The organism is Pseudoalteromonas shioyasakiensis, assembly GCF_024518675.1.
Classification (GTDB): domain Bacteria; phylum Pseudomonadota; class Gammaproteobacteria; order Enterobacterales; family Alteromonadaceae; genus Pseudoalteromonas; species Pseudoalteromonas shioyasakiensis_B.
Genome location: NZ_JANIGL010000006.1, coordinates 1 through 57,671, shown reverse-complemented (window position 1 = coordinate 57,671; position 57,671 = coordinate 1). Strand labels below are relative to the sequence as shown.

Sequence of the window (57,671 nt, the reverse complement as noted above, 5' to 3'; positions counted from 1 at the left end):
CTCAAAAAATGGGAACATAACTATAACAATGAATGATTATCCTTCAATTGCTGCCGTTGATTTAGGCTCAAATAGTTTTCACTTAGTGGTAGCAAGAGAAGTGGATGGCTCTTTGCAAATTCTTCATAAGGAAAAGCAACGAGTATATCTAGCTGATGGCTTAGATGAAAAATACCAACTAAGCCAAGCGGCGATAGACCGTGCACTGGCAGTATTAAAACAATTTGCCACTACTTTGCAGGACTTCCCTGAGAGTAATGTCAAAATTGCAGCAACTTATACTCTCAGGCGCGCAAAAAACATTAACTCGTTCTTAACTCAAGCGAGCAAAGTGTTTCCATACCATATTGATGTTATATCAGGCCAAGAAGAAGCCCGCTTAATCTATCAAGGTGTTGCCCATTATATTCATCATGATGAAAACCGTTTGGTTATTGACATCGGTGGTGGTAGTACTGAACTTATCATTGGCAAAAACTTTAAGCATAAATTGCTCGCCAGCCGCAATATGGGATGTGTGAGTTATACCAAACAATTTTTTGCTGATGGAATTATTAGTGAGAAACGCTTTAAGAAAGCCCAGATCAAAGCTGAGCAAGAACTTGAAATTATCTATGCTAATTACATAAATGTCGGTTGGGGCTCAGTGGTGGGCACATCGGGCACGATCAAGTCTATTTTAGCAATAATAAACGCTAATGATCCGGAACAAAAAATCATTACCTTAGAGCGTTTAGAAGAGCTTAAAACTCAGTTTATAGCCGCTAAAACTATTGATAATTTGTTGATCACTGGCTTAAGCCCAGAACGGCAGGTCAGTATATGTGGCGGGTTAGCTATTTTAATTGCTATTTTCGAGTTATTTGCTATCGAAGAAATGGATTACAGCGACTACTCGCTTCGTGAAGGCTTACTCCATGAGATGCAACAAAAGTTAGCACTTAAAGATATTCGTACTAATACAATCACTAACTTAAGTGAAAGAAATGCCATAGATAAAGTACATGCTGGACGTGTCGCAAACACCGCTGACTGGCTCTTTGAACAAGTACAAAAAGAGTGGCAATTAGATTCTTTAGATAATCGCCAACTACTGGGTTGGGCTGCGCAATTACATGAAATTGGTTTAAGTATAAATTCATCAGGTTTACATAAGCACAGTGCTTACGTTGTACAAAACAGCCAACTACCCGGGTTTACGCAACAACAGCAAACCTTACTAAGCTGCATGATTCGCTTTTACCGCAAGAAAGTACGCTTAGAAGAGTTTCCTAATTTGCTTTCAATTCCGCATTTTAAAATTTTGCAGTTGGTTGTATTGCTTAGATTGGCTGTTTTATTAAACCAAAAAAGGCTGAACGATCAAAACCAAGATCTGGCTGTGACAGTCAGAGGCAATAGCATGTTGCTGCAATTTCCGGTTGACTGGCTAGAAGAGCAAACCTTGCTGCTTGCTGATTTACAGCAAGAACAAAGGTATCTGAAAAAGGTGGGGTTTTTAATCGACTTTGTATAGAGTCGATTTGTATAGATTAAGTTTGGATAGCGCTATGCTATCCAAACTCTTATAAAACCTACATATCCATATGACGGTTAGAGCTTTGCATCATTTGTTTAATACCTTGCTGCTCTAACTCCAACAGCTGTTGTAGCTTTTCTTTTCCATGCTCAGTTTCAGCACGCGCTAGTAAATATTCATATAGGTCGATCACCTTTTGGTGCTGACCTGATAAGTAAGCTTGAATAACCTGCTCATCTACCTGCTTATCTTTATTTAAATCATTAAAAGTCAGCAACTCAGGATTTTCAGCAAAGTATTCATAGCAATAGGTATCCAGTGTATTAATTTCTGTTATCGCTTTAAAACCAACAAGATCTTCCGCTAACTTTTTCTCGTAATTTAAATAGTACTCCACCAGCATTTGATTATGCTCATCAAGAATACCTTTAACGCTATAAAAATTTGCCGCCATTTGAGTGTGAAACAAAACGGTCCAATCGTAAACTTGTTGTATTGTTTTAACTTGCATGTGCATTCCTTATCTAACTAACGTTATTTGCTAGTACAATGCGCAATTCATGCCATAACAAAAGTTCTTTTAAATCATAAGGTAAAAGTTTTTAGGGGTAACTTGTAAGGCTCAAAGCAGTACAAGTTACACACCTCAAGTAAAAGTTACTAAGCTTTAATACCCCGCTTGCGCCATAACAAATACACTGCAGGTAACACGAGCAAGGTTAATACAATGGCGCTAAACATGCCGCCGACCATAGGCGCGGCGATGCGGCTCATTACTTCACTGCCAGTGCCTGTACCGTATAGCACAGGGAGTAAGCCAATAATAATGGTCGCGACTGTCATCATCACTGGGCGCACTCGAAGACCTGCGCCTTCGACTATAGCTTGCTTAAGATCTGTAAAGCTAAGCGTTGTCCCAGCTTGTTGTGCTTGCGTGCACTTTTCTTGATAGGCTTGGTTTAAATACACCAACATAATCACACCAATCTCAACGGCAACACCAGCTAACGCGATAAAACCAACACCTACGGCGACCGAGAAATTAAATCCTTCTAAATACATCAGCCAAACGCCACCAATCATCGCCAGCGGTAAGGTTGCCATGATTATGGCTACTTCTGTAAAGCTGCGAAAATTCAAATACAACAGCACGATAATAATCGCTAACGTGAGTGGTAACACGTAAGCAAGCTTTTCCTTAGCGCGCTCCATATATTCATATTGCCCTGCCCAGGTGATTGAATAACCTGCTGGCAAGAGTAAATTATCGTCTAAGACTTGCCGGGCATTGTCAACGTAGCTGCCGATATCAACACCATCAATATCAATAAAAATCCAGCCATTTAAACGGGCATTCTCACTTTTTATTCCCGGCGGGCCTGCTGCTATAAACACATCCGCAACGTCAGCAAGTGCTATGCGTTGGCCTGTTGCTGTAACAATAGGTAATAGTTCAAGCTGCTCTGGTGAATTTCGGTATTGTTGAGGGTAGCGTAAATTTACCGGGTAGCGCTCTTGTCCTTCAACCGTTTGCGTCACATTCATGCCACCAATTGCCGTTGCGACTACCTGTTGTACATCGGTAATATTTAAGCCGTAACGAGCTGCTTTATCACGGTTGATGTCGACTTTAATATATCGCCCGCCCGCGACTCGCTCAGAATAGACAGACGCCGTACCGGGTACATCTTGTAGTAGGGTTTCAATTTGCTGACCTATTTTTTCAATTTCATCAAGCTTAGGCCCGGCAACTTTGATACCTACAGGGGTTTTAATGCCAGTGGCTAACATATCAATTCGTGTTTTGATTGGCATCACCCAGGCATTGGTGAGACCTGGAAATGATACTAAGCCGTCGAGCTCTTTTTTCAATTTTTCTAACGTCATACCTTCGCGCCACTGCTCTTTAGGCTTGAGCTGAATAAAGGTTTCAATCATAGTCAATGGTGCCGGATCAGTGGCAGTTTCAGCTCGTCCAACCTTACCAAATACCGTAAGCACTTCAGGCACAGTGGCAATCAGTTTATCTGTTTGCTGCAATATTTCTCGTGCTTTACCTATAGATACCCCAGGATAAGTTGTTGGCATATACATCAAATCACCTTCATCTAAAGGGGGGATAAACTCACTGCCTATTTTATTTACAGGATAAAAACCAATAGCCGTGACAACGACAGCCACTACTATGGTTGCTTTAGGAAAGCGTAACACCAAGTGCAGCAATGGCTTGTAAGTAGCGACTAAGATTCTATTTACAGGGTTTTTCTGCTCTGAGATCACCTTACCACGAATAAAGTAACCCATTAATACTGGCACTAATGTAATGGCTAACCCTGCGGCTGCTGCCATGGCATAGGTTTTAGTAAATGCTAAGGGGGCAAACATGCGCCCTTCTTGTGCTTCTAAAATAAATACCGGCATAAAGCTCACAGTAATAATCAATAAGCTGAAAAATAACGCAGGTCCCACCTCAGAGGCAGCATCGCCCACCACTTGCCAACGGTTTTCTTTCGTTAACGGCGTTTTTTCCATATGCTTATGCATATTTTCAATCATCACAATTGCGCCATCAGTCATCGCGCCAATGGCAATCGCAATACCGCCGAGCGACATGATGTTGGCATTGATGCCTTGCCAATACATGATGATAAACGCCGTTAAAATTCCCAATGGTAACGTAATAATAGCCACTAATGACGAGCGAATATGAAACAAAAATACCATGCAGATCAATGCAACGACCACTAACTCTTCAAGCAATTTACTGGTTAAGTTATCAACTGCGTTTTTGATTAGGTTTGAACGATCATATACAGGCACAATTTCTACCCCATCAGGTAAGCCTTTTTTAAGTGACTCGAGCTTTTCTTTTACCCGCTCTATGGTTCTCTGTGCATTTTCACCATAGCGCATAACCACCACGCCACCAGCAACCTCTCCTTCGCCATTTAACTCAGCAACACCACGGCGCATTTGTGGCCCTAAACGAATCTCTGCGACATCACGTAATTGCAATGCAGTTCCGTTAGCATTTACACCCAAGGGGATAGCTTCAAGATCTTGCACACTTTGAATGTAGCCCGTGCTTGTTACCATGTACTCAGCTTCAGCCATCTCTATCACTGAGGCGCCCATTTCTTGGTTGCCTTGCTTAATAGCTGCCTGAATTAAATTCAAGGGAATCGAATAAGCGCGTAATTTATCGGGGTCAACATTAACCTGATACTGCTTCACCATCCCCCCCACAGAAGCAACTTCTGATACCCCTGATACCGCTTGCAATTCAAACTTTAAAAACCAATCTTGTAAACTTCGTAACTGGCTTATATCGTGTTGCCCTGTTTTATCCACCAAGGCATACAAGTAAACCCAGCCAACCCCTGTGGCATCAGGGCCTAATTCTGCGCTAGCGGTTTCTGGTAAGCGGCTTGCAACTTGACTTAGGTATTCTTGTACGCGACTTCGTGCCCAGTATAAGTCGGTGTTTTCATCAAAAATAACATATACATAAGAGTCACCAAAAAATGAGAACCCCCTTACGGTTTGTGCGCCAGGTACTGAAAGCATAGCGCTGGTCAACGGGAACGTAACCTGATCTTGCACAACTTGTGGTGCTTGCCCTGGGTATGAGGTTTTTACAATGACCTGCACATCGGATAGATCAGGAAGTGCATCAACGGGTGTGTTTTTTATTGCAAAAACACCGGCGCCAATGAGTACGGCTGTTAATAACAACACAAAAAAGCGGTTGCTAATCGACCATCTAATAATAGCTGAAATCATAGCGCCTCCTAATGCTGATGATGCATAACATCAGCATCGCTTTGGCTAGCTGTAATGTTGGTTATAGTGAACTCACCGTCAATTACCTTAAACGTAAATCGCACCTGTTGCCCTGCTTTTAACTCTGTAAGGTCTATGGCTGGCGCAAATGTAAAATCCATTGTTGCAGGTCCTCGATTCCACTTCTCGATTGCTTCTCGGCTAATATTAGCTATACGTTTTGAGGCATCAATATGGTTGATTTCACCGTCGACTGTTGCTGTGCTTGATTGATCTTCGAGTACGTGTACTGTCTCCATCACATGCACTGCCTCAATTATATAACCCCCTTGTTGCTGCTCACGTAGCTCAAAATGCAATGACGCAGAGGGTTTCAATAAATTAAAGTCAACGCTATCTGCAACAGTAAAATCCATAGTCATAGTTGGCCAATCAAGCTCAGCGATAGGTTCATGGCTGATATTCACCATTCTATGTTGTGCCATAACGCTGTTGATAACCCCCTTTCCCCATACAGCTTGAGTTGTTTCAGGCTGTTGCATGCGTTTAAAGTCAGAGCTTTTGCTGGATTCCGAGTCTAATAAGAATTGCGCAGAAATAACAACCTCATCATCAATGTTAATGCCACTTCGCACCACAACCCCTTGGTCATCACTGCGCCCAAGCTCCACCGCCACTGATTTGAACCGCCCCTCACCTAAGGCAACCACAACTCGATTTTGATTGGCTGTGCGGATCACCGCCTCCTTTGGCACAATTAATTGTTGTTTATCGGTTTTAGTATGAATATTAACTTGGGCAAACATATTCGGTTTTAATTGGTGATCTGCATTATCAAAACGCAAGCGTACTCTCAATGTACGGTTTTTAGCATCTAAAGTTGGGTAGATATAATCCACCTTCCCCACCCACTTTTGCCCAGATAAATAGTCAAGGGTCATGGTGACTGGTGAGTCTATCTCTATCAACTCAGCTTGGCGCTCGAATACTTCTGCTTCAACCCAAACTTCATCTAACTTGCCTATACTCATCATGGTTGTGCCAGGTTTTACATAGAAACCTTCGCGAACGTTTAATTCATCAACAACACCACTTTGACGGGCATAAAAAGTTACATTCTGCTTAATTTGCTTACTCGTCTGCAGCTTATTTATAAAGTCTTCAGACATATTAAGTGACTTTAAGCGCGCCTTTGCCGCACGGATCAGTACAGTGTTCTTGCGGTTAACTGCTAACACAAACTCTTCTTGTGCATTAACCAATTGTGGCGAATATAAAGTGTATAAAGGTGCTCCAAGCATTACACGCTCACCTGCGGCTTTAACAAATAACCTTTCAACCCACCCTTGTACACGAGGATGAATATGAACTAATTGGTCTTGGTTATACTGTACATAGCCCACAGTCTTAACTTCATTCTTTAAATGTTTTAACTGTGCTTTTGCGGTTCTAACACCGAGATTATTAACAACTGCAGGGGAAATAGTCACCGCTCCTGGGCCACCTTGTTGGTTTTCTTCATCTTGCTCATAGACTGGCACAAGATCCATGCCCATAGGCGATAAGCCGGGCTCATCACGGCGATAATTACTATCCATTGGCGCAACCCAATATAAAGGTTTTTTTTCTCTGCTATCGTTTTGAGCACTTTGTTCTATTGCTGAAAAAAGCACAGCTGAAGCACCTATCGCCGTACCTAATAACAATGCAATTACCAGCTTTAAATTAAAATTCATTATTTGCATCCTTAGTTTGCTCGCGCATAACATCGTTATCTAAGCCACTGCCATAGTAATTTAAACGAGCAACTATAATCTGTTGATCAACCTCGATATTTAAGGCATCTATTTTGGCATTAAGCTCACTAATTCGAGCTCGCATCACTTCTGAAAAGTTACCGTCATCACGGGTGTAGGCATTTAATGCCGCTTGTGCCTGCTCCGCCATTTGCGGCAACAATTGCTGAGCATATAACTTGGCCCGTTGTTGTAATCGCTCAAGCTGACTGACCTCTTTAAAATACAAGCCCTTTAACCTTTGTAGAGCGATTAACTTTTCTGTTTTAGCCGCTTCGGCCAATGAAATAGCAGCATTTACTTGTTGATCTTGCTTATTACTCGTAAATAAAGGTAAATCGATACTCAGTCCCACTGAAAACAAATCAGCACGAGATTCGCCATACGGTGTGTCATCACGATAGCCATAACCCATATTGATCCCTAACTGAGGTTTGTAACTTTGTTTCGCAATGCTGATCTGGGTTTGCTTAGCCGTTAATGTTTTCTCTATTGCGATAATTGCAGGATGCGTCAACAGTAATGTCATCAATTGCTCAAACTCAAGCTGTTGATAATCAGCTAATGGTTTTATAGTGAATTGTTCGCCACTTAATTGTTGAGAAAGCATGTCAATGGGTAGCCATTGAGTTAAGCGCTTTTTAGCACTTTCAAGTTGCTGTTCAAGCATAAACAGCTGATCTTCAAGCCTAGTAAGTTCAAGCTGAGCGCGAATAATATCTTGCTGACGAGTATTACCCACGGAGCTTGCATAACTTGCTTCAGTAATATCTATAAGCTGGCTAAACAACGCTTTATCTTGCTCTATTAACGCAATGCTTTGTTGGGCGCGAAAGGCATTTAACCAAGATTCAGTCACAATAGCTTTGACTTGAGCGAGCTTATCAGAGCGCAGCCAAAGGTATTGCTGTGCAGATTGCGCCAATGCTTGCTGTTGTAACGCTAAGCTATCCCCTCGACCAAAGGTTTGACTTACGCCAACTTTTAGCTGGGTCATCGCTTCTTGATCGAATGCAAACCCATTTGTTGGTAAATTCATTAGTCCAATAGTTAAAACCGGGTCAGGTAAAGTTCCCGCAGCTAAGCTTTGCGCTTCTTCTGCTGCTTGCTGATGCTTACTGGCCGTTAACCATGGTTCATTATCTAAGGCATAGGCAATGGTTTCTTTAAGATTAAGCTCATTGCTGTATACCGGTATCGCAGTAGTTAAAATTAATATAGAAATACTGACTTTGAAAATAGAAAAGTGATTCACACTGCTCTCCACTAAAAATTAAATATTTAAAAATTGAGAGGCAGAAATAGATGGTTTTAGCGATATATTCTAAAATTCAGACGCACCTATCCTGCAATTAAGCAGACATGGGCGGACGGTAGAGTGAACTGGCTATATAGGGCTGGTTTTGTAAGGTGTAAAGCTGTACTTTTTCTGACAGTGATAAAGCAGAAATAAATAAACCATCCATACCTAATGCTGAATGGGCTGAACATGCACTGACTAGGCAACTGCATTCTTGTTTAGCGCTAGCGCTATCATCGCAACAATCCATATCCATCATGTTAGCAGGCATAGTATGGTGCATTGCATTACTCATCTCACTACTTGAATGAACATGCCCACTATGTGGCATTTCACATGACATAGTTACAGACGCAACAGCTTGCCCCACTAATGTGAGTAACAAAATTATGGTCAAAAAACTAATGTGGATTCGTTGCAAAAAAATGCCTTTAAAATAAATATCAGCTATCAGCTATCAGCTATCAGCTATCAGCTATCAGCTATCAGCTATCAGCTATCAGCTATCAGCTATCAGCTATCAGCTATCAGCTATCAGCTAAAGTTTATTGTAACTTGCTTGGCAACACAAATAATTAATGATGCTTTGGCTCTATTTTAATAAGATTACTGGCGGCGATTGCAAATAAGCAGTAACCCGTAAAGAACCAGAAGCCGTTACCTAACTGGGCATGCATATTAATTAATTCACCCATTTGGCCATCGGCGTTTCCTGCCAAATAAGCAACAATTAATGCTATAACAAACACATCAACCATGCTCCACTTGCTTATGCGCTGTACAGTCAGACCAAGTAGTCGCTTAATATTATTCTCAGGTAAAAATAAATAAACCAATTGCAGTAGTAACTTTAAAGTGGGGATAACAATAGAGAATAACGCCACTAATGCGGCCACTATGTAATTTTTATTAGTAGCAAGTTCAGTAACTGTGCCCCAAATACTGCGAGTTTTTTTATAAGCACTAATTTCACCTTCAAGCTTATCTAGCCCTAACATACTTGACGCCATCGCCAATAGGTTACGCGTGTTACGATCCCCCTCATCAGCCAACATCTCAATACCCGTCTGAGCTAACTTAGACTTATCGATTTTACCTTCCAGTGTCAAAACAGGTTGGGTGACACCAGGGACAAGTAACGCCAGAGCAATTAAAATAGTGAATATGGGTAAAAGTAAGCGCATGCAGTATCTTCAGTGACCTAATAATTAATCACGCATCATACTGAAGTGACTATTCTTGTTCAATGATAGATGCTAATACTTCGTCGCCATACTGGCGGGCACTGAGCATAGCATTATAAACAATCTCAACTTCAGAAGCTGGGCGAATTGTTTCCAGCAGTTTTTCAGCCAAAGACCAGTTATCTTCTTCCACGCAGCGGGCTAGCTGTAAAGTAGCCCCCAACATACCATTAAAGCTCAAAAGAGCGCTGGAGAGTTCATCACCTAAACTAAACTCTTGGGCTATGGCGTCTAATTCCATATTTAAAATCGCGTCAAGTACCGACATTAAACCAACCAAGTAACCCTGCTCAGACATATCTTTGCCGCCAGGCTCTAACATAAGCTGCATAAAATGAGCTCGAATCAAGCCAAGCTTAGTCAGCTCAGTGGGTTTATCAACCCCGAGCTCACTTAAAGCGAGCACCCTGACAAACTGGCGAATTGCATCTTCACCAAGATAAATTACCGCTTGCGAAATAGAGGTAATTACCAAGTTCTGACTTTTTGAGCGAGCATTTACCAGTTTTAAAATACGTGCTGTTAAACCAACATCTTTTGCTACTCGTTGATGGACTTCATCAAAGTCTAAATCAGGGCGTGAAGTACACCGTAACAAGTCAAAAACAGCTAATTTAGAAGGTTCAACATTGTGGTAACTGAGCATTTCTGGGCGGGCAAAAAAGAACCCTTGGAAGTAGTCACAGCCTGCATTTTTTAGCATTAAAAACTGTTCATGGGTTTCAATCCGTTCAACTATAATTTTAACGTCTGGAAAGCGACGCTTAAGCTTTTTAAGCATCATATTTGTTTTGATCAGTGGCTCTTCAACTTCCAACTTAATATAGTCAACAAGCTCTAATAATGGCTCCCACTTTTCATCGCCATCATAATCATCAAGAGCAAAGCGGTAGCCGTCATTTTTTAATGCCTTAACACGCTTTGTTACTTTAGCTATGTTGTCAGTTCGCTCAACAATTTCTATCACTGCACTTCGTGGTTGTAACAGCTTAGGGAAATCTTCAAGTAAAGCATCGGTAGATAAATTAATAAACGCACATTGATTAGCTGCTAGTTTTTCAATGCCAATAAGCATCAGTGCATTAAAAAACAGCCGCCCAGTCGCTTGACCGTCAGTCGTCCCAACAGGAAATGTATTATTAGCCGAATCCCGGTATAAAAGCTCGTACGCGAAGACACCTTTTTCTGAATTAAAAATAGGTTGGCGAGCAATATACTGAGTAACTATCGTTGATACAATTTTTGTTGTTTTAGTTTCCGGCATTTTTATCCCTGCTAATAATGTTAGCCACACACAGCGACTAAATTATTATTCAATATGTCTTCAGTATAGTGAATTTTTTACAGCTTGCACCAACTTAAAAAGTTGCCAAAAATAAAAATATAAACAACACTCAAATGTAGATGGAAAAATAACCCCCTATAATCACTTAAACTACACGACGTACTCATGGGGGCCTAAGGAGGTTGTAATTAAGTTCTATTTTCTAATCCTTTGCTACTTTTTCTGTAAGCCGTTATTCGCGGACGACGCAGTTACATTAAAGTATAATTTAACTGGCTCGGGAAATTATTACCCCTACTATACGGGTGACTCTGATTTACCCGGTATTTTCCCCGAAATAGTAGAGCAAATACTCGCCACAGCGAATATTCAGGGCCAGCACGTTGTGCTACCTGCTAGGCGCACAGTCAAATCGCTCACCACCAGCCAGATTGATTTTGATATTATTAGTACGGCTTGGCTATCAAAAAACGAGCGTAACAACCCACTTTTTGTTTACTCAGCCCCCCTTTTCAAGATGTCTGAATATTTAGTATCTTTACCTGAGCATACCGACAAGTGGCAAACTTTAGCTGCAATAAAAGGAAAAAATGTCGGCACCGTGAGGGGTTATTATTACCATAATGATGATGAATTCAATCGTGTTGACTTTCCTTCTGAAAAAGAGCTCATACAAGCTCTAACACGTCAACGTATTGAAGTCGTTATCATCAGTGAATTATCGGCTTTATATTGGTCAAATGAATTAGCTGTAAAGGTGAAGCTTGGAGCTCTTCATTCAGATGGCTTTTTACGAATTCGCATTTTGCAAAAATATCGTCACCTGTTACCACAGATAAATCAGGCAATTAAACAACTTCATCAAACAGGGGGTTTGAATAAAATTGAACAAAAATACCGAGATGAAATTAGCAAAATACCCACACTTTAAATATGGCTATATTCTATTCTATAGCATGGTTTGCTATTATCTAGGCTCCCCTTTAGCTTAAGACTAAAAAGAGCCTCAATATATGAGCATTGAAAAAGCCCTAGTAGAACGCAGTAATAATCAATGTGAGCTGTGTAGTACAACCGACAACCTATCTGTATACGAAGTTCCCCCTGTTACCGAAGCTCATTCAGATAAATGTATTTACACTTGCCAGATCTGCAAAGAGCAAATAGAAGCCAGCACTGAGTTAACGCCTACCCATTGGCATTGCTTAAATGACAGCATGTGGAGCCAAACACCGGCAGTACAAGTTGTAGCATATAGAATGCTCACTCGTTTAGCACCCGAGAATGGTTGGGCCCAAGATGCGCTGGATATGATCTACCTTGAAGAAGATACCCTAGCTTGGGCGCAAAAAGCATTAGCTCAAGAAGATGATATTAAACACCTCGATAGCAACGGTGTTGTTTTACAAGCTGGTGACACTGTAACGCTTATTAAAGACCTTGATGTTAAAGGCAGCAGTTTAGTGGCTAAGCGCGGCACACCAGTACGAAATATCGGCTTAACCAGCAACCCAGAACATATTGAAGGCCGTGTTGATGGGCAACGCATTGTTATTTTGACTAAGTATGTAAAGAAATAATCTAATTTTGCAGGGGCCAAAAGCCCTAGCATAAAAGTTTTTATTAAAAATGGGCTGCTAGCCCATTTTTTGTTGGATTAAGCTAATATTAAGTGTTTTAGCAATACACTTTAACTTAGTTTCGGCAGAGTAAACGACCTGCTTAGTTCACCCAAGGAAATTTTATGTCATTAAAAACAACATCGTTCACTTGCATCGCTTTATTAGTTTCAAGTGTTGCCCTAACTGGCTGTGGCCAAGATAAAACCAGTGACACTAATACCGAGCAACAAAAGACGATGACAACCCTAAACACTCAAGTGACGTATTTAGATCGTAGTATGCTGCGTCCAGGCTCCGAGTTGACGGTTAAGCTTTCAGATGTATCAAAAATGGATGTTAAGGCAGAGGTTATTTCTGAGCAAACAATAAAATTAGAGGGTGCGCCACCCTACACGGTCTCACTCCATTATGATCAATCTAGCATTAAAGAAAACAATCGCTACAGCGTCAGTGCACGTATTGAAAATCAGGGTCAATTACTTTATACCAGCACAACACATAATGACCCTTTTGCGCAATCTGATGAGCCATTAGAAATAGTCGTCTCTAAAGTGTCTGCGGCCAAACCTGACGTGACACTGACAAACACATATTGGAAAGCCATCAGTTTTAATGGCGAAGATGTTACGGTAAAAACTAAAGAACCTTTTATCCAGTTTAAAGATGATGGTACTACTCATGGCTTTTTAGGCTGTAATAATTTCACTGGTAGTTATGAAGTTAATAACCAAGCACTTTCTTTTAACCCTTTAGCAAGTACGCAAAAAATGTGTATTGAGCAAATGGATGTTGAAAGCACTATGTCAGCGGTACTTGATGCAGTAAGCGAATACACAATTAACGGTGAAACGTTGACGATGAAAGACCAAACGGGTGCAGTCACAGCTACATTCAAAGCAACTTACTTTAATTAATGTTCAATATATTAAAAACGCCCAAGCAATTTTGGGCGTTTTTAAACAGAACAAAAACTCCTAGTTAACCTAAACTCTGGTTAGTTACTCTTCTACTAGCTGCTCGCTACGGTAAAAACCACTGGCGTCACTTAACAAGCTTACTAACTCAGGCAATACGGCATCCATGGTTTGTTTTAATTTCCACGGCGGATTAATAACTATCATGCCCGAGGCTGTCATACCGTGAACGTCGGTATCTGCTTCAGTGCCAAGCTCAAAGAGCTGAATATTGCGCATACCTGAGGCAATAAGCCCTTCCTCCATGCGCAGGATACGCTCTCTATCAACAACCGGATACCAAATCATATAAGTGCCCGTTGCGAAGCGCTGATAGGCTTTAATTAAGGTTTTCACCACAACATCATAATCATCTTTAATTTCATAAGGGGGATCAATAAGCACGCATGCACGTCGTGATGCCGGTGGTAATAAGCCTACCAACCCAGCAAAGCCATTTTCGCCACGCACTCGAATTGAGCGCTTACCCTGCATATTCTGCTCAAGTAAAACAAGATCTTTTGGGTGTAATTCAAAAAACCAGCCCTTATCTTGGCGCCGTAAATAGTGCTCGGCTATTTTTGGAGAACCAGGATAAAAAGCAAGTTCGCCTTCACTATTGAATGACTTGATCAACGCAATATAGTCGTTTAACGCGCTATGCTCACTTTTATGTTGATAAAGCTTAGCAATACCATCTTGGAATTCTTGCGTTTTTTGCGCGTCTGCAGAAGCCAACTCAAAAAAGCCAGCACCTGAGTGGGTGTCAATATAATCGAGCGGCTTATCTTTAATTGTTTGGTAACTCAACACTTGGGCAAGCACTAAGTGTTTGAGGACATCAGCAGGGTTTCCTGCATGAAATGAGTGTCTGTAACTGAGCATAATTTTTGTTTCGCTATAAGCCAATTTATAAAATCAGTGAACCATAAACATCGTGTATTTGGCAACTGAGCGTGAACCGATTCTGAATGAAAAAGCGCATTAACTGAATTATCCCTTAACGGCAAATAAAAATCAGCTAAAACAAGCGTAAATGCTGGCATATAAACTAACTTTGCTTTACATTTGCTAATTATCAATAACAGTTATATGAGCGCCTTTATGAACAACGAAACTCTTTCTCAACTCGAACAACTGATCGACCAATTAATCAGCCGCAATAATGAATTGCAAGCAGAAGTAACCAGCCTTACAGAAAAAAATAGTAAGCTGATTGATGAAAATGAGACTTTACAACTTGAAGTACTTGATAGTGAAGAGAAACAAAAAGACACAAGCACAACCTTAAGCGGTCTATTAGAGAAGCTACAAAGCGCCCAACAGGCTAGCTAATGTCTGAGCTGCAAAACCAACGGGTCACCGTTGAGTTACTTGGCAAAGAGCAGCAATTTGCTTGCCCACCCGGTCAAGAAGATGCACTCATTGCTGCTGCAAAACACCTCAATGATTTAGTAGAACAAATGAAACAGCGTTCTACAGTACGAAATGATCAAAAAGCCTTGTTAATGGCTGCATTGAACATCAGTCACGAGTTATTGGAATTGCAAAAGCAACAAGCCATTGCACAACAGCAGCAAGATGAGCTGATTGATAAACTCAGCTTACACTTAGGTCAACCAAGTGATAAATAAACAAGCGCATTTTGCGCTTGTTTTGTATCCGCTAAAGACCATATTAACTCTAGGGATAACAGCATGACTAACCCCCTTTTCAGTTTTCGTTTAACTCATTTATTAGTCATTGCCCTTACCTTATTACCGACCAGCCAGGCTCAAGCTCAATGGCAAACAATTTCAGAGCATGTTGAATTTTTACAACAACCTACAAAGTTGCGTTTTTATGATTCTAACCAAACGCTAATTAAAGGTGATCACTGCGCATTAATGTTTGATGCTAGTGGTAATTTTTCAGCTGTTGAGGCGACTATCGAGCACCTAAAGCAAACGCTGAATATACCTTTGTGTTACTTAGTCGCGAGCCACTTTCACGATGATCACTTACTTGGCATGGCCGTACTACAACACTATTACCCCAATGCCAAGTTGATCACCCATGACCAGTTAGCTGCCGAGTACCCGCGGTTTCAGCAAGCATTTAATGACAAATTAGATAGCTATGAGCAAAGTATCGAATTAAGCTTTCAACGGTTAGCCGAACAACCTAAAGATAAACAATCCGCTTGGCGTGATAAACTTGAATTAGCAAAAACACGGCTATTACGCTGGCGCGCATACTCATTACAGCCACCAGAGATAACCGTTTCAGACACCCTCACTCTCGACTTAGGTAATTACCCCATCACGATTAATGCCTATCAAGCGCACACAGACGCTGACTTAATGCTCTATGCAGAGCAAAACACGATTCTTGTTGGTGGTGATATCGTTGATTACTTGCCTTACCCAGGACACGGTAACTTAAGCAAATGGCGCGAATTATTAAGCCAATTAAACCACTCTACTAGTGCACAAATAATTTTACCCGGCCATGGTGCTAAATTATCAAATAACGAACTAAAGCAACCTTTAGCTTTTTTAACCGCAATACAACAGCATGTAACAGCCAACCCTGAGCAAGATCTAACTCAATTACAACAAAGTTTTGATCAGCGATTTGCGAAACAATATATTACTGACGAGATATCTCAAAAAGCTTACGTAATGTTTCTACAAGCTGGACTTAAACGCGCTAAACAGTCAAAATAGTCACTGCACACGGTTGTGCTACACTCAATAAAGGACAATTTTTGGTGGTTTTTATGCGCAGTTACTTACTTGCCCTATTGATTACTCTTTTTATGTTACTCGGTTGCGAAACAACAAAAACGCCCACCGCTGACATTAACAACGTACCCGCACCAGTCATTTTTAATCATTTTGAGCCAGCAAACAAAACCGCTATCGAGACAAACACACAAACTGATAAACACAATAAACCAACAATAAAACTACAGCCAGAGCCACAAGCCGCTTCCTCAGATGCCACTATCGTCAAACAAAGTGCTGATTTATGGCAATATATTGCGACAAACTTAGAGTTTAAAATTTACCTTAATAAAGCACTTAATAAACGTATTCAGTGGTATATCAAGCAGCCTACTTATTTAAAAACGGTAAACAAACGTGCGGCTCCTTATCTTTATCATATTGTTCGTAAAATCGAGCAACAAGACTTACCAATGGAAATTGCTTTATTGCCCTTTGTTGAAAGTGACTTTCGGCCAAGAGTTAGTTCATCCCAACAAGCGGTAGGTGTTTGGCAATTAGTCGGTGCAACAGCTTATCATTTTGGCATTAATTCAGATCAATGGTATGACGGCCGACGAGATGTGCTTGCTGCAACCGATGCTGCGCTTGCCTATCTAAAATACCTGCATAAACGTTTTGATGGTAATTGGTTACATGCTTTAGCTGCATACAACAGTGGTGAAGGGCGAGTTAAAAGGGCCATCGCTGATAATAAAAACAACGGAAAAAGCACTGATTATTGGTCGTTAAAACTGCCAAAAGAAACCTCTGAATACGTACCAAAATTATTAGCTTTAAGTTATTTGGTACAAAACCCCCAACTTGGTTTACAACGCCCTAAATTAGCGAATAAAGCCTTAACCACTGAGTTTAATGTGGGCCAGCAATTCGATTTTTCTGTAATAGCGAGTCTATCAGGAATTGGGCGCAAACAACTGCATACATTAAATCCTGGCTATTTAAAAAACCAAAGCTCACCTAATGGCCCTCACACCCTATTACTGCCACTAGAGCAGCAAAGCCTTTTACGCAGCCAGTTCTTTAAAAGTAACTTTTCGGGTGAATATATAGTACAAAAAGACGACACTTTATATTCCATCTCGCGACGTTTTGATCTCTCGGTAAAAAAACTAAAAATGATGAATAACAAAACATCTAACTTAATCGGTATTGGCGAAGCATTAATAGTAGGCCAACCCCGAACTATGCCTGATTCATTAACCATTGATTATAAGATCAGCCCCTACCTTGAACAAACCGAAGTCGCCATCCCAACGGTTGCTATTGAATACCAAGTAAAGCCCGGAGATACCATTTGGGGTATAAGCCAGTTATACGATGTTCCGCATAAAGACTTAGCACAATGGAACCAACTGAGTGCATCCAGTATTTTAAAGCCAGGCTCAAAGCTTGTTTTACACCTGCCGCAAGCGACTAAGCCGATATCTCAATTACACAATCAAGGGATGCTCTCAGGCTTGGAAAAAACCTTAAAACAACCGCATTAGTTTCACATCAGCAATATTTAACTGTAAAATTAATTTTTTCGTATTTTAAAGAGATTGGTATGCAAATCAGTAAAAATTCTGCTGTGGAGTTTCATTACACGTTAAGTGAAGGTGGCGAGCAACTAGAAAGCAGCAAAAATAGTGAGCCACTAAGCTATATTCATGGTGCAGAAGGTATGTTACCAGGTTTAGAATCAGCACTTGAAGGTAAATCTGCTGGCGATAATTTAACGGTTACTTTAGCGCCAAGCGAATCGTACGGTGAACGTGTAGACGATCTAATTCAACGCATCCCTCTTAAGCATTTGCAAGGCGACACAAAAGTATGGAAGCCAGGCATGACAGCCATGGTGCATTCAAATCAAGGTCAACACCAAGTGACTCTTGTAAAAGTAGGCCGCTTTAATGCAGACTGTGATTTAAACCACCCATTTGCCGGTAAAACCCTTACCTTTGATATCGATGTATTAACTGTTAGAGAAGCTACCAGCGAAGAACTTGCCCATGGCCATGTTCATAGCGAAGGCGGCTGTGGTCACAATCACTAAGGATAACGAATGACAAAAGTTGCAATCGTCACCGGTGGTAGTCTAGGTATCGGCCGTGCTATATGCCAACGCTTAGAAAGCGAAGGTTTTAAAGTGTTTAATTTAGATATTCAAGATGGTGATTTTGGTACCTGGCTACCATGTGATGTCAGCCAAGTAGCTAATGTGGAACAAGCAATCTCACAAATTGCACAAAGCCAAGGCCGTATTGATGTGCTGGTATCAAACGCCGGAAAACACTTAAGTGCGACAATAGAGGACACTGACGAAGCAACTTTTGACGCCCTGTTTGCACTAAATGTGAAAGGCGCTTATGCCGCAGTAAAAGCGGTATTACCAAGCATGAAAAAACAGCAAAATGGGGCCATTATTTTTATTGCCTCGGATCAGGCTAATATAGCTAAAACCAATTCTTTTGCTTATAACTTAACCAAGCATGCGCTGGCATCGATGGCTAAAACCACGGCGCTAGATTACGCGGCTTATAACATTAGAGCTAATGCCGTTTGCCCTGGCACCATAGAAACCCCTTTATTTCATAATGCTATAGACGCATATTGCGCAAAAAGTGGGGCGAATAAAGCTCAGATAGTCGAACAAGAGGGCGCCTTGCAACCTCTAGGCCGCTTAGGTCAACCTGATGAAGTCGCTGCACTTGTCGCCTTTTTAGTCAGTGATAACGCCAGTTTTATTACTGGCAGTTTGCAAAATATTGATGGCGGCTACACTGCGCAATAATAGGAATAAAGATGCACACTAAAATTATTGACCCTCATGTGCACTTTTTTAACTTAAATAAAGGCCACTATCACTGGCTAGTGGGAGATACCCCTCCCGCTTGGCCTAAGCTTGAACAAATTAAAAAGCCTGTCAGCGCTGACGATCTAATCGATCAATGCCCGTATGAACTGGCTGCTTTTGTACATATAGAAGCGGGGTTTGATAACCAGCAGCCAATCAACGAGCTATACTGGCTAACTGAGCACTTAAGTAATAGCCAATATAAAGCTGTCGGCTATGCAAAAATAGATGCTGCACCTGATGACTTTAAAAAAGCGATGGCAGATTTAATGCACCCGTCACTCGTTGGCATTAGAGATATCACCGAGGGTGAAGACAGCACTCGCCTATTACATCCTCATACTTTTACAAACCTCGCTTATTTAGCTAAGCATAAGCTGCATTTTGAAGCTCAATTTGAACTTGAAAATAATGAGGTTTGCGAACAATTTAGCAATTATTGTCAGCGTTTACCCGATTTAAAAGTGATGATAAATCATGCCGGATTACCCCAGCAATTAGCACTATGGCAAAAAGGCATCATCACGTTAGCCGACAATAAAAATGTGTATATTAAATATTCTGGATTTGAATTACTGCCTCTAAATCATCAGCAACAACAAACATGCTTTGATTTTATAATTCTGCAGTTTGGTCAAACTCGCGTGATGTTCGCCAGTAACTTTCCTGTTTGCCAAATTCAACAAAAATATTCTGAGCTTTGGCAAAGCCATTTTTCATTATGTAAAAGCCAAGCGTTATGGCAGCAACTTAGCTATACTAATGCCCTTCATTTTTATCAACTTTAACAAGTTGCTTACTATCTTGTGTGAACTACCCAGCGACTTCGCTTCGCTCTGAACACTGGGATTTCTCGACAACTTTAGATAAATTAGCCACTTCCAGCCAGTACTTATTTTACATTCAAAATTATAAGTTAAGCCGTTTTATTTTTCGAGAATCCCCCCCCTTCAACAAAGCAAACTCAATTCAGTTCGCCTCTCGTAGCCCGGTTCTCGCAGCTAGATGCTTATTTAATCTCTACTCTTTGTGAGCGCATCACAATCTCATCGTTTAGCTCAATACCTAAACCTGGCTCTTCAGATACTTCAAAAAAGCCATTTTTTGGTTGCGGATCTTGTAAGCATAATTCACGATTCCACTTTTTAATCGCATACGTATGGTGCTCATGGATTAAAAAGTTCGGGATCGCGGTTTCTAAGTGCAATGAGGCAGCTGTCGCTACAGGGCCACCACAGACGTGCGCTTGAATTCTTACATCAAAAATATCAGCGTAATCACACACTTTTTTAGTCTCAGTAAAACCACCGCATAAGCCTATATCAGGTTGTAGTACGTCAATACTTTGATCTTCAAGATAAGGGCGCACACCCCAACGATTATATAAACGTTCGCCACCGGCAATCGGAACAGCAACCTTATCCGCAACTTTTGCATGCAGAGAGTGGTTTAAGTAGTTAACTGGCTCCTCGTAATACATACAATCAAATTCTTCAGCTATTTCACCTATTTGAATCGCTGACGTTGCACCCGGTAAGCTGTGGCATTCAAAAATAATGTCCACTTCATCACCTACCGCTTCACGAATAGCTTGCATACGTGCACGGTACAGTTTCATTTCAGCACGTGAAATGATCTTAGTACGATCATAATACGTGTTCCCGTCTTTATCATATTGGATAGGGTCAACTTTGACGGCGTCGTAACCTTCTGCAATTGCTTTTAAGGCTGCTTCTGCATATTCTTGTGGTTGTACTAGCGCTTTAAACTCGCTATCCCAGTCAAACTGTAATTGCGAGGCATAGGTGCGCAATTTATCATTTACTTTACCACCAAGTAATTGATAAACAGGTAAACCGAGTGCTTTACCTTTAATATCCCAAAGCGCAGTATCAATGGCACTCATCGCAGCATAAACTACAGGGCCACCACCTAAACCCCAAAAGCTTTCACGTAACATACGCGACCAAAGCTTTTCAGTTTGAAATGGGTCATGACCAATCAAAAACGCATCAGCCATTTCTTTGATCATAGCAGCAGCCGCACTATGGCCTAAGTCATATGCAAGACCTGCCTCACCAACACCGCTAATTCCTTCATCTGTGTGAATACGAACAAACACAGGAGTCCATGCTGGACGCTCAGGGCAATGGATATCAAATACTTCAACGCGATTAACTTTCATGAAAATTCCTTAATTAGCAAAACTTGGATCAAGACGATAGGCTTTACGTAGCATTGCAGGCCAAGCTAACTGACCACCCGTGCTACCGCTGTGCACAACATTGGCTTGATTATAAATATTATCGATTATCGCTTGAGGCACTGGCGTGACGTCTGCCCCACTTGATTGCAATGCGAGTTGAATTTCACACGCGCGCTGTAAATCATAAAAACGCATAAAGGCGTCACCCACTGTTGGCCCTACCGTTAAGCCACCATGATTAACGAGTAACATATGATTTGTATCAGCTAGGTCATCTTGCAGCCGTTTTCTTTCATCATCATTTACTGCAAGCCCTTCATAGCCATGATAAGACAATGATGGTAAAGAAAACATCGAATACTGACTAAGTGGCAGTAAGCCTTGTTTTTGAGTCGCAACAGCGATGGTTTCTTTAGTATGTAAATGAATAACACAGTGAGCATCATCACGCACTTCATGGATGGCACTATGAATAGTAAAGCCAGCTGGGTTTATACTAAACGGTGTGTCATCTAAAATATTGCCCGCTAAATCAACTTTAACGAGATTTGATGCGGTTACCTCATCAAATGTTAAGCCAAACGCATTGACAAGATAATGATCTGTACCGGGTAATCGTGCAGACAAATGCGTATAGATTAAATCCCCCCAACGAAAGTGATCAACTAAGCGATAACACGCGGCTAAATCGACACGTAACTGCCATTCTTGTGCTGATACTTTATCTTTTAAATCAAGTTGCGGTAATTCAAACATATTTATGCCTTGTATAAACACACCGAACACAGTGCGAAATAGATGTATAGAAGTCTAAAGCAGTCTAAGGTTGCAATCAACCATTACACACAAAACAGCCACACCAAATAAATTGGTGTGGCTGTTTAAGTGTTAATTTAAGTACAGGTTAACCTGAAGGTTACTTAACGTTAGCTAAGTAATCAGCAATTGCTGCCATTTCTTCTTCAGATACATTAGCAACCATAGCCTTCATTGCTGCTGCCATGCCATTGCTACGCGCGCCTGATTTAATGTCTTTCATTTGCGCAAGTAAGTACTCTTTATTCTGACCATTCAGTTTCGGGTACAAGGCCATAATTGGCGCTTTGCCTTCAGGGCCGTGACAAGTTTGGCATAATTTAGCCGTGTAAAGAGCCTCACCTTCAGCAGCCGCTGATGTAAAAGATGCGCTAGCTGCCATTGCAAGGCTAGCCCCTAAAAGTAATGTTGTTATCTTGCTCATTGTATTTTCTCTTCTTTTTGACGGTTTATAAATTTACTTATTTAATTGTAGACCATGCGTAATAGCATGCTAATTTTGTACGCAATTTATACACATTGAAGATCACTGGGCGCGTTTAAAAGGCTCCGATTGCAAAAATTACCAAACAAGATCATCAGGTACTTCAAAGTCTGCATACGGGTCATCATCGTCTTTACCTTTGTCTTCTGGCTCAACGTGAAACACGATGTACTTTTCATCAACTTCAGCTACTTTTCGTGCTGGCTCGTCTTCAAGTACAAAAAATTGCCCTTCTAAAACACATATAGCCAAACGACCACCCGCAAGCGCCTTTTGTGTTTTTTCATTCACGTCCAGCTCTTTAACTTTGTTTTCATAGGTAAAGTTAAAAGTACGCTCACCACGGATTTCATCTTGATTATGATGCTCTAAAATCTGTTTTACACGGGCGACTTGCTCACGCTGTTTTAAATCACCTTGACGAGCTTGATTTAGCTCTTCAGCTTTCTTTTGCTGTTCTAACTTAGTTTGCTCAATATGCTTTTGCAGATCGCTAGGGTTGCTCGTTGCGCCCTTTTTTTGTTTTTTCTGCTGTTTACGTTTTTCGCTTTTTGCCACTTTCGCTTTATGCGATGTAGTCAGTCCTGCTTGTAGCAATTGGTCTTGTAATGAACCCATGGCCTTGTTCCATTGAATGCTGATATTAGGATTATTTTATACCCATAGCCCAGTTACCTCAACATCGAAGCACCATAGCAAGAGAAGTAATTTAGCCAGTTATTAAAAGTGACTGTAACAAAGCTGGTAAAACAAAACCTGATGTAACGCAATAAAACCCTATTTTAATACAGAACAAGCAACTTATTGTTGCTTTATCATTGATTTAAAAAGCACTAAGCGTAAGCTAACAGCTTTTATTCGCTGGTCAAAATAATGCGTATTTCTCACTTATTATTGTGCTCATTGTTTATATTTTTTGTCTTGTATGCACCGCAACCATTATTAGGCCTTTTCGCAACACAATTTTCTGTCACGCCTGCAAATGCCGGCAGCCTTATGACAGCAACCATGCTACCTCTTGCCGTTGCCCCTTTGGTATATGGTTTATTACTTGCTAAACAAAATCCGTTGCTCATTTTGCGTTATGCAATGTATATGCTGGCATTAAGCTGTATTGTATTTACCAAAGCCCCCAGCTTTGAACTCCTACTGCTGCTGCGCTTTATTCAAGGACTCATTTTACCTGCTGCCCTGACCGCTATGACCACCTTTGTTAGTAGCACATATAAAGCAGATCGCTTACAGCAGAATATGACCTTGTACATAGGTAGTACTATTGCTGGAGGCTATTTCGGTCGCGTTTTAGCTGCAGTGTTTACAGACTTATGGAATTGGCAAAGTTTTTACTACGTCATAGCTATAGGTTTAGTATTACTTGCAGTTACACTACCTAACAACCATCAGCAAAACACTAAGCAGGTGTTATCACCACTTAACTATTTAAAACAATTAGCCACAGCGCAAATTTTAACGCTATATGGCGCAGTATTTTGCATGTTCTTTTGTTTTGCAGCGTTATTAAATTACCTGCCTTTTATTTTGCAAAATACGTTTTTAATTACTAATACGCGAGATATTGGGTTTGTGTACAGTGGCTATCTAATCGGTGCTTTAGCGTCAATATTTACCCCTTGGTTATTAACTCGTAGTCGCAGTTCATGGCACTTGCTCTGTGCTGTTTTTAGTCTTTACTGCGCCGCGATTGTGCTCTTAATGAATAGTCAGTTAGTGGTATTTTTATTTGCCTTTACGGTGTTTTGCGCTGCCATGTTTATGATTCATGCAACAGCAGCTCCTTTGGCTAACAAAATCAGTAACGCGCCACCGAGCGTTACCAATGGCGGTTATGTATCATTTTATTATAGTGGCGGCGCGCTGGGTTCTTTTTTACCTGGCTTGGTATACCAGCATTATGGGCACGTCGCGTTTATGGCTGTATTATTGCTAGTATGCTTATGCGGATTAGCCTTAGTATTAAGTGGTTATTTAGCAGGTAAAAAAACCACCTTAGGTTGATGCCCTGTATTGGCAAAAAACTGCTCTAAATCATTTTTTTTCATTAACCATGTTTCGGTATTTTCAAATGGGTGGCAATGAAATAGCTCACTAAACCAAATATCTTGGTCGAGCCATAAAGTCACATTATTTTGCTTATCGTTCATAAGCGCCAACATAGACACACTACCCGGTGCTACTTTTAAATAACGCGCTAGTCGCTCATCAGAAGCAAACCCTAATCGTGATAAGCCTTGGTATTTCGCCACTGCTTTTAAATCTAACTGTTTATCATGAGCAGTAATCACTAGAAAATGATTTTTGCCTTCGTTATCACGTAGAAAGAGATTTTTTAACCGGGTTCCTGGGCGCTCAACTAACAATGCATCAGCATCAAGACTGCCATGAAGAGCAGGATGTTCAATCGCTTCATATTGAATATTCAAATACGCCAAATAATCGACTAACTTAGATTTACTCTCTAACATTTTATAAACAACGCCCTCTTAGTTGTACGCTAAGTTCTCGCCATACGACTTCATCAATTTCATAATTGCTTGGGCAATACTGCTGTTGCGCTAACTCGTTCTGCAGCAATTCAACCGCTTGATCTTCAAGTTGCAGCTTCAGGCTATTTGATTCTTCAAAATACTCTTGCTCTGCAAAATCTTTAAACTCTCTGCGAGTTAGCGGACGATCTGAATTACGGCTTTTTCTACTATTTGCTTTTACTGACACCACATAAGCAAAGATTTTATTACCTTGCTCATCTAATTTTTTATACAGTTGTTTATTATTTATTTCAAACGGCGGCTCGTCTTGGCTGGCGCAACCAAAGAGCAAAACCAGTAACACCCAGGCATATTTTTTCATTATTAGTTTCTTTGTGCTTTTTAATAGTCGCTAGTCTAACAAAAATTCACTGTTTTCGTGAAAATTCATAAAAAATATAAAAAATGCTTGACCAAATTTATAAATCTCATTAAAGTTCGTCCCGCTTAAACGGAACCTTAAGCAGGTTACAAAATTTGTAACTTTAGGAATGTGGGGCTATAGCTCAGCTGGGAGAGCGCCTGCCTTGCACGCAGGAGGTCAGCAGTTCGATCCTGCTTAGCTCCACCACTTTCCTATCTTTCACTTCTTACTCACACTTTGCTTTTCTTGCTCATTCAAATAAATAATTTTTAAGCTATTTTCATCGTCCTAACTTGAGTCTATGTTAATGATTAGCTATACCTAATCTAATAATAGTTTATTAGGTTCGATTATGGATTTGCCTAAACGGGCAACACTGAAGAAGATAGCAACCCTTGGTGCAACGGCGAGTATCATTACTCATGTCCCATACGTTTTTGCACGTAAAAAAACCACCCTAAGGGTACTGGGCACCCACGTTACACTGCAAGAAGCCATTCGTAAGCAAGCTATGGATGATTTAGGCTTGGAGATTGTTTTTAGCGTTGCAGGAAGCGCCTCGGTGTTACAACAAGCTTCAATGGACCCAAACTCTTTTGACCTTTACGAACAATGGTCTAATAGTATCAATGTTTTGTGGAGTGCAGGAAGTATCCAGCCAATCGAAAAAAAGCGCATCACTCACTTTAACGAAATCAACTCTCTCACTAAAACCGGAAAGCTTACTCAAGACGCATCTATTGGCGCAGGAGATGCGCCTTACAAATTACTTAATATTCAAGGTGATGGTACTCTAAACGCACAAGAAACAGATTTAATAAGCTATTTACCATATGTCCACAATGTCGATTCATTTGGCTACAACTTAGACAGCATCCCTCTTGGAAGCGCATATGAATCTGAAAGTTGGGCTTGGTTACTCGACGAAAAAAATCGTGGCAAAGTAGGCATAGTAAATGCGCCAACAATTGGCATTTTTGATTTGGCACTCGCAGCGCAAAGTAAAGGCTTGATAAAATTTGTTGATATAGGCGCTATGACCCGCGATGAACTAGATAGGTTATTTTTTATTTTACTCGACTATAAAAAACAAAAACACTTTAATGGCTTTTGGAACTCAGTACCTGAGTCCGTTGAATTTATGAAAAATAACCGGGTTAGTATTCAAAGTATGTTCTCTCCCGCTGTCGAGAGTTTAAACAGCCAAGGTGTCAATGTACGATTTGCAGCTCCTAAAGAAGGCTACCGTGGCTGGCACGGTGTGATGTGCCTATCATCACAAATCACTAGTAACACAAAAGATGCAGCCTATGACTATATGAACTGGTGGTTAAGTGGCTGGCCTGGTGCTTTTATTGCTCGCCAAGGCTATTACATAAGTAACCCTGAACGCTCAAAACCGTTACTTTCAGAAGCTGAATGGCAATACTGGTATGAAGGAAAAGAAGCAACGGAGGCACTGCTTAATACGCAAGGTAAAGTATCTGTAGAAGCGGGTAACGTTCGCAGTGGTGGTAGCTATTTAAAACGTTTCAGCAATGTAGCTGTTTGGAATACAGTTATGCCAACCTATGATTACAGCTTGCAAAAGTGGTATGAGCTAATTAGCCGCTAATGAAAATAAATTCTATCAAATCAAAAATCATCGCTGCGATCTCATTATTAGTTATAATTTTACTGTTTCAAAGCTATTTATTTTCAAGTGCGCAAAATTCACTAAGAATACTTTTGACAGTACAAAATGATGCTCAAATTCAAAGTGAAGCAACCAACGATCTTGAAAATAACGTCATCTCACTACAAGGGCAAGTAACTCATTACGTTGATAAAGCCAAGCCAATTTCAGTAGATAACTTTAAACGTTTTCAGTTGAATGCTAAAAACGACTTAAAGAAACTCAATGCCAATGCACAAAAGCATTCAAGTTCATATAAAGACTTGCTTACTCGTTTAGGAGAGCACTTAACAAACTTCAACCGAACATTTGAGCAAGTCGTTAAAAACAGAGAAAATCGTGTACGTTTATTCAATACACGCTTCAAGCCTGCGGTTAATAATTTAATATTGCACCTCAACGCGTTGAAAAATGTTGAAGGCTCGAGCCATGAGGCAATTTACACAGATGCAATGCTAACGCTTTTAAACATAAACTACGCGACAGAAAACTACTTAGAAAATACTGACTTCGATATTTCGCAGACAACCAGCCAAGATGTTGATCAGCTTAAGCTGCAGCTAGATAAGATAGAAAAATTTATTGATCCAGGCTCAATACAACCTAATAGGTTGCTAAACAAAGAGTTTTTAGAAATAAAAAAAAGCTATAACCAGCTTATTTTACTGTCGAGAGGCTATAACTACTCGGTAAATGTTGTTTTGACAGGTGTTGCAAATGAATTACTGTATTTAACAGACCAGATAAACCGTACTGAAAAAAATACCTTTCTCCAAGCGCAAAAGCAAGTCAGCTTACACCTAGATCAACAAGCGGAACAAAGTAAAGTATTTGCGCTAGTGATGTTGGTATTATTAATTACAATATGCATTTTTATTGTGCGCACAATAATATCCCCTATAGATAGTCTTTCTTTGCTTTTGAACGATATGAACAACGGTAAGCAACGTGGTCTACTGGTTGAGCCTGAACAAGATAATGAATTTTCGCATGCGATAAAAGCGGCCAATTCTCTGTATAAGAAAAATGTTGAAACAAACACACTATTAATAGAAACCCAAGAGCTAAATGACCAAATGAAAGCGGTAAACTCAGCATTAAAAGCAGCAAAACATCAAGCAGATATTGCCAATGAGGCAAAAAGTAAGTTTGTCGCTAATATGAGCCATGAGCTGCGCACACCCTTGAATATCATTTTAGGAATGCAGCAACTTTTATCTGAAGAAATTACAGATGATGCGCATAAAAAGTATATTGCCAAATCCCTTACCAGTGGTAACAACCTACTTTTATTAGTAAATAATATTTTAGAGTTATCAAAGCTAGACTCGAATCAATCCACTATCGAAAATGTTAACTTTACCATTAAAGAGGTGTCACAGTTCTTATCAGAATCATTTTCAAGCTTGTGTAAGTCTAAGGACCTAGAGTTTAATATATTACTTCATATGGATGAAGACATCTCCTTGACAGGTGACTATTTAAAGCTAAACCAAACCTTAAAATTTGTAGTCGACAATGCAATCAAATTTACCGAGCAAGGCAGTGTCACAATCACGATAACGGCCGATTCATTGAACAACGACTCAACTACCTTAGGTTTTTCAGTAAAAGATACGGGAATTGGTATTCCTGAAGATAAGTTATCAGCAATTTTTAATCCTTTTTATCAGAGCGATGACTCCTACTCCCGTAAATATACTGGAACAGGGTTAGGATTAAGTATTAGTCAAAAGCTGATCAAACTGCTAAATGGCGAAATTCAAGTCAAGAGTAGACAAGGTGAAGGCACTGAGGTGCTCATCTTTTTAAATTTTGATATCAATTCAGCTCTTTTCGCAACGCCTAATTTCTCCCAGACACAATTGATAAACTTGCCTGTGGCTTTAGAGAACTTAGACTTTAATAATGTACTGTTAAGTGAGTCGTTCGACCGGTTTACTAAAGACTACAGTAACTTTATAAAAGAAGCAGAAGTGCTTTATAAGCAACAACATATTCTTGAGTTAAGACGTATGTTGCATACGTTTGTAGGTTTAACCGGCACTCTGGGCTTGGAACGATTAGAGGAAGTGGCTAAGAAACTCCAAAAAGATGTAAAACAATCTACACCGATAAACTTTACTCCTTGCCAGCTGCAACTTGAAATTTCTTTGCGTGCAATAGAGCAGTTTGCTATTGCTAACCAACTAAAAGCAAGTCAAGCGATCACCCTTAATATTGAAAGTAATATTGAGTACCTAGATGAAATACTTGAATTAGCTAAATCAGCTAAACCTATTCCCCAGGTGCTTATTTTACAACTTGAGCAGCATATAGAAAACGTATCAGAAAATACGCAATTAGTACGGTTAAGAGAAGCGATAAATCAATTTAACTTTCAATCGATTAAAACACTCATTAATAACTATTTAAATGGCCTTAAAAACTAGACAAAACCCTTAATCATGAGCTATTTTTTATCTAATGGTGAAACTGAAATTGAGAAATTAGTGTCCCAAAAGAGCTTATCCACACAAAACGCTGACCGTCAAAAGCCGTTAATTCTCATCGTTGATGATGAACCCAATAATCTGCATATATTGGTTGAAGGCTTGCTATCAGATTATGACGTTCGCGTATCAACTAGCGGCAGAAGTGCGCTTGAATTTATTGAAACGACACGTCCCGATTTAATACTACTTGATATCATGATGCCACAGATGGACGGTTATGAGGTCTGTAAAAAGCTAAAGCAGAACCAAAACAGCAAGGGTATTCCTATTATATTTGTCACCGCCCTCACCGAAGAAGAATCCGAAGAACAAGGTTTCGAACTGGGTGCCGTGGACTATATTCACAAACCCTATAAATTGGCACTCGTTCGTGCTCGTGTACGTGCACACATCTCTGTGCAAGGAATGCTCGATCGCCTCATTGAAAAAAACTTTGAATTACATGACAAATTCCTTGAGGTAGAAAACCTTGCTTCTGAGCTTACCAAGCGTGATGTTGAATTAAAAAAACTATCCGCCAAACAAGCTTTATTTTATCAAGCCCTCACCAGCACAGCCGATGGCGTAGTAATCACAAATCACAAGGGCATTATCATTGCTGTCAACCCATCTTTTTGCCGAATAACAGGGTTTTGTGAAAGTGAAGCTCTTGGACAACCATTAAAAGAAATCAAAAAAAATAACCTACCAGAGATAAGCTTTGATGATATATGGCTACATGCAAGCAAAGCGGGTTACTGGAGTGGTGAGCTGACTACACGACGAAAAAGCGGTGAGCTATATCCTGAATTACTTACTCTTAGTATGGTTAAAAACGAAGTCGATACTAACATTAACTTTATTGGTGTCTTTAGTGATATTTCGAGTGTAAAAGTCACTCAAGAGCGTATTGACTATTTAACATGGCATGATGAGCTTACAGGTCTCCCTAACCGTAATAACTTTTTAAAAATTCTGGATCAACAATTACGTGAGCAAAATAAACAGCAAAGCTATACCTGTATTTTTATTCTCGATATAGATAGCTTTCATTCAATTAATGATGGCCTTGGCCTAGTGGCGGGCGATAAAGTATTAAAAGAGTTTGCAACACGAATAAACGATAATTTAGATAATAAAGATATCGTTGCACGTCTTGGCAGTGATGAGTTTGCTGTACTATGTGAAACACAAAAAGGAACTGGTTATGAAAGAACACAATCTTTAGCTAATGTAACCGCGCAAAAACTGCTACTAGCCGCCAGTGAACCATTTGATATCGAAGAACAAAAAATTAGTTTAACGATCAGTATAGGAACCTATATTCTTCCTCGTAACGAATTAAGAGGAAGCGCAATTGAAACTATTCGAAACTGTGAAGCTGCTTGCTATAAAGCAAAAGAAAAAGGCGGCAATAGAGTCACCTCATTTGATACATCTTTTGGCGAACAAGCTAAACGACGTTTCGAAGTTGAGCAAGACTTACGTCAAGCAATTGCTCAGCAAGAACTAGTACTTAACTTACAATCACAATATGATCACAACCACACCTTAAAGGGTGCTGAGGTGCTCCTTCGCTGGCAACATACAACAAAAGGTTTTATTAGCCCTGCTGAATTTATCCCAATAGCCGAAGAGTCTGATATTATTTATGATTTAGATCGCTGGGTAACCACAGAAGCACTAAAGCTGCTAGAGCAAGTTAATCAGCACAATCCCAGTTTATCGCTATCCATCAATATTAGTGGCCGTCATTTTCATGAAAAGCGTTTTTTGAGTTTTATCACTGACAGCATGAATAATGCCCCTATCAACCCTGCTAACCTAACAATTGAAATCATAGAAGGTACATTACTCAATAACATGGAAGACGCGGTTGCTGCGGTACGTCAGTTAAAAAAATTAGGCATGAGGGTATCCATTGATGACTTTGGTACTGGCTATTCGAGCTTAACTTACTTAAAGCAATTACCGATTGATGAGTTAAAAATTGATAAATCGTTTGTTTTAGAGGCACCTAGTAACAATAATGACAAGCTGATTATTGATATGATTGTTAGTTTAGGTGATTTATTTGATCTTAAAATAGTTGCAGAAGGAGTTGAAGGTAAAGAGCACTTAACTATGCTGCAATCTTTTCAAAATATGACACTCCAAGGCTACTATTTGCATCGCCCCGAGCCTGCAGCAGATTGGTTAAACACTTTAACTAACAAAAATGCCGAGTCATAAACTCGGCATTCAATACTAACTTATAACACTAATTTGTTAATTACTCGCGTACTTGGCCTTCACCATCCACTAAGTATTTTTCTGTGGTGAGTGACTCTAAGCCCATTGGGCCATAAGCATGCAGTTTAGATGTTGCAATACCAATTTCAGCACCTAAACCTAACTGTGAGCCATCAGAAAAACGTGACGATGCGTTAACCATCACGACTGATGCATCCACACTGCGCTGGAACAATTTAGCTGCATCTTGGTTTTTAGTACAAATTACTTCAGTATGATTAGAGCCAAACTGAGCGATATGATCAATGGCACCTGCAAAATCAGGCACAACTCTAATTGCAATTTCTAAATCAAGGTACTCTTGACCAAATTCATTGTCGGCCAGTACCGTTGCATCATCAAAGTACTTCGCAGCTTGGCTATCAGCATTAATTTTAACGCCTTCTTGGCGAAGTACAACCGCACATAAATTTAAAAACTCGTCAGCTACTGCTTCGTGTACAACTAAGCCTTCTAGTGCATTACATACGCCAGTACGTTGAGTTTTACCATTTAAAAGAAGGTTTATCGCAACTTCTAAATCAGCATCTTTATCAACATATAAGTGGCAAACACCTTTAAAGTGCTGGATAACAGGGATAGTACTGTTATCGGTAACAAAGTTGATTAGCCCTTCACCACCGCGTGGAATAATTAAATCAATGCTGTCTCTTTGCTGCATTAATTCCATCAGTAATGCACGATCAGGATCGGGGATCACTGAGATAAGTGCAGCAGGAAGACCATTAGCTTCAAGCACTTTGTGCATTACGCTAGCGATAGCTTGTGAGCTTTTCAGTGCTTCTTTACCACCACGTAAAATAACACCGTTACCTGACTTAAAGCACAACGCACCGGCATCTGCGGTTACATTTGGTCGCGCTTCATAAATCATACATACAACACCTAGCGGTACTCGCATTTTACGAATTTTAATACCATTAGGGCGTTCTGTAATATCACGCAGCTGACCAACAGGATCTTCAAGGCTTACAATAACTTCAATGCCCTCAGCCATCGCTTCAATACGCTCATCATTGAGCGTTAAACGGTCTATCATAGATGCGGCTAGATTATTATCTCTAGCAGCAGCTAAATCACTTTCGTTTTCTGAAATTATAAATGCTTTTTGCTCACGTAATGCTGCCGCCATTTCCAGTAACACACGGTTTTTTGTCTCGGTATCGAGTAAAGCTAACTGGTGAGCAGCTTTTGCTGCTTGGCGTGAAATATCCGTAATTAAACTCATGACTTCTCCAATAATGCGATATCTTTTTCTGAAATAACGGGACCAATCGAATCTTGCATTTTGTCGCTAAATTCACTTTGCTCGTTATCAGCTATAAAATTCAATAAACAGCTACTGTAGTTAGCTGTCGCTTTAGCTAGACGCGTACCATCGTTACTGCGCACTAAAATAGTGTCGCCGATGGCAAATTCACCGTGTACGGCAACAATTTCATCACCGCGTATACATCCAGTTTCGCCTTCAAGCGACTCATCAAATGAACCTTCAACCACAACTTCACCTTGCTCATTTGCTGTATGAGTCATCCAGTGCACTGCTTCTTGCATTGGCTTTTCATAAGGTAAAAAGATGGTGCCAGGGTTTATCCCTTCGAGTAACTGGTTAAACGTCTGCTCTTTAAAACCATTAATTATGTATGTGGTTATACCATGCGAAGTGGCTTTTTCTGCCGCCTCAATCTTGGTTTTCATACCACCAGTACCTACCGCACTGGTCGCACAACCAGCCATAGCGTAAATAGATTCATCAATCGACTTTATTTCAGGTAATAACTCTGCGTCATCGTGTAGGTTCGGGTTTTTGTTATAAAGCCCATCTACATCTGAGAAAATCATCAATGCATCAGCATCTGCTGCTGCTGCAACCATTGCAGATAAATTATCGTTATCACCTACTTTTAAATCATCGGTAGTAACCGTGTCATTCTCATTCATGATAGGCAGTACACCATGCTCTAACAGTGTAAACACAGTTTCACGAATGCTCTCATAGCGTTCACGATCACGTAAATCACCATGAGTTAATAAGATTTGTGCCGATGGAAAATCAAAAAAGCGGTCCCACATAGCCATCATTTCTGTTTGGCCTGCGGCTGCCATTGCTTTTTTCATGGTCACTGTGCGCTCTTGCTGCTCAGGGAATAAATGCGCGCCGGCTGCAACTGAACCAGACGAAACTAAAATAACTTCAATGCCCCGGCTACGACAACGAACAATAAACTGTGCGATAGTTAATAAATAACGTGAACGACAACCATCTTGATCCGGAGCTATTAGAGCGCTTCCCACTTTAAGTACAATACGTCGCCAATTTAACTTTTGCATAATGTGTTTCAACTTTCCATTTAACTGTAACTTCCCAAAAGAGAAGTAAGAAAACAATCACTTAGCTTTACCACTAAGTTACGAGTTTACATTTTGTATGTCCAAATACACTTTTTACGCACTCAGCCAAAAACACTCACCTTTTTACTAAAAAAGTGAATTTTAGATATAGCACAACTTTTGCCCAATCATTAGATTGAACAGTTATAAAGTAAAATAAAAAGTGTTGTTTATGCATCGCTGTAAAAAGCTGTGTGAAGCTTCTTTATTAACAACATACATAGAGCCTCTAAAGTCAGGTACACCAACAGATAGGGTGATGACTCAAGGACCGAGATTTGTTCACCACGATGGGCGCCAAATATTGAACAGGTAACAATTCAACTCAAAATATAAAAACAAAGGTTTAATGCCTTTATTATTACAAGTGAATCAATACCCAAAAATGAGTAAATACATACAAATTGTATTCAAAACAATTAATCAATTGATTTTTAAGCAAATAGATATAATAACCTTCATTTAAGTTTACTGATTTAAGGTGAACTTAAAAATAACTATATGTATTCGCTTATAGTTAACGAGTAACTAATTAGATAACAAATTGTTTGAACACTAACTATAATACGCTAAAATCGTCTGTAAGATCAAGGCTATATTTTATTCAACAGTCAAATTCGCGCTCAATACAAATAAAATAGCAATATTTTTCAATATGTTGCATCAACATGAAATTTTTATGTAATCGTTTTAATTACCCGAGAGAAAAAATTTTCTCCAAAAAAACAATATGCAGCTAAAATTCAATTAAGACAAATCAACATATCCCTGTACTATTAGTTTTGCTAGCCTACTCTTAACTGAAGTGATAAATAAGGAATACCTCTTCTATGTCAGCTATTTATATCGCGGGGATCGCACTTTGTTCCGTCCTTGCGCAATGGGTTGCTTGGGCTTTTAAAGTTCCAGCAATTTTATTTTTACTACTCACAGGTTTATTGCTTGGTCCTGCGTCAGGTGTATTAGATCCAGATGCTTTATTAGGCGATTTACTATTTCCTGTTGTCTCTTTAAGTGTTGCCGTCATTTTATTTGAAGGCTCACTAACCCTACATTTCAAAGAACTCAAAGGGATAGGTAAAGTAGTTCGTAACTTATGCTCAATTGGCATGATTGCTACCTGTATTATAATTAGTCTCAGCGCTTACTGGATTTTAGAGCTTAACTGGCGAGTCGCAGCGGTGCTGGGTGCCGTATTGGTCGTTACAGGCCCTACTGTTATTGCCCCTTTACTTAATTCGATGCGCCCCACCCAAGATATTGACCGTATTTTGCGTTGGGAAGGCATTGTTATAGACCCCATTGGCGCACTATTTGCTGTTCTGGTTTTTGAAGCTGTTATGCTGGTTGGCCAAGGCGAAGTTTTTGCTCATACCCTTATTGCACTATTTAAAACGCTAGGTGTAGGTTTATCTATTGGTGTGGTTGCAGGCTGGCTTACAACTTTGTTGATTCGCAGAGAGTGGTTACCATTTGAATTACATAAATTTGGTATATTAGCTTTAGTGCTTATTAGTTTTACCATTTCTAACCACCTAAGCCATGAATCTGGGTTACTGGCTGTAACAGTATTTGGTATCTGGTTAGCAAACCAAGATGACTTAGAAATTGACTCTGTTTTAGAGTTTAAAGAAGACCTGTCGATGATTCTAATCTCGACATTATTTATATTGCTTGCTGCTCGATTGCAGCTCTCTGATTTAATGATGCTCGACGGTGACGTATTTATCTTTCTAGCCGTTGTGTTATTTATTGCGCGTCCTGTCTGTATTGCAATTTCAACCTTTGGCTCGGACTTACCACTTAAATCACGTTTAGTGCTCGGATGGATAGCGCCCCGCGGCATAGTGGCTGCAGCTGTAGGCTCGGTGTTTGCTCTGAGCATGATGGAAGCAGGTGTCGCAGACGCAGAAAAGATAGTACCGTTAATATTTACTGTAATCATTATTACTGTGGTACTGCAAAGCTTAACCGCAATTCCTGTTGCTAAGCTGTTGGGTGTACGTCAACCTTCACCGAATACAATACTAATCATTGGTGCAAACCATGTCGCTCGCGCGATTGCTAAAGGGCTAAACGATCAAAATATTCCAGTGCATTTGTCAGATCCAGCATGGGAAAACTGTAAAATGGCGCGGATGGATGGCTTGCCTTGTTACTATGGTAATCCACAGTCAGAGCATGCTGAGCGCTACCTGCCCCTAACCACTATACGCAGCGTGCTTGCACTGTCACCTAATAGGCATCATAACGCGCTAGGCGTGCAATACTTTTCTCATTTATTAAACGAAAAAAATGTTTTTTCACTGCGTTCCTCTACAAACCATGCTAAAGCAAATAAGGACAGTGCTACATTTTTGTCACGCCAAATTTTGTTTGGTGACAACGGTGCCTATGCGCGTCTAAGTAGCTTGATTGCAAAAGGCGGTAAAGTCAGTGCCACACGGATCTCCGAAGAATTTAGCTGGGAGAAATACCAAGAAATGAATAGCGAAGCTATTCCATTATTTATTTTACAAGGTGATAAAGATGGTGATGCGGATTCGCCTACCAAGGTTCGGCCATTTACTATTAATATGGAAAAGCCACCACAAGAAGGCGAACGTATCGTGGCTCTGCAGCCCCCTAAAATGTCAGTGTTAAAAGATCCTAATAACGGGAAAACGAAAGAGCCAAAAGAGTAAAGTGGTAAAGCTAGGAATCTAATTCCTAGCTTTCCTTCTAGCTAATTATCTGAAAGTAATAACCTAATTACAGGCAACTTACTAAAACATGACAACCTGTAACCCTTCCCTTACAGCATAGTTATGTTAATACATCGACAAAACATGCATTAATGCTTCAACTTATATATGCTGCCGCCAAATTATTATTCTAAGCTGGTGGAGTGTAAATGAGCTCATATCAAGATGTAACGCAATTAGATGCATCGACAACAAGTAAAACAAAGTGGAACCTGCATGATACTCAGTGGGTTTTAAGTCTATTTGGCACCGCGGTTGGTGCTGGGATCCTGTTTTTACCAATCAATATTGGTATTGGCGGATTTTGGCCTTTGATCATTTTAGCCTGTTTAGCTTTTCCTATGACCTTTTTAGCTCACCGAGGTTTAGCACGATTTGTGCTATCATCAAAAAACAACAATGCCGATTTCACTGATGTGGTGGAAGAGCATTTCGGTATTAATGCTGGTCGCCTTATTTCATTGCTCTACTTTTTATCTATCTTTCCAATTTTACTTATCTATGGTGTAGGGTTAACTAATACTGTTGATAGCTTTATCGTAAATCAGCTTGGTATGGAGTCACCTTCACGAGTGTTACTTTCAGGAATCCTTGTCGCGGGAATGATAAGCCTAATGCTGGGCGGTGAAAAACTCATGCTACGCGCTTTCGCTATTTTAGTTTACCCCTTAGTAGCTATTTTATTCTTTTTATCTATTTACTTAATTCCTAGTTGGCAAATGCCTAATATGGCTTTTCCTGAGCTGGGTAGCTTTGCTAAAACTCTGTGGTTATCTGTGCCTATTATTGTATTTTCATTTAGTCATGCCGCTGCAATTTCAAGTTTTGCCAATGTACAACGCGGTCACTATGGCAATGACGCTGGCACTAAGTCAGAAGCGATACTTAAGCGTACAAGCTTGCTGCTGATAGTATTTGTACTGTTATTTGTATTTTCGTGTGTACTTTCTCTTTCAACAGAGCAAATGGCGCAGGCAAAAGCTCAGAACGTGTCTATCTTATCGTATTTAGCAAACATTACTGAGAACTCATTTATAGCAACTCTAGGCCCTCTAGTGGCGTTTATAGCCATTACATCATCGTTCTTAGGGCACTTTTTAGGCGCGCGTGAAAGCTTCAATGGCTTAGTCACTAAGCAAACTAAACTAAGTATGAAGAGTGCTGATAAGCTGGGTGTGGCAATTATGTTTTTTGCTATCTGGTTTTGTGCAGTTAAAAACCCGAGCATCTTAGATATGATGGATCAACTCTCAGGTCCTATTATTGCCATGATCTTATTTATCATGCCAATGATAGCCGTATTTAAAGTTCCAGCACTGCAAAAATACCGTGGCAAAAGTGCTTATTTTATCTTATTTATGGGCAGCTTAGCGGTACTTGCGCTACTTTATAGCTTTATAAAATAGTAAGTAGAGACAAAAAAGCCCAGCAGATGCCACCCATCTGCTGGGCTTTTTTATTTGCTTAAGACAAGCGATACTGATCTTTTAGGGTAATTTCGGCACGAAGGTTGTTACCAAGTGAGCTAAGTAAAAGCGAGTAAAAAAGAGTTAGTATTGGCATTGGGGAAAACACTATTGCACAGTTTTTTCGCTAAAGCAGTATTTTAAAGTAGCTAAGTATTTAGAAAGTATGGAGTTTAAAAAGAGATTGGAGCGGCACACGAGGCTCGAACTCGTGACCTCGACCTTGGCAAGGTCGCGCTCTACCAACTGAGCTAGTGCCGCATTTAGAATAGTCAGTAATTTGTCCGTTGGTGCGCGACGAGTCGCGGTAAAACGTTCTGGCAACTGAGCTAATGCCACATCATATTCAGGTTCTAGGTTCTAGCAAAAGCTTGTAACTTTTGTCTTTTACCTTGGAAACTATTAGCCAATTTCTTTTGGTGAGAAATTGGAGCGGCACACGAGGCTCGAACTCGTGACCTCGACCTTGGCAAGGTCGCGCTCTACCAACTGAGCTAGTGCCGCATCATATTCAGATTCTAGGTTCTAGGTTCTAGGTTCTAGGTTCTAGGTTCTAGCAAAAGCTTGTAACTTTCGTCTTTTACCTTGAAACTATTAGCCAATTTCTTTGGTGAGAAATTGGAGCGGCACACGAGGCTCGAACTCGTGACCTCGACCTTGGCAAGGTCGCGCTCTACCAACTGAGCTAGTGCCGCATTTCTAGGTTCTAGGTTCTAGGTTCTATCAATATTAAACCTTGTTCCTTTAACCTTTCTTCTTGAATCTTTAACTTCTACTTAAACACACTAACCCCGCGGGGGTTATCGTCTTAAGCGGGGCAGGATTTTACAATAATTCGATGTGTTTGCAAGTATTTTTTACAAATTAAAGAATTTTTCTCGGTAGACTTTCAATTCCATTATGGAATCTTTAATGTCATCGAGTGCAAGGTGTGAACCTTTTTTGTTCACTTGCGCTAAAACCTCTGGTTTCCAACGTCTAGCAAGCTCTTTAATGGTGCTCACGTCTAAGTTGCGGTAATGGAAATAATCTTCCAACTCGCGCATATACTTATTCATAAAGCGTCTATCTTGGCCAATAGAATTTCCACACATAGGCGATGCCCCCGCAGGAACCCATTGTTTTAAAAATTCAATAGTCTGCTCAACAGCATACGCTTCATCATAAGTACTTGCTTTACAGCGAGCGGTTAGTCCTGAGTTACCATGTTGAGTAGTGCACCACTCATCCATACCATCTAATAGTTCATCACTTTGATGAATAGCGATAGTTGGGCCTTCAGCCAAGATGTTAAGCTCACTATCGGTGACAACAGTCGCTATTTCGAGTATTTTGTCTGTACTTGGTTCTAGACCTGTCATTTCGAGGTCGAGCCAAATCAGATTTGATTTATGAAAAGACATAATTACCTTGCGGTGCTTTCCTTTAGATCTAACGCATTTAGATATATCATATTAGTATCATCAGTCGACCTAAAGCTTTTTTTTCAAAAAGCGCGACATTTAACTAAGTTATAGGCCAAAAGTGGCAAAACAGAAGAAATTAAGTAAAGGCCAGTCTCGTAGGATCAAGGCCAATCACCAAAAGCGCTTGTCTAATGCTGATACAAAAGCGGCACAAGGCAACGAGCAATTACAAAATGACAATTTAGGCCCTGCTGAAAATGCAGTGGTGATTAGTCGTTTTGGTCAACATGCCGACATCGAAACCGATAATGGCGATGTACTGCGCTGTAATATTCGTCGTACAGTGAAAGGCATTGTTTGCGGTGATGAAGTACAGTTTCGCCGAGCAAAAGTCAGCGAAGGCGATATTGCGGGTGTTATTGAGGCAATGCATGAACGGCGCTCACAATTAACTCGCCCCGATTTTTACGATGGCGTTAAAGTTGTCGCAGCAAATATTGATCAAATATTAATGGTCTCTGCGGTGCTACCTGAGTTCACCGCGAATATTATCGACCGCTATCTGGTGGCTTGTGAAGATATGGGAATAGAGCCGATTTTAGTGCTCAATAAAATTGACCTTATCGACGAGCAAGGCCTTAAAGCTATTGAGGAAGTACTCGATATCTATCGCAAACTCGGCTATCAAGTTTTACTGGTGAGTAATAAAACCGCAGAAGGCATAGATGCTTTAAAGCAAACGTTAGTGGGTAAAAATAGCATTTTTGTCGGTCAAAGTGGTGTTGGTAAATCGACATTAGTTAATACCGTACTGCCTGATGCTGAAATCTTGACTAAAGAGGTCTCTGAAAACAGTGGACTGGGTCAGCATACAACCACAGTGTCGCGGTTACACCATTTACCCTCAGGTGGTAACCTTATCGACTCTCCAGGTATTAGAGAGTTTGGCTTATGGCACTTAGAGGTTGAACGAGTAACTTGGTGCTTTAAAGAATTCCGCGAATTTATTGGCGGTTGCCGCTTTCGCGACTGTAAACATTTAAACGACCCTGGCTGTATAATTCGCCAAGCGGTTGATGATGGTGATATTTCAGAGCTGCGCTTTGACAGTTACCACCGAATATTAGAAACAATGGCCGATGGCCGTGCTGGAGCCCGTGCTCCTCGCGTTTAAATTAGGAAGAAACAAGTGAGTTTAGATAAATTCAAAATTACCATGCAATATGCAATGCCAAAACATTTTCTATCTCGCATGGTAGGTAAATTAGCTGCTGCACGACTTGGTGGCTTAACAACATGGTTAATTAAACTATTCATTAAACAATATAAAATTGATATGAGTGAAGCTCAGTATAGTGAGCCAAGCCATTACAAAACCTTTAATGAATTTTTTACCCGCCCACTTAAAGAGGGTGTACGCCCATTAAGTGCGCAAAGTGACATAATCGCTCACCCTGTGGATGGTGCAATTAGCCAGCTTGGCGCGATTGTTGATGGCCAGCTTATTCAAGCGAAAGGTCACGACTACAGCTTACAAGCACTGCTTGGTGGCTCAGAGCAAGACACAGCGCCATTTCTAGGCGGCGAGTTTGCGACGATTTATTTAGCGCCAAAAGATTATCACCGTATTCATATGCCAATCGACGGCACATTAAGCAAAATGATTTATGTGCCAGGTGATTTATTCTCGGTAAACCCACTAACAGCGCAAAACGTGCCTAATTTATTTGCACGTAATGAGCGTGTAGTAGCGATTTTTGACACCGAGATTGGCCCTCTTGCGATGGTACTAGTCGGTGCGACGATAGTAGCCAGTATTGAAACTGTTTGGGCGGGTACAGTAACACCACCAGCAGGAAAAGACGTATTTAGTTGGAATTACCCAGCCACTGGTGATAATGCTATTACCTTGAAAAAAGGTGAAGAAATGGGCCGTTTTAAACTCGGCTCAACAGTTATTTTAGCCTGGGGTGCTAATCAGGCAGAAATCTTAGCTGATCAACAGCCTGAAACCGTAACCCGCATGGGCACACCGTTCGCCAAAATAAACAATTAAGCAATAATAAGCGCGAGTATTACCTCGCGCTTTTAATCTCTTCCACACTCAGTGCATTGCGCCGCTTTCGTTAATTTAAATTGCTGTTGCGTCAAACTCAAACCATCAAAACGTACAAACTGGCTCCCCTCGTGGTGCCCCAATATCAGGTTAATAGCTAATAGCGCCTGCATTGAGCCTATTACTCCCAATAATGGGCTCAATACGCCAGCATTATCACAATTTAATGTTTGTTGTTGAGGCTGCTGTGGGAACAAGCAGCCGTAGCAAGGGCTATCTGACAAGCGAAAATCAAAACACATCAACTGCCCTTCACTGGCTATCGCCGCACCTGATATCAGCGGAACCCCTGCCTTTAAACAAAAACGGTTAACGGTATAACGAGTAGTAAAGTTATCACTGCAATCCAGCACCAAGGTGGCCCCGGCAAAAATTTGCTCGGCATTTTGCTCAGTTAATTGCTGCTCAATGCTATTCACAGTAATTTGATTATTCAAACTACCAAGCACTTTACCAGCGGCGCTCACTTTGGCTTGTCCTAAGTGGTTTACTTTATAGAGCACTTGGCGTTGTAGGTTAGAAAGCTCAACTTTATCGTCATCCAGTAGCGTGAGCTCTCCCACACCAGAGGCGGCTAAATATAATAGTGCTGGGCTGCCTAAACCGCCCGCACCAACCACCACCACATGGGCTGCTTTTAATTTTAGCTGACCTTCAAGACCCACTTCTTTGAGCATTAAGTGGCGGCTATAACGCAGCTGCTCTTTGCCAGATAACTCACTCATTATTTATTGACCTATAGCGCTTTGTAAATCAGCAATAGCTTGTTGGTAGTCATCAGCTTCGGTAATGGCTCTTACCACTGCTACACTACCAACACCGGTTGCAGCCACTTCACTGGCACGGGTTAAGTCTATTCCACCAATCGCTACTGTCGGGTAATCTTTCATTAACGGCACAAAGTGTTTGAGCTTTTCAAGACCTTGTATTTGCCCTGTCATATCTTTGGTGGTGGTTGGGTAAATAGCGCCAAACGCCATATAACTTGGGCGATAATTATGTGCGCGGAGCATTTCATAAAAACCGTGAGTCGAAAGCCCTAAGTGCAAACCAGCCTCTTTAATAGCAACTAAGTTAGCCTCAAGTAAATCTTCTTGCCCTAAATGTACGCCGTAAGCACCGTGTTTAATGGCAAGTTGCCAATGATCGTTTATATACACGTTACCTTCATATTTTTGGCCAAGAGTAACAGCGGCTGCAACGGCAGTATCAAGCTCGGCTTCACTACCCTGTTTGATACGTAACTGCACGGTTTTAATACCTTGCGCTAAGCATTTCTCAAGCCAATCAATCGTATCAACGACCGCATATAAACCTAGCTGCTTGCTTTCACACGCTGCAAAGTTAGCGGCCATAGTAAACTCATTCGGCGCATCAAAATCTAGCTCATCACCGAGCCAGCTTCCCGCTTCAATAACTTGTGGGTAATCGTCAATCTTTTCTGGGAAACAGGTTTGTGCAACGGGGCCAATGCCTTCGCCATAACGCACAGCTGCTTTTAAGCCTTGGTTGATATACGCTTTTGCTAAAATAAACGCATCTTTTAATGGGTATTGTTTTGCTAAGCACGCCGCAATAACCGACGCCATACTACACCCTGTGCCATGGCTATGCGGTGTGGCAATTTTTTCATTGCCAAGCCAGTATTCATTGTCACCATCAGTACAGTAATCAATACAGTAGCCACTTGGGTAATCCCAATGCCCACCTTTGATCACCACCGCTTTTGCTCCCCAGCTTTGCAGCTTTTCAGCCGCTTCAATAACCGCGCTTGGGCCAATTAAGTAAACACCTGTTAATAGTTGGGTTTCATGGGTGTTTGGGGTGATCACATCCACCAGCGGCAATAAACATTCTTTTATTGCGCTAACGGTATCTTCTTCAGTGAGTAAGTCACCGCTACTGGCAATGGCTACGGGGTCGTAAACCACTAAAGGTGGGGTCGGCCATGTGGCTTGATAATGCTTAATATGCTCACTAATTAGCTGTATTTGCTGTACGTTGGCGAGCATACCTATTTTAATCACGCTTGCTTTCATGTCGCTGGCCAGAGCAAGTAGTTGTGATTCAATCACCTCAGTTGAAATAGGGTTTAGCGATTCAACACCTAAACTATTTTGCGCCGTGAGTGCAGTAATGGCTGTACAGCCATGCACGCCAAAACTTTGCATGGCTTTAATATCGGCTTGAATACCTGCACCACCGCCAGAGTCGGAGCCAGCAATTGTCCAAACAACTTGATTCATCGTTATTCCTAATTTATTACGTTTGATGCCAAAAAGGCATACCCATCGTAGGTGTTGATGGCGCGGCAACCTCTTTTTCTGGCATTGCTTTGGCTTTATAAGCAAAACGCCCAGCATCGACTGCCGCTTTAAAGGCATGACTCATGGTAACAGGGCAACCTGCTCCTGCAATAGCCGAATTTAATAATACTGCATCATAACCCAGCTCTAATGCTTGGCAGGCATGAGAAGGTAAACCAAGGCCAGCATCAACAATCAGTGTTAACTCTGGTAAACGCTCGCGAATTGTTTTTAAATTATATTGGTTTAATAAGCCTTTACCTGTGCCAATAGGCGCTCCCCAAGGCATCAATACTTCGCAGCCAATATCGGCTAATCGCTGACACAGCACTAAGTCATCGGTGCAATAAGGCAATACCTTAAAACCATCATCCATTAGTATTTTGGTCGCCTCTAGCAACGCAAAAGGATCGGGCTGTAAATTATATTCATCTCCAATAAGCTCTAGTTTTATCCAATCAGTTGAAAACACTTCACGGCACATTTGCGCCAATGTTACTGCTTCTTTTACACTATGGCACCCTGCAGTATTGGGTAATATTTTTAAGCCAGTGTCTTTTATTAGCTGCCAAAAGTCATCCCCAGCGGCTGCACTTTGCTGGCGGCGCAGCGATACGGTAACCACTTCTGCGCCAGAGGCAATAATAGACTCAGCCATAATTGCCGGCGACGGATAAAGAGCTGAACCTATTAGTAAACGACTGGTGATTTGTTCACCGTAAATGCTAAAGCTATCACTCATGTTAACCCCCTTGAATGGGCGAAAGTAGCTCAATGCTATCGCCTTCTTTAAGGGCAGTACTAGAACAATTATTACGAGGTATAAAATCGCCATTTAACGCCACGGCGTAAGGCTCTTTAGCAGCGAACTCTTCTAACACTATGACTAATGTTGCTTGATTTGCGGCTTCGAAAGGCTGGCCATTAATTGTTATTTTCATCATTTAACCTAATTTATTAGCGCCACTGCTTCGGCCACTAAGCTTGGTGCAAGCAAGTAGCCGTGTCGGTACAAACCATTAATACTGATAACCTTACCTTGGTGTTTGACTTGTGGGCGATTATCACTAAACGCAGGACGTAGTCCAGTTTGAATATTTATAATACGCGCTTCGGCAAACCCGCTATGTACAGTGTAGGCCGCCGATAACAACTCAAGGGTTGAGCGTACTGTTGCTGGGCCGTTATCTTGAGACTCGATTTCAGTCGCGCCAATAACGTATTCATGATTTGGCTTAGGTGCAATATAGAGTGGGTAGCGCGGGTGCATTAATCGTACAGGGCGCGTGAGGTTTACCTCGGGCGCATGTAAACGAATCACTTCTCCTCGTACACCTCGTAGCTGGTGCGCAGCGCCTTTAGCGCCTAACCCTCTGCAATCAATAATATAATCAAATGACTGCTGAAATCGCTCACAAGTGACATCAACATTTTCACCAAACTTAAAACTAACGGCTCGTTTTTGCAATGTATTATAGCTTGCTTGATAAAACGCCTGATTATCTATTTGCCCTTCGCAAGGTAAATACACGCCTTGATTAAAGCGCCCAGATAATTCAGGTTCAAGCTCACTTATATGTGGCCCACTTAATTGCTGAGCATGGTGATTAGCCAACGGTTTTAAGCGTTCAGTAAAGCTCTGTAAGTCGCCTTTGTCTTGTTGATGAGCAACCACCAAGGTACCTTGCTGCTGAAAAAACACAGTTTCATCAAGTTGCGCTAAAATTCCCGGCCAGCGACTTATTGAGTCAAGCCCCATTAGCGCCAAGTCTTGTTCACATAAAACCGACTCGGCTAAAGGCGCCAGCATGGCTGCAGCAACACGCCCAGCACTATTACGTGCCTGTGCGTCATCGGCTTCATACACGGTCACATTATGCGCTAAGCTTAATTCAAGCGCCGCCAAGCGCCCTGTTAAGCCAAACCCCACCACCGCAATGTTGTAAGACATAATATCCTCTGAGCTTTAAGCCATAAGCGATAAGTCATAAGCAACCTTGCTTACAACTTAAAGCTTATCGCTTATAACTAGTTTTATATCGCTTTATGATAAATCTCTGAGCCGGTTTGCTTAAACTCTTCAGATTTTGCTTTCATTTCAGCTTCCACATCAACCATTTTGATCTCAATGGCATCACCTACGTTGTTAGGGTCTATGCCACGGGCTTCTAAGTCTTTGGCGTATTCACGCACTTCTTGGGTGATTTTCATTGAGCAGAACTTTGGTCCACACATTGAGCAAAAATGCGCTACTTTACCTGATTCTTGCGGTAAGGTTTCATCATGATATTCACGGGCACGCTCAGGGTCTAAGCCAATATTAAATTGGTCATGCCAGCGGAACTCAAAACGAGCTTTAGATAACGCATTATCACGCTCTTGTGCACCTGGGTGGCCTTTGGCTAAATCCGCCGCATGGGCTGCTATTTTATAGGTAATTAAGCCTTCTTTTACGTCTTCTTTATTTGGTAAGCCTAAATGCTCTTTAGGTGTTACATAGCAAAGCATGGCACAGCCATACCAAGCAATTTGCGCCGCACCAATCCCCGACGTAATGTGGTCATAACCTGGAGCGATATCTGTTGTTAATGGGCCCAATGTATAAAAAGGCGCTTCGTCACAATGCTTAAGCTGCTCTTCCATATTTTCTTTGATCATATGCATTGGTACATGACCTGGGCCTTCAATAAACACCTGTACGTCGTGTTTCCACGCTATTTTTGTAAGTTCACCTAAGGTGCGTAGCTCACTAAACTGCGCTTCATCGTTAGCATCTGCAATTGAGCCTGGACGCAAGCCATCACCGAGTGAAAAGCATACATCGTACTGCTTTAATATTTCGCAGATGTCTTCAAAGTGAGTGTACAGGAAGTTTTCTTTATGATGCGCTAAACACCACTTCGCCATAATAGAACCACCGCGCGATACAATCCCCGTCACACGCTTGGCTGTCATTGGTACGTAACGAAGTAAAACACCGGCGTGAATAGTAAAGTAATCAACGCCTTGCTCAGCTTGTTCAATTAATGTATCGCGAAATATTTCCCAGGTTAAGTCCTCTGCTACGCCGTTTACTTTTTCAAGGGCTTGGTAAATGGGTACGGTACCGATTGGCACCGGTGAGTTACGTACTACCCACTCGCGCGTTTCGTGAATATAACGGCCAGTTGATAAGTCCATTACTGTGTCGGCGCCCCAGCGGGTTGACCACACCATTTTTTCAACTTCTTCTTCGATAGATGAACTTACCGATGAGTTACCAATATTGGCATTTACTTTCACTAGAAAATTACGCCCTACAATCATTGGCTCTGTTTCTGGGTGATTAATATTGTTAGGAAGTATTGCGCGGCCACGAGCAATTTCATCACGAACAAATTCAGGGGTAATAAACTCCGGGATACTCGCCCCGAACGATTCGCCTTTATGTTGCTCAGCTAATAGCTCTTCACGAATTTTGGCACGGCCCATATTTTCACGAATAGCAACATACTCCATCTCTGGAGTGACAATACCTTGGCGAGCATAATGCATTTGCGTCACATTTTTACCGGCTTTAGCACGGCGAATTTTTGGTAAGTGTTCAAAGCGAATATGATCGAGCCCTTCATCGGCCATACGTTGCTGTGAAAACTTAGAAGTCACGGATTCTAATACCTCAGTATCTCCGCGACTTTCTATCCATTGCTCGCGATATTTATCTAACCCTTTACGGACATCTAAGGTGAAACTAGAATCTGTATAAGGCCCCGATGTATCGTACACTCTAATTGGCTCATTTGGTTCATAGATAGGGTTTTCATCGGTACCACCTATAAATGTATCACTCAGCGTAATTTCTCGCATACCCACGCGTACATTTTGTTGCGTGCCCTCAACATACACTTTGTGAGAACTTGGGAATGGTTGCCCGGTAAGGTTATAAATATAATCTGATGCAGCCGCACGGGTTTCGCGGCGAGACGGTTTATTTGATGTATTTGACATGACTTACCTCATTGCTAAAAGGGTTGTCTTGTCAGATATTGCGATGCAATAGAGAGTAGCAACTGCTACATGGATCGTAGGTTGTATTACTAAAAGTACTACCAACCTTGGCAGCCACAGTGCTTGTGACCAAAACATGGCGCACAAGCACCTGTTTAAGGCAGCTTGTTCCCTACGCAGGTGTTAGCCTGATCAGGTTCACGGATCCCGCTTTCGCGATCTCAGCCTTTGAGTTAATTCTCAAGGCACTCCGACAAGTAAAAATTCTTTAATTTTCGAGGTTGAGTGTACGTTAGATACCGTTAGCCTGCAAGCGCTTAACTTGCTGGAATAAACACAAAGGTTTGTTCGCCATTTAAAATCAATTGCTGTGATTGCAATTGGATCTGGGCACCTTGCTTTAAAGAATCGAGTAATTGTTGCTCAAATTGATCAAGTTGCTCGCCGCAAGACTTTCTTGTCATACCTAGTTTATTGATGCTTAATTGATTATCCATTAAATCACCCTCACCAAAAAATTTGTTACAACCGGCAAAGCCATTAACTTGTAATGCTTCAATAAAACTTAAGGATGCGTTATAAGACGCAGGAATTGCTAGACCATCAACGCGTGATAGTTGCCACTTAGTGTATTTTAATTGCTCACTGGTGACTGTCCCTGTCGATGAGCAGCCAATACAAAAACCGATAATAAGCATCGGTATTGCTGCTAATTTCATGTAATTACTAACCTAAAACTCAATCGGAACATAATAGCAATAATTAACCACAGATACCGTTAATAATGCATGTTTTTAATGTAAAAAATTGTTCTAAGATAGTAATAAAAGCTCAACCATAAGAATTATCTATATGGCTTTAAATAGATGATCTATTTCTTCTGGCAAAAAAGGTCGCCCATGTTCATTAACAGATGTGCCAATGACCAGCGCTTTTAACATTACTTTTTCATCATCTTTGCGTATTACAGTTTGACGAAAGCCAAACTTTAATCGGCTTATACGCTCAGGCTCCACCACGACATAAAACTCATCGCCAGGGAGTAGTGATTGCTTGTAATCCATTTCACTGCGCATCACTACAAGGTTTATTTTTTCTCGAGCAAGCTTAGCAAAATCAATACCGTTGGCATGCAAAAACTCATGACGAGCATGCTCAAGGTAGTTAAAATAGACACTATTATTTACTATACCTTGTAGATCACATTCATAATCACGCACTTTAAAATCAACTTTAAAGGTCATATTAATATTCCTAATTATGTATACTGTGCGCGTTTATAGCATATTTATACAGCTGGTATCACGACTTTAATGAGAATAGTTGTTATCATGCACGTCCCTGAAATGGAGTTAAGAAACCGAATGAAACTACGTCTGTCTTTAATTACTGCTGCACTATTACCATTGTTGAGCGTTCCAGCGCTTGCTGAAGATACCGATCTTGAAAAAATAGTGGTCACTGGAGATTTTCAAAAAGAAAGCATTCAAACATTAAGCGCTAGTGCGAGTTTATTCAGTGAGCACGAAATTAATGAACGTGGTGCCACATTTCTCGATGAAATGCTTGCCAGTGCAGCCAATGTAAACTTTTCAGCAGGGGCATCGCGCGGGCGTTATATTCAAATTCGTGGGGTGGGTCTACGCTCTCAGTTTGTTGATCCCATTAACCCATCTGTTGGCTTAGTTATTGACGGTATTAATTATTCGGGTTTAGGTGGCAGCTCGCTGTTATTTGACGTAGACCAAATTGAAATTTACCGTGGTCCGCAAGGGACGCGTTTTGGTGCCGATGGTATGGCGGGTATGATTCAAATGGAATCAGCCGATCCCACTTTTGACCCAAATGTCAAAGTGCAGCTCGGCGCCGGTAACTACAATAGTTATGAAGCAGGGGTTACCGCAGGTATCGGTATCACTGATAGCACCGCAGTACGTGGTAGTATTTATCAACGTGAATCTGACGGTTATCAAGACAATTTATACCTAGATAGACCAACACAACAGCAAGATGAAATGGTTGGCCGCTTTAAACTACATAGCCAACTTACAGATCATTTACGCTCAGAGCTAAGCGTTCATTACATTGATATCAACAACGGCTACGATGCATTTACCCTTGATAACAGCCGCAACAGCGTAGCTGATGAGCCTGGCCAGGATAACCAAGAGAGTATTGCTGTTGGTCTTGCCAATATTTACACAGGCTTTGATTTATTTGACGTTAGCTTAAATCTCTCAGGTATTGATAGTGATTTAGTATATAGCTTTGATGAAGACTGGGTATGCAACGATGCAAATGAGCCAGAATTGTGTGCAGCTGGTCTGCATCCTGAAGGCTATAGCTCCACTGATATTTATTTACGTGATCGTCAAGACCAAGCTGCTGAGCTGCAATTTAATGGTAAAGGCGGTAACTGGGTAGCTGGGCTTTATTATCAAGGCAGAGATGTTGATTTAGAACGTCAATACACATGGTTATCAAACCCGTTTGCTTCAAAATATGAAACCAATAACACTGCTATTTATGGTCAGTTAGCCACGCCTATCGGTAATAAAACAACGTTAGTGACTGGACTACGTATAGAGCAATACCAAGGTGATTACACTGACAATAATGGCTTTATTGAAGAAACTGATGATCTAATGGTGGGCGGTAAACTAGCTCTTGAATATCAAGTTATTGATCGTACCATGATCTACACTAGTCTTACTCGTGGCTATAAAGCAGGCGGTATTAACTCTGAAGCATTAGCAAAAGCAAAAGATGACGGCCTGAATCTAGATGCAGATTTTTTTCAAAACCACACAAGTTTTGCTCCAGAGTATTTATGGAGTGGTGAGTTTGGTGTCAAAGGCAGTTCATTGGATGATAAGTTTACACTGCGGTTAGCAGCATTTTACATGTACCGTGAAGATATGCAGCTAAAAGCTTGGCAAGTTCAAGACCAGAAATTTACAGGTTATGTTGATAATGCCAGCTCCGGTGAAAACTATGGGCTGGAGATTGAAGGCAGCTACCAATTAACTGATGATCTATTTATAACCGGTAGTGCGGGATATTTAAATACTAAAATCAATGATTTTGTAGCGCAATCGGGTTTAGATCAAGATGGCCGAGAGCAAGCACAATCACCTAAATACCAATACGCATTCACGGCGCGCTATAACTTCACTAATGAGTTATTTGCCACAATTGGTGTTGAAGGTAAAGATGATTACTACTTCTCTGATAGTCACAACTCGCAAGCCCCCAGTGTTAATTTAGTTAACTTCACTGCTGGTTACGAGGCTGATCAATGGTCAATTCGCGCCTGGGCACGTAACGTGTTTGATGAAGAAGTGCCTACTCGTGGTTTCGAGTTTGGTAATGATCCTACTGACGGTTGGCAAACGCACACCTATACACAATTTGGTGAGCCAATGGTTGCAGGTGTTACGTTCATATACGAATTATAATTAATAGGTGCTAGGTTATTAGGTACTAGGATTTCCTAGCATCTAGTTACCTAGTACCTAGCTCTTCAATTAAGCCCTATCTACATCAAATGCGATGACTTCTTTTATTGTTTGTTTTTGTGTCGCTAACATCACTAACCTGTCAATTCCAAGTGCGACACCTGCACATTGCGGCAAACCATGCTCTAGCGCTTTAATTAAGCGCGAGTCTATAGGTACCTCGTTCAAGTTATTTTTTTTACGATAGGCATTATCATCCATAAACCTTTTCGCTTGCTCCTGAGCGTCTGTAAGCTCATTAAAGCCATTAGCCAGCTCCATGTTTTGATAATAAAGCTCAAATCGTCCAGCAACGCGCTCATCGTGCTCACAAATGCTTGCTAGAGCGGCTTGAGAGGCCGGAAAGTGGTAAACAAAGCAAGGCTTATCTTGGCCTATCATAGGCTCAACTTTCATGCAGAATAACAATTGCAATAACGTATCACGGTGGGTTTCTTCTGCAGCAATATCAGCAAAGCCCTGCTCAGTAGCAAGTTGTTGTAATTGCTCAAGAGTTGCTACGAGAGGATCAAGGCCTAACACTTGCTCAAAGGCCTGCTGATAAGTTAACCGCTCAGCGGGTTGTACACCAAGCACTAATTGCATTAACTCATCTATTTCATCCATTAATGCAAATTCATCAAACCCTGGGCGATACCATTCCAACATAGTAAACTCAGGATTATGATGCTTACCAGCCTCTTCATTCCTAAATGCTTTACAGATTTGATAAATGGCACCACTGCCTGCCGCTAGCAGCCGTTTCATTGCAAATTCAGGTGATGTTTGTAGATATAAATCGAGCCCTGCTGCATAGCCTGGGCCGACAAAATGCGTATTAAAGCTCGCCAAATGTATATCAGTGACGCTTGCAGCACTTAAGCTAGGGGTTTCGACTTCCATCACATTGCGCTGATAAAAAAACTCACGAATAGTGCGTAAAATCACGGCTCGCTGTTGCAACGTTGTAACCTGCGCACTAGGCGCCCATAGATCTGCTGACATATTTTCTCCAAAAAAAATCCCAGCTTAAGCTGGGATTTAATTAAGTCATGTTAATGCTTACTTAACACGGCTTACGTATTCACCACTACGCGTATCGACTTTAATTACTTCACCTATTTGCACAAATAATGGAACACGTACAACAGCACCTGTACTTAAAGTAGCTGGCTTGCCACCCGTGCCTGCAGTATCGCCTTTGAGGCCTGGATCTGTTTCGGTGATTTCAAGTTCAACAAAGTTAGGCGGAGTCACAGCAATTGGGCTGCCGTTCCACAAAGTTATTGTACAAACATCATTTTCAACTAACCACTTACCTGCGTCACCCAATGCTTTTTCATCAGCAGCGATTTGTTCAAATGTTTCGTTGTTCATGAAATGCCAAAACTCACCATCAGTATAAAGATAAGCAAGATCAGTATCCATTACATCAGCGCCTTCAACAGACTCACCTGACTTAAATGTTTTTTCAAGAACTTTACCAGAGATAAGCTTACGGATACGAACACGGTTAAATGCTTGGCCTTTGCCAGGTTTAACCATTTCATTTTCTAAAATACTACAAGGTTCGCCGTCCATCATAATTTTTAGGCCGCCCTTGAACTCATTAGTGCTATAATTCGCCATCGTTTCCTCTGTTTAATAATTTTTCGAGTAATCTACTTACCAATGATACAAAGAAATGAAGCAAATTTGCATAAAAACTGGCAAAAAGAATTAGCTAATGTTGTTACTTGCCCAAAAACCTTACTCGAAATGGTCGGGTTATCAAGCCAAGTACATGAAAAGGACATAAAAGCCCGTAGTTTGTTTCCTGTGCGCGTGCCAATACCCTTTATAAAAAAAATGCGCTATGGGGATGCAAACGATCCACTTTTACTGCAAGTAATGCCACGCCACCAAGAGTTTATTGAAAAAACCGGGTTTAGTAACGACCCTCTGCAAGAGCAAGACAATAAGCAAGCAGGACTACTACACAAATATAAATCCCGTGTGCTAGTAATGTTTAAAACAGGTTGTGCGGTAAATTGTAGATACTGCTTTCGCCGCCACTTTCCCTATCAAGAAAACCAGCTAAACAAGCGTAGTTTAGTTGATGCGCTGGAGTACATAAAATCAGACGATAATATCAATGAGGTTATTCTTAGTGGTGGCGATCCACTGATGGCCAAAGATGATGCGATCAGTTGGTTTATGGATGAACTAGAACAATTACCGCAAATTAAACGCATGCGTATTCATAGTCGCTTACCAGTAGTAATACCCGCAAGAATAACAGAACAGCTTTGCGATCGTTTAGCGAAGTCACCTTTAAAAGTTATATTTATCAACCATATAAATCACGCCAATGAAGTAGATGATGATTTTAAAGCTGCTATGCAACTATTAAAAAAAGCAGGTGTTACTTTGCTTAACCAAGCAGTTATTTTAAAAGAAGTAAATGATTCAAGTGCAGCACAAATAGCACTTAGTGAGGCATTGTTTGATGCGGATATATTACCTTACTATTTGTACTTGTTAGACAAAGTTTCAGGTGCAAGTCATTTTGATATTGCTGAGAATCAGGCACGAAAAATCCTCGCTGATATGCTAATTGCATTGCCAGGATTTTTAGTACCTAAGTTAGTTCGAGAGATTGGCGGGCAGCAAAGCAAAACCCCTATCGATCTGAAACTAATTTAAACGTATACGTTTACGTTATTGCCCAGTGTAGCCGTAACAGACTTGGCTGGTGTTTGTGCAACACTCGAAGATGCGGCACCTTCAATTAATGCTAAAGCAGCAGCGCCATCGGCTTTTTGTTGCTTTTTCGCAAGCGCAGCACTATAAACTTCTGCACTTTCACCTGCGCCACTCATGGCAGGTAAATTTCCACCTGATATATTCATAGTTCAGTACCTGACTTTTAATTACAATCCAAGTAGTATATCGGCATTGCAGTCTAAAGCTTTAGGAAAAAAATGGATTCAATTATCGAGCAACTCAATGCAAACTTAAAAGTTGTTTATCGTCAATCACTTGATGCTGATAAAAAGTTAGATGAACTTCAACAACAAGGCCATGGTAAATTCAAATCATTGTTCCCTGCAGAGGCAGGCTTTGGCTTTGAAGCAAAAAGGTTTAAACCGTATGTGTTAGATGTCGCTGCAGATGTAGAAAGTTTAAGTTCTGACGGGTTTAATGAGGAAAAACTAAAAACGACGGTACTTAAATTACAACAATTACTACAATTGTTAGCTACATTTAAGTGATCTAAAAGCGCTAACTGATCAAGTCAGCGCTTATGCTCACTATTTCTGGTTAATTTGAGGCAGTAATTCTTTATCAAACCAGTCCGTAATCAAGCGTTTATCATAATAAAACTCTTCATCACGACCCATTTTAATTCTATCCATAAAACCCATATCTTTTAGCGAGATATTGTCGCTTTCAGTAATAATTTTCCCTTCGCTATCAGCCAGAGAGTATTTAAACTCAATACGCGGAAAGTAAATTGGTTTGATAATTCTAAGTTCATTCATACCACCAAAACGAACATCGCCCGCTAAATCAAGTTCAGTCACTTCAACGTTAAACTTATAACCTTCAGGTAGTTGCTCAGCCAGTTTACTAAAGTGCTTTTCAAAGCTAGAAGCAATACGTTTATGGTAAGCCCCTTTAGTATCATTAGAAGGACGTACATCTCGATAATCGTTAAAGTCTTGCCACTTTACGACAGCCTCCCCTGCGTGTGCAATTGCAGGAAGTACAAAGACCATGGCCATTACAACTTTTTTGAAAGTATTCATTTTATTCTCCAAAAACACTCAGGGTAATTCTAATTAAAATAATAACAGCACCAACTTAACTATAGCTTAACCCAATCAACGCCGATTGTTATCATTTATAAATATTTGTAATCAAAAATATAACAAATGTACTGTATCATTACTAAAGTTTGAATTTAAAACATGTAATGAAAGTGAATTTGTGATGAAATTAGCTTAGTTCATCTTATATATGGAGATTCCATGACAATTTTAGTAACTGGTGGCGCAGGATACATTGGCTCACACACCGTAGTTGAATTATTAACGCAAAATAACGACGTTGTTGTCATTGATAACTTAAGTAACTCTAGTGTTGAGTCACTTGAACGTGTAAAAAAAATTACTGGAAAATCAGCACATTTTTACCAAGGCGACATTCTAGATAAAAACTTCCTAGCAGGTATTTTTACCAAGCATACGATAGACAGTGTCATTCATTTTGCTGGGCTTAAAGCTGTAGGCGAATCGGTTGTAAAACCGATTGAGTACTACCAAAATAATGTACAAGGTACATTAACACTGATTGATGCAATGCGAGATGCAGGTGTATTCAAGCTAGTATTTAGTTCATCTGCCACAGTTTATGGTGATCCTGCAAGCTTACCTATTCGCGAAGACTTCCCAGTGGGTGGTACCACGAACCCTTATGGCACATCAAAGCTGATGGTTGAAATGATGCTACAAGATATCGCTAAATCTGATGAACGCTTTGCATTCGCGATTTTACGCTACTTTAACCCTGTTGGAGCACATGAGTCAGGGCTTATTGGTGAAGACCCAAATGGCATCCCAAACAATCTGCTTCCTTATATATCACAAGTTGCAGTTGGTAAGCTAAAACAGTTAGGTGTATTCGGTGATGACTACGACACGATTGATGGCACTGGTGTCCGTGATTATATTCATGTTGTAGACCTCGCTTTAGGGCACTTAAAAGCACTTAATAAAATAGCTCAACATACAGGTGCCCATGTGTATAACCTTGGTACAGGTAATGGCTATTCTGTACTTGAAATGCTTAATGCTTTTAGTAAAGCTTGCGGTAAAAAAGTTCCATATCGTGTATCACCTCGTCGCCCTGGTGATATTGCCGCATGCTACGCAGCTCCTGAGAAAGCTTTACAAGAGCTAGAATGGCAAGCAGAACGAGGCATTGACATTATGATGCAAGATACGTGGCGTTGGCAAAGTAGCAACCCTAATGGGTATAAATAAAAGTATCTACCAAATCTATAAAACCGCTTTTAAGCGGTTTTTTTTATATCTATAAAATATGCGAGTTGGTATTAACTTGTAAGTAACGCGAGTTTGCGAGTTTTATCAGAAGAATTTTTAAACGCGGTAGTCAAGTACTTCGCCTCTTTACTCTCGCAGCTTTAAATCGGGGCTGAAGCCTCCTCCTACAATAACTTTGACAGCGCGCAACACGTTAAGCCCTACGCTTTACTCTCGCTAACTCGCTTACTATTTCACTTTCCTGTAAACGTAAAAAGCCCGACTCTTTCGAATCGGGCTTTCTCTTATCTGGAGCCATGGTGCGCTACGCAGTAGGATGACGTAGTGCCCACAGCGGTAGAGAGCCACATAAAAATGCTACACTATCATTGGCCGGGGCTCGCCTTCGAGCTGTTTCGTTTCACTACTGAGTCCGGTATGGGGTCTTGGCTACGAACTTTACCCGTGGGTTTCATGATATGGGTTTCATGATATTCAAGCCACACTACGGTGCTCAGGTTGACGCAGTGCGGCTCGCTAACTTTATGCTCGCTTACTATTTCACTTTCCTGTAAACGTAAAAAAGCCCGACTCTTTCGAATCGGGCTTTCTCAATTTGGAGCCTGGCGATGACCTATTTTCACATAACAAATGCTACACTATCATCGGCGCTGTTTCGTTTCACTACTGAGTTCGGCATGGGATCAGGTGGGTCCAAAACGCTATTGTCACCAAGCAAATTGGGTGTCAGTCCGTATTTCTACG

The 57,671-nt window shown here is 40.8% G+C and carries 53 protein-coding genes, 4 tRNA genes, 1 rRNA gene and 1 riboswitch (1 of these 59 running past the window's edge); of the genes, 25 read left to right on the top strand and 33 right to left on the bottom strand.

What is annotated here, in order from left to right:
* Both ppk1 and NQT69_RS15515 read left to right on the top strand, forming a co-directional pair.
* Positions 1 to 36, top strand: partial view of a polyphosphate kinase 1 gene (gene ppk1, locus NQT69_RS15520; protein ID WP_256828596.1) — the end only. It extends 2,052 nt beyond the left edge of the window; only the last 36 of its 2,088 coding nucleotides appear in the window; the start codon falls outside the window, past its left edge; its stop codon occupies positions 34 to 36.
* Entirely contained in the window at positions 29 to 1,516 is a 1,488-nt protein-coding gene (locus tag NQT69_RS15515) for a Ppx/GppA phosphatase family protein (RefSeq protein ID WP_256828595.1), read from the top strand. Before ppk1 ends, NQT69_RS15515 begins: the two co-directional genes overlap by 8 nt.
* Positions 1,517 to 1,574: 58 nt before the next feature.
* On the opposite strand, the gene NQT69_RS15510 is transcribed toward NQT69_RS15515, so the two are convergent.
* From NQT69_RS15510 to NQT69_RS15480, 7 genes are all read right to left on the bottom strand, one after another.
* Complete coding sequence (locus NQT69_RS15510) at positions 1,575 to 2,030, bottom strand: hypothetical protein (RefSeq protein WP_256828594.1); 456 nt, start codon at positions 2,028 to 2,030, stop codon at positions 1,575 to 1,577.
* Between the two features lie 149 nt (positions 2,031 to 2,179).
* Positions 2,180 to 5,302, bottom strand: coding sequence for an efflux RND transporter permease subunit (locus tag NQT69_RS15505; RefSeq protein WP_256828593.1), 3,123 nt, complete (start codon positions 5,300 to 5,302; stop codon positions 2,180 to 2,182).
* 8 nt (positions 5,303 to 5,310) lie between these two features.
* Positions 5,311 to 7,038, bottom strand: coding sequence for an efflux RND transporter periplasmic adaptor subunit (locus NQT69_RS15500; RefSeq protein ID WP_256828592.1), 1,728 nt, complete (start codon positions 7,036 to 7,038; stop codon positions 5,311 to 5,313).
* The gene (locus NQT69_RS15495; protein WP_256828591.1) at positions 7,028 to 8,353 is read right to left on the bottom strand and encodes a TolC family protein; all 1,326 of its coding nucleotides are present in this window, start codon (positions 8,351 to 8,353) and stop codon (positions 7,028 to 7,030) included. Before NQT69_RS15495 ends, NQT69_RS15500 begins: the two co-directional genes overlap by 11 nt.
* A gap of 97 nt (positions 8,354 to 8,450) precedes the next feature.
* Positions 8,451 to 8,819: a hypothetical protein gene (locus tag NQT69_RS15490; RefSeq protein ID WP_256828590.1), complete on the bottom strand. Its 369-nt coding sequence runs from the start codon at positions 8,817 to 8,819 to the stop codon at positions 8,451 to 8,453.
* Between the two features lie 154 nt (positions 8,820 to 8,973).
* On the bottom strand, positions 8,974 to 9,582 hold the full coding sequence (locus NQT69_RS15485; protein ID WP_256828589.1) for a paraquat-inducible protein A: 609 nt from the start codon (positions 9,580 to 9,582) through the stop codon (positions 8,974 to 8,976).
* Between the two features lie 49 nt (positions 9,583 to 9,631).
* Entirely contained in the window at positions 9,632 to 10,906 is a 1,275-nt protein-coding gene (locus NQT69_RS15480; protein ID WP_256828588.1) for an EAL and HDOD domain-containing protein, read from the bottom strand.
* Positions 10,907 to 11,054: 148 nt separating this feature from the next.
* Here NQT69_RS15480 and NQT69_RS15475 point away from each other — a divergent pair, with 148 nt between their 5' ends.
* From NQT69_RS15475 to NQT69_RS15465, 3 genes are all read left to right on the top strand, one after another.
* Positions 11,055 to 11,858 (top strand): substrate-binding periplasmic protein, encoded by an 804-nt coding sequence (locus NQT69_RS15475; protein WP_372823396.1) that lies wholly within the window; start codon positions 11,055 to 11,057, stop codon positions 11,856 to 11,858.
* Positions 11,859 to 11,940: 82 nt separating this feature from the next.
* Positions 11,941 to 12,507 carry a PhnA domain-containing protein gene (locus tag NQT69_RS15470; RefSeq protein ID WP_256828587.1) on the top strand — a complete coding sequence of 189 codons (567 nt, stop codon included), beginning with the start codon at positions 11,941 to 11,943 and terminating at the stop codon, positions 12,505 to 12,507.
* A gap of 164 nt (positions 12,508 to 12,671) precedes the next feature.
* The gene (locus NQT69_RS15465; RefSeq protein ID WP_256828586.1) at positions 12,672 to 13,463 is read left to right on the top strand and encodes an META domain-containing protein; all 792 of its coding nucleotides are present in this window, start codon (positions 12,672 to 12,674) and stop codon (positions 13,461 to 13,463) included.
* Positions 13,464 to 13,547: 84 nt separating this feature from the next.
* Here the strand turns inward: NQT69_RS15465 and NQT69_RS15460 are convergent, their stop codons facing one another.
* Positions 13,548 to 14,387, bottom strand: a complete 840-nt coding sequence (locus NQT69_RS15460) for a 23S rRNA (adenine(2030)-N(6))-methyltransferase RlmJ (RefSeq protein WP_256828585.1) — start codon at positions 14,385 to 14,387, stop codon at positions 13,548 to 13,550.
* 219 nt (positions 14,388 to 14,606) lie between these two features.
* On the opposite strand from NQT69_RS15460, the gene zapB reads away from it, so the two are divergent.
* From zapB to NQT69_RS15425, 7 genes are all read left to right on the top strand, one after another.
* Positions 14,607 to 14,837, top strand: a complete 231-nt coding sequence (zapB, locus tag NQT69_RS15455; protein WP_256828584.1) for a cell division protein ZapB — start codon at positions 14,607 to 14,609, stop codon at positions 14,835 to 14,837.
* A complete protein-coding gene (locus NQT69_RS15450) occupies positions 14,837 to 15,136 on the top strand; it encodes a cell division protein ZapA (protein WP_256828583.1) in 300 nt (99 codons plus the stop codon). The genes zapB and NQT69_RS15450 overlap by 1 nt, the downstream gene beginning before the upstream one ends.
* A gap of 63 nt (positions 15,137 to 15,199) precedes the next feature.
* Positions 15,200 to 16,210 carry an MBL fold metallo-hydrolase gene (locus NQT69_RS15445; protein WP_256828582.1) on the top strand — a complete coding sequence of 337 codons (1,011 nt, stop codon included), beginning with the start codon at positions 15,200 to 15,202 and terminating at the stop codon, positions 16,208 to 16,210.
* A gap of 53 nt (positions 16,211 to 16,263) precedes the next feature.
* On the top strand, positions 16,264 to 17,760 hold the full coding sequence (locus NQT69_RS15440; protein WP_256828581.1) for a transglycosylase SLT domain-containing protein: 1,497 nt from the start codon (positions 16,264 to 16,266) through the stop codon (positions 17,758 to 17,760).
* Between the two features lie 59 nt (positions 17,761 to 17,819).
* A complete protein-coding gene (locus tag NQT69_RS15435) occupies positions 17,820 to 18,308 on the top strand; it encodes an FKBP-type peptidyl-prolyl cis-trans isomerase (protein ID WP_256828580.1) in 489 nt (162 codons plus the stop codon).
* 9 nt (positions 18,309 to 18,317) lie between these two features.
* Positions 18,318 to 19,046 carry an SDR family NAD(P)-dependent oxidoreductase gene (locus NQT69_RS15430; RefSeq protein ID WP_256828579.1) on the top strand — a complete coding sequence of 243 codons (729 nt, stop codon included), beginning with the start codon at positions 18,318 to 18,320 and terminating at the stop codon, positions 19,044 to 19,046.
* A gap of 11 nt (positions 19,047 to 19,057) precedes the next feature.
* Positions 19,058 to 19,897 (top strand): amidohydrolase family protein, encoded by an 840-nt coding sequence (locus NQT69_RS15425; RefSeq protein ID WP_256828578.1) that lies wholly within the window; start codon positions 19,058 to 19,060, stop codon positions 19,895 to 19,897.
* A gap of 221 nt (positions 19,898 to 20,118) precedes the next feature.
* On the opposite strand, the gene NQT69_RS15420 is transcribed toward NQT69_RS15425, so the two are convergent.
* From NQT69_RS15420 to NQT69_RS15405, 4 genes are all read right to left on the bottom strand, one after another.
* On the bottom strand, positions 20,119 to 21,294 hold the full coding sequence (locus tag NQT69_RS15420) for a mandelate racemase/muconate lactonizing enzyme family protein (protein WP_058560482.1): 1,176 nt from the start codon (positions 21,292 to 21,294) through the stop codon (positions 20,119 to 20,121).
* 9 nt (positions 21,295 to 21,303) lie between these two features.
* The gene (locus tag NQT69_RS15415) at positions 21,304 to 22,071 is read right to left on the bottom strand and encodes a class II aldolase/adducin family protein (protein ID WP_256828577.1); all 768 of its coding nucleotides are present in this window, start codon (positions 22,069 to 22,071) and stop codon (positions 21,304 to 21,306) included.
* A gap of 160 nt (positions 22,072 to 22,231) precedes the next feature.
* Complete coding sequence (locus NQT69_RS15410; RefSeq protein WP_256828576.1) at positions 22,232 to 22,555, bottom strand: c-type cytochrome; 324 nt, start codon at positions 22,553 to 22,555, stop codon at positions 22,232 to 22,234.
* A 138-nt stretch (positions 22,556 to 22,693) separates the two neighbouring features.
* Positions 22,694 to 23,233: a DUF2058 domain-containing protein gene (locus NQT69_RS15405; RefSeq protein WP_256828575.1), complete on the bottom strand. Its 540-nt coding sequence runs from the start codon at positions 23,231 to 23,233 to the stop codon at positions 22,694 to 22,696.
* A gap of 255 nt (positions 23,234 to 23,488) precedes the next feature.
* Between NQT69_RS15405 and NQT69_RS15400 the strand changes: the two genes are divergently transcribed.
* Entirely contained in the window at positions 23,489 to 24,631 is a 1,143-nt protein-coding gene (locus NQT69_RS15400) for an MFS transporter (RefSeq protein ID WP_256828574.1), read from the top strand.
* On the opposite strand, the gene NQT69_RS15395 is transcribed toward NQT69_RS15400, so the two are convergent.
* Both NQT69_RS15395 and NQT69_RS15390 read right to left on the bottom strand, forming a co-directional pair.
* Positions 24,598 to 25,098 carry a prolyl-tRNA synthetase associated domain-containing protein gene (locus tag NQT69_RS15395; protein WP_256828573.1) on the bottom strand — a complete coding sequence of 167 codons (501 nt, stop codon included), beginning with the start codon at positions 25,096 to 25,098 and terminating at the stop codon, positions 24,598 to 24,600. The two genes, NQT69_RS15400 and NQT69_RS15395, sit on opposite strands and share 34 nt — an antisense overlap.
* Position 25,099: 1 nt before the next feature.
* The gene (locus NQT69_RS15390) at positions 25,100 to 25,483 is read right to left on the bottom strand and encodes a hypothetical protein (protein WP_256828572.1); all 384 of its coding nucleotides are present in this window, start codon (positions 25,481 to 25,483) and stop codon (positions 25,100 to 25,102) included.
* A 173-nt stretch (positions 25,484 to 25,656) separates the two neighbouring features.
* Here NQT69_RS15390 and NQT69_RS15385 point away from each other — a divergent pair.
* The 4 genes from NQT69_RS15385 to NQT69_RS15370 all read left to right on the top strand — a co-directional run bounded on the left by NQT69_RS15385 (position 25,657) and on the right by NQT69_RS15370 (position 31,906).
* A tRNA-Ala gene (locus NQT69_RS15385) sits at positions 25,657 to 25,732 on the top strand.
* Positions 25,733 to 25,877: 145 nt separating this feature from the next.
* Positions 25,878 to 27,140, top strand: coding sequence for an ABC transporter substrate-binding protein (locus NQT69_RS15380; RefSeq protein ID WP_256828571.1), 1,263 nt, complete (start codon positions 25,878 to 25,880; stop codon positions 27,138 to 27,140).
* 113 nt (positions 27,141 to 27,253) lie between these two features.
* Entirely contained in the window at positions 27,254 to 29,632 is a 2,379-nt protein-coding gene (locus NQT69_RS15375) for a sensor histidine kinase (protein ID WP_256828570.1), read from the top strand.
* Between the two features lie 15 nt (positions 29,633 to 29,647).
* Positions 29,648 to 31,906 (top strand): two-component system response regulator, encoded by a 2,259-nt coding sequence (locus NQT69_RS15370; RefSeq protein ID WP_256828569.1) that lies wholly within the window; start codon positions 29,648 to 29,650, stop codon positions 31,904 to 31,906.
* 40 nt (positions 31,907 to 31,946) lie between these two features.
* Here NQT69_RS15370 and NQT69_RS15365 read toward each other — a convergent pair whose 3' ends face one another.
* On the bottom strand, positions 31,947 to 33,194 hold the full coding sequence (locus tag NQT69_RS15365; protein WP_256828568.1) for a glutamate-5-semialdehyde dehydrogenase: 1,248 nt from the start codon (positions 33,192 to 33,194) through the stop codon (positions 31,947 to 31,949).
* On the bottom strand, positions 33,191 to 34,297 hold the full coding sequence (gene proB, locus NQT69_RS15360) for a glutamate 5-kinase (RefSeq protein WP_256828567.1): 1,107 nt from the start codon (positions 34,295 to 34,297) through the stop codon (positions 33,191 to 33,193). The genes NQT69_RS15365 and proB overlap by 4 nt, the downstream gene beginning before the upstream one ends.
* An 890-nt stretch (positions 34,298 to 35,187) precedes the next feature.
* Between proB and NQT69_RS15355 the strand changes: the two genes are divergently transcribed.
* The gene (locus tag NQT69_RS15355; protein ID WP_256828566.1) at positions 35,188 to 37,041 is read left to right on the top strand and encodes a cation:proton antiporter; all 1,854 of its coding nucleotides are present in this window, start codon (positions 35,188 to 35,190) and stop codon (positions 37,039 to 37,041) included.
* A gap of 209 nt (positions 37,042 to 37,250) precedes the next feature.
* Positions 37,251 to 38,507: an aromatic amino acid transport family protein gene (locus NQT69_RS15350; protein ID WP_256828565.1), complete on the top strand. Its 1,257-nt coding sequence runs from the start codon at positions 37,251 to 37,253 to the stop codon at positions 38,505 to 38,507.
* 245 nt (positions 38,508 to 38,752) lie between these two features.
* Here NQT69_RS15350 and NQT69_RS15345 read toward each other — a convergent pair.
* The 4 genes from NQT69_RS15345 to orn form a co-directional block, all read right to left on the bottom strand.
* Positions 38,753 to 38,828 (bottom strand) — tRNA-Gly (locus NQT69_RS15345).
* 167 nt (positions 38,829 to 38,995) lie between these two features.
* Positions 38,996 to 39,071 (bottom strand) — tRNA-Gly (locus NQT69_RS15340).
* Between the two features lie 115 nt (positions 39,072 to 39,186).
* A tRNA-Gly gene (locus NQT69_RS15335) sits at positions 39,187 to 39,262 on the bottom strand.
* A 162-nt stretch (positions 39,263 to 39,424) separates the two neighbouring features.
* Positions 39,425 to 39,970, bottom strand: coding sequence for an oligoribonuclease (orn, locus tag NQT69_RS15330; RefSeq protein WP_256828564.1), 546 nt, complete (start codon positions 39,968 to 39,970; stop codon positions 39,425 to 39,427).
* Between the two features lie 121 nt (positions 39,971 to 40,091).
* On the opposite strand from orn, the gene rsgA reads away from it, so the two are divergent.
* Together rsgA and asd are read left to right on the top strand one after the other, a co-directional pair.
* On the top strand, positions 40,092 to 41,147 hold the full coding sequence (rsgA, locus tag NQT69_RS15325) for a small ribosomal subunit biogenesis GTPase RsgA (protein WP_256828563.1): 1,056 nt from the start codon (positions 40,092 to 40,094) through the stop codon (positions 41,145 to 41,147).
* Between the two features lie 15 nt (positions 41,148 to 41,162).
* Positions 41,163 to 42,029, top strand: a complete 867-nt coding sequence (gene asd / locus NQT69_RS15320; protein ID WP_256828562.1) for an archaetidylserine decarboxylase — start codon at positions 41,163 to 41,165, stop codon at positions 42,027 to 42,029.
* 32 nt (positions 42,030 to 42,061) lie between these two features.
* On the opposite strand, the gene NQT69_RS15315 is transcribed toward asd, so the two are convergent.
* From NQT69_RS15315 to NQT69_RS15280, 8 genes are all read right to left on the bottom strand, one after another.
* Complete coding sequence (locus NQT69_RS15315) at positions 42,062 to 42,814, bottom strand: HesA/MoeB/ThiF family protein (protein WP_256828561.1); 753 nt, start codon at positions 42,812 to 42,814, stop codon at positions 42,062 to 42,064.
* A gap of 3 nt (positions 42,815 to 42,817) precedes the next feature.
* Positions 42,818 to 44,335, bottom strand: coding sequence for a thiamine phosphate synthase (gene thiE, locus NQT69_RS15310; protein ID WP_256828560.1), 1,518 nt, complete (start codon positions 44,333 to 44,335; stop codon positions 42,818 to 42,820).
* A gap of 16 nt (positions 44,336 to 44,351) precedes the next feature.
* Positions 44,352 to 45,137, bottom strand: a complete 786-nt coding sequence (locus tag NQT69_RS15305) for a thiazole synthase (protein ID WP_256828559.1) — start codon at positions 45,135 to 45,137, stop codon at positions 44,352 to 44,354.
* Between the two features lies 1 nt (position 45,138).
* Positions 45,139 to 45,336: a sulfur carrier protein ThiS gene (gene thiS / locus NQT69_RS15300; protein WP_256828752.1), complete on the bottom strand. Its 198-nt coding sequence runs from the start codon at positions 45,334 to 45,336 to the stop codon at positions 45,139 to 45,141.
* 8 nt (positions 45,337 to 45,344) lie between these two features.
* The gene (locus tag NQT69_RS15295) at positions 45,345 to 46,346 is read right to left on the bottom strand and encodes an FAD-dependent oxidoreductase (protein WP_256828558.1); all 1,002 of its coding nucleotides are present in this window, start codon (positions 46,344 to 46,346) and stop codon (positions 45,345 to 45,347) included.
* An 83-nt stretch (positions 46,347 to 46,429) separates the two neighbouring features.
* On the bottom strand, positions 46,430 to 48,382 hold the full coding sequence (gene thiC / locus NQT69_RS15290) for a phosphomethylpyrimidine synthase ThiC (protein ID WP_256828557.1): 1,953 nt from the start codon (positions 48,380 to 48,382) through the stop codon (positions 46,430 to 46,432).
* Positions 48,383 to 48,534: 152 nt separating this feature from the next.
* A riboswitch (TPP riboswitch) is annotated at positions 48,535 to 48,645 on the bottom strand.
* A 54-nt stretch (positions 48,646 to 48,699) separates the two neighbouring features.
* Positions 48,700 to 49,101 (bottom strand): META domain-containing protein, encoded by a 402-nt coding sequence (locus NQT69_RS15285; RefSeq protein WP_306174076.1) that lies wholly within the window; start codon positions 49,099 to 49,101, stop codon positions 48,700 to 48,702.
* A 129-nt stretch (positions 49,102 to 49,230) separates the two neighbouring features.
* The gene (locus NQT69_RS15280; protein ID WP_256828556.1) at positions 49,231 to 49,626 is read right to left on the bottom strand and encodes an acyl-CoA thioesterase; all 396 of its coding nucleotides are present in this window, start codon (positions 49,624 to 49,626) and stop codon (positions 49,231 to 49,233) included.
* A gap of 120 nt (positions 49,627 to 49,746) precedes the next feature.
* Between NQT69_RS15280 and NQT69_RS15275 the strand changes: the two genes are divergently transcribed.
* Entirely contained in the window at positions 49,747 to 51,840 is a 2,094-nt protein-coding gene (locus NQT69_RS15275; RefSeq protein WP_256828555.1) for a TonB-dependent receptor, read from the top strand.
* Positions 51,841 to 51,909: 69 nt separating this feature from the next.
* Here the strand turns inward: NQT69_RS15275 and epmA are convergent, their stop codons facing one another.
* Both epmA and efp read right to left on the bottom strand, forming a co-directional pair.
* The gene (gene epmA / locus NQT69_RS15270; RefSeq protein WP_256828554.1) at positions 51,910 to 52,884 is read right to left on the bottom strand and encodes an elongation factor P--(R)-beta-lysine ligase; all 975 of its coding nucleotides are present in this window, start codon (positions 52,882 to 52,884) and stop codon (positions 51,910 to 51,912) included.
* A 57-nt stretch (positions 52,885 to 52,941) separates the two neighbouring features.
* The gene (efp, locus tag NQT69_RS15265; protein WP_256828553.1) at positions 52,942 to 53,508 is read right to left on the bottom strand and encodes an elongation factor P; all 567 of its coding nucleotides are present in this window, start codon (positions 53,506 to 53,508) and stop codon (positions 52,942 to 52,944) included.
* 42 nt (positions 53,509 to 53,550) lie between these two features.
* Between efp and epmB the strand changes: the two genes are divergently transcribed.
* Entirely contained in the window at positions 53,551 to 54,564 is a 1,014-nt protein-coding gene (epmB, locus tag NQT69_RS15260; RefSeq protein WP_256828552.1) for an EF-P beta-lysylation protein EpmB, read from the top strand.
* Here the strand turns inward: epmB and NQT69_RS15255 are convergent.
* Positions 54,561 to 54,770, bottom strand: coding sequence for a hypothetical protein (locus NQT69_RS15255; RefSeq protein WP_087534599.1), 210 nt, complete (start codon positions 54,768 to 54,770; stop codon positions 54,561 to 54,563). The two genes, epmB and NQT69_RS15255, sit on opposite strands and share 4 nt — an antisense overlap.
* A 72-nt stretch (positions 54,771 to 54,842) precedes the next feature.
* On the opposite strand from NQT69_RS15255, the gene NQT69_RS15250 reads away from it, so the two are divergent.
* Entirely contained in the window at positions 54,843 to 55,133 is a 291-nt protein-coding gene (locus NQT69_RS15250) for a prephenate dehydrogenase (RefSeq protein ID WP_256828551.1), read from the top strand.
* A gap of 39 nt (positions 55,134 to 55,172) precedes the next feature.
* On the opposite strand, the gene NQT69_RS15245 is transcribed toward NQT69_RS15250, so the two are convergent.
* Positions 55,173 to 55,670, bottom strand: coding sequence for a DUF3016 domain-containing protein (locus tag NQT69_RS15245; protein WP_256828550.1), 498 nt, complete (start codon positions 55,668 to 55,670; stop codon positions 55,173 to 55,175).
* Positions 55,671 to 55,892: 222 nt separating this feature from the next.
* Here NQT69_RS15245 and galE point away from each other — a divergent pair, with 222 nt between their 5' ends.
* Positions 55,893 to 56,906, top strand: coding sequence for a UDP-glucose 4-epimerase GalE (gene galE, locus NQT69_RS15240; RefSeq protein WP_256828549.1), 1,014 nt, complete (start codon positions 55,893 to 55,895; stop codon positions 56,904 to 56,906).
* A gap of 621 nt (positions 56,907 to 57,527) precedes the next feature.
* On the opposite strand, the gene rrf is transcribed toward galE, so the two are convergent.
* Positions 57,528 to 57,642 (bottom strand): 5S ribosomal RNA (rrf, locus tag NQT69_RS15235).
* Between the last annotated feature and the right edge of the window lie 29 nt (positions 57,643 to 57,671).

Bases quoted from the DNA above. Each gene is read 5' to 3' on its own strand.
- NQT69_RS15400 (WP_256828574.1), top strand. From the start codon at position 23,489: ATGCGTATTTCTCACTTATTATTGTGCTCATTGTTTATATTTTTTGTC.
- thiE (WP_256828560.1), bottom strand. From the start codon at position 44,335: ATGAATCAAGTTGTTTGGACAATTGCTGGCTCCGACTCTGGCGGTGGT.
- NQT69_RS15445 (WP_256828582.1), top strand. From the start codon at position 15,200: ATGACTAACCCCCTTTTCAGTTTTCGTTTAACTCATTTATTAGTCATT.
- NQT69_RS15405 (WP_256828575.1), bottom strand. From the start codon at position 23,233: ATGGGTTCATTACAAGACCAATTGCTACAAGCAGGACTGACTACATCG.
- zapB (WP_256828584.1), top strand. From the start codon at position 14,607: ATGAACAACGAAACTCTTTCTCAACTCGAACAACTGATCGACCAATTA.
- NQT69_RS15425 (WP_256828578.1), top strand. From the start codon at position 19,058: ATGCACACTAAAATTATTGACCCTCATGTGCACTTTTTTAACTTAAAT.
- NQT69_RS15410 (WP_256828576.1), bottom strand. From the start codon at position 22,555: ATGAGCAAGATAACAACATTACTTTTAGGGGCTAGCCTTGCAATGGCA.
- epmA (WP_256828554.1), bottom strand. From the start codon at position 52,884: ATGTCAGCAGATCTATGGGCGCCTAGTGCGCAGGTTACAACGTTGCAA.
- NQT69_RS15505 (WP_256828593.1), bottom strand. From the start codon at position 5,302: ATGATTTCAGCTATTATTAGATGGTCGATTAGCAACCGCTTTTTTGTG.
- NQT69_RS15510 (WP_256828594.1), bottom strand. From the start codon at position 2,030: ATGCAAGTTAAAACAATACAACAAGTTTACGATTGGACCGTTTTGTTT.
- NQT69_RS15470 (WP_256828587.1), top strand. From the start codon at position 11,941: ATGAGCATTGAAAAAGCCCTAGTAGAACGCAGTAATAATCAATGTGAG.
- NQT69_RS15315 (WP_256828561.1), bottom strand. From the start codon at position 42,814: ATGAGTGAGTTATCTGGCAAAGAGCAGCTGCGTTATAGCCGCCACTTA.
- NQT69_RS15280 (WP_256828556.1), bottom strand. From the start codon at position 49,626: ATGACCTTTAAAGTTGATTTTAAAGTGCGTGATTATGAATGTGATCTA.
- proB (WP_256828567.1), bottom strand. From the start codon at position 34,297: ATGCAAAAGTTAAATTGGCGACGTATTGTACTTAAAGTGGGAAGCGCT.
- NQT69_RS15380 (WP_256828571.1), top strand. From the start codon at position 25,878: ATGGATTTGCCTAAACGGGCAACACTGAAGAAGATAGCAACCCTTGGT.
- NQT69_RS15465 (WP_256828586.1), top strand. From the start codon at position 12,672: ATGTCATTAAAAACAACATCGTTCACTTGCATCGCTTTATTAGTTTCA.
- NQT69_RS15390 (WP_256828572.1), bottom strand. From the start codon at position 25,483: ATGAAAAAATATGCCTGGGTGTTACTGGTTTTGCTCTTTGGTTGCGCC.
- thiC (WP_256828557.1), bottom strand. From the start codon at position 48,382: ATGTCAAATACATCAAATAAACCGTCTCGCCGCGAAACCCGTGCGGCT.
- epmB (WP_256828552.1), top strand. From the start codon at position 53,551: ATGATACAAAGAAATGAAGCAAATTTGCATAAAAACTGGCAAAAAGAA.
- NQT69_RS15255 (WP_087534599.1), bottom strand. From the start codon at position 54,770: ATGAATATATCAGGTGGAAATTTACCTGCCATGAGTGGCGCAGGTGAA.
- NQT69_RS15245 (WP_256828550.1), bottom strand. From the start codon at position 55,670: ATGAATACTTTCAAAAAAGTTGTAATGGCCATGGTCTTTGTACTTCCT.
- NQT69_RS15370 (WP_256828569.1), top strand. From the start codon at position 29,648: ATGAGCTATTTTTTATCTAATGGTGAAACTGAAATTGAGAAATTAGTG.
- NQT69_RS15350 (WP_256828565.1), top strand. From the start codon at position 37,251: ATGAGCTCATATCAAGATGTAACGCAATTAGATGCATCGACAACAAGT.
- NQT69_RS15430 (WP_256828579.1), top strand. From the start codon at position 18,318: ATGACAAAAGTTGCAATCGTCACCGGTGGTAGTCTAGGTATCGGCCGT.
- NQT69_RS15250 (WP_256828551.1), top strand. From the start codon at position 54,843: ATGGATTCAATTATCGAGCAACTCAATGCAAACTTAAAAGTTGTTTAT.
- orn (WP_256828564.1), bottom strand. From the start codon at position 39,970: ATGTCTTTTCATAAATCAAATCTGATTTGGCTCGACCTCGAAATGACA.
- NQT69_RS15415 (WP_256828577.1), bottom strand. From the start codon at position 22,071: ATGTTTGAATTACCGCAACTTGATTTAAAAGATAAAGTATCAGCACAA.
- galE (WP_256828549.1), top strand. From the start codon at position 55,893: ATGACAATTTTAGTAACTGGTGGCGCAGGATACATTGGCTCACACACC.
- NQT69_RS15365 (WP_256828568.1), bottom strand. From the start codon at position 33,194: ATGAGTTTAATTACGGATATTTCACGCCAAGCAGCAAAAGCTGCTCAC.
- efp (WP_256828553.1), bottom strand. From the start codon at position 53,508: ATGGCGAATTATAGCACTAATGAGTTCAAGGGCGGCCTAAAAATTATG.
- NQT69_RS15395 (WP_256828573.1), bottom strand. From the start codon at position 25,098: ATGTTAGAGAGTAAATCTAAGTTAGTCGATTATTTGGCGTATTTGAAT.
- NQT69_RS15295 (WP_256828558.1), bottom strand. From the start codon at position 46,346: ATGTCTTACAACATTGCGGTGGTGGGGTTTGGCTTAACAGGGCGCTTG.
- NQT69_RS15440 (WP_256828581.1), top strand. From the start codon at position 16,264: ATGCGCAGTTACTTACTTGCCCTATTGATTACTCTTTTTATGTTACTC.
- NQT69_RS15480 (WP_256828588.1), bottom strand. From the start codon at position 10,906: ATGCCGGAAACTAAAACAACAAAAATTGTATCAACGATAGTTACTCAG.
- NQT69_RS15355 (WP_256828566.1), top strand. From the start codon at position 35,188: ATGTCAGCTATTTATATCGCGGGGATCGCACTTTGTTCCGTCCTTGCG.
- NQT69_RS15285 (WP_306174076.1), bottom strand. From the start codon at position 49,101: ATGAAATTAGCAGCAATACCGATGCTTATTATCGGTTTTTGTATTGGC.
- NQT69_RS15305 (WP_256828559.1), bottom strand. From the start codon at position 45,137: ATGAGTGATAGCTTTAGCATTTACGGTGAACAAATCACCAGTCGTTTA.
- NQT69_RS15485 (WP_256828589.1), bottom strand. From the start codon at position 9,582: ATGCGCTTACTTTTACCCATATTCACTATTTTAATTGCTCTGGCGTTA.
- NQT69_RS15460 (WP_256828585.1), bottom strand. From the start codon at position 14,387: ATGCTCAGTTACAGACACTCATTTCATGCAGGAAACCCTGCTGATGTC.
- NQT69_RS15515 (WP_256828595.1), top strand. From the start codon at position 29: ATGAATGATTATCCTTCAATTGCTGCCGTTGATTTAGGCTCAAATAGT.
- NQT69_RS15275 (WP_256828555.1), top strand. From the start codon at position 49,747: ATGAAACTACGTCTGTCTTTAATTACTGCTGCACTATTACCATTGTTG.
- NQT69_RS15420 (WP_058560482.1), bottom strand. From the start codon at position 21,294: ATGAAAGTTAATCGCGTTGAAGTATTTGATATCCATTGCCCTGAGCGT.
- NQT69_RS15450 (WP_256828583.1), top strand. From the start codon at position 14,837: ATGTCTGAGCTGCAAAACCAACGGGTCACCGTTGAGTTACTTGGCAAA.
- thiS (WP_256828752.1), bottom strand. From the start codon at position 45,336: ATGAAAATAACAATTAATGGCCAGCCTTTCGAAGCCGCAAATCAAGCA.
- NQT69_RS15500 (WP_256828592.1), bottom strand. From the start codon at position 7,038: ATGAATTTTAATTTAAAGCTGGTAATTGCATTGTTATTAGGTACGGCG.
- NQT69_RS15435 (WP_256828580.1), top strand. From the start codon at position 17,820: ATGCAAATCAGTAAAAATTCTGCTGTGGAGTTTCATTACACGTTAAGT.